This window comes from Pseudoalteromonas sp. ATL1, from assembly GCF_058933015.1.
The window spans coordinates 3,421,200-3,478,870 of sequence record NZ_JBZYXL010000001.1 but is presented as its reverse complement, the minus strand read 5'-3'; the positions used below and the strand labels follow the sequence as shown (position 1 = coordinate 3,478,870).

Genomic DNA, 57,671 nt, shown 5'->3' with positions numbered 1-57,671 from the left:
GTTCTAAATGACAAACGGTTGTTTGAGCCCCTGTAGAAAGTGCTTGCACTTTGGCAAATACCAGTGCCTTTTTAATTTGCTTTAGCCCATATTCTGGTCGATGCTCAGAAAAAACTTCGCCATAGCTTGAAAGAGCTAGAGTCAACAAAATCGATAGTATCGCTAGTACTACCAATTGCTCAAATAGAGATAACCCTGCTTGATAGGGGCGGTTGCATTTGTCCATCCTTGGCGCTCGCAATCAAATTGATATGCTTTAAAGCCTAGTCTAGGGTTTTCTAAATGCAAAGATATGGCTGGTAAGAGTTTATCTGCAGCTTAAGCTTGACGTGCCATTGAATAACGCATTACCCGATAAAGTCACTGATAGCGCTTGATTCTGAGCTGTATCACCTTTTGGGCAGTAAGTGAAAGTGCCAATGGGAGATGTCATTTGGCCGCTACCTTCAAAACGAATCACGCCTGATGCGAAGTATAAGGTGTCGCCTTTGACTATGGGGTCGATAACACGTAGCAAGGTTTCGTTGCTTTGTTCAAATTGCCCATTGTTGTTTAAATCGTTAAACACCACAATCGCGGAGCTTGACCAATTACCATTGCAGGTTAAATCATTTTTGTTTACACGAGACTCATCGACAGGGCAGACAATAACAATACTGTCACTAGCGACAGCTTTGGCTCTTGCAAAACTAATACTTTTTTTTAGCTCGAGTAAATGGGCCTCAGCACGCTCAGAGCCAATTAAATCTTTATTGCCATAAAAAGCGATTGCAGCCAAAACTGCTAAAATTGCTAAGGTCATAAGCAATTCGAGCAGAGTAAAGCCACCCGTTTTTATTTGTGGTGTTCTCATTATGAACAACTGGTCTTACTTCAATTTTATTCATTATCGCGTGGATTTTACCGTTAAGGCAATGACTTTGTTTGCTAACGTTTTTAGGATTGATTAAAATCGACGCACTACCACAGGAAATGATAGAGCCATGAAAAAAATAGAAGCCATTATTAAACCGTTTAAGTTAGACGATGTTAGAGAAGCCTTATCAGATATTGGTATAACCGGTATGACTGTTTGTGAAGTAAAAGGATTTGGTCGCCAAAAAGGCCACACCGAGTTATATCGTGGTGCTGAGTATATGGTCGATTTTCTACCTAAAGTAAAGCTCGACATTGTGCTTGCAGATGAAGATGTTGATCGCGCTATCGATGTCATTTTAAAAACGGCTCAAACAGGCAAAATAGGTGATGGTAAGATTTTTGTCACTGAAGTGGAGCGCGTTGTTCGTATTCGTACTGGTGAAGAAGACGAAGAAGCGATTTAATTGATATTGCTAAAAAAGTTCAAATACAAAAAGCCCCGCTATCAAAGTGGGGCTTTTTGTTTTCGTTTATTGGGAAAATAAACGGTAAGCTTATCGCTTGTTTAGCTTTAATGTTTGACGAGCGTGCTCGCTTAAGTCGCTTAATCCCAATTTGTCATAGCTCTCAGCCATGATCTCAAGCGCATTGTTCAGGTAGCTGCTTTGAGAGTAATGTTCAAGCACATACTTGCCACGATTTGCAGCGGCTAAATAGGCTTCGCGCTCAAAGTAGTACTGGGCAACTTTCAGCTCATAGCGTGCCATTTTATTAAGCAGCCAAACTAAACGCTTTTTTGCTTCAGGTACATAAGCACTGTCAGGGTAGTTATTCACTAAAGTCGACAAGTCCTGAAATGCTACGCGTGTGCGGTTAGCATCTCTATCTGCTCTATCTACGCCAAAATAATCCTGAAAAGCATTTTCGTCAGCTTTGATGTTTACCAGACCACGCATGTAATACATGTAATCTAAGTTTTTGTGGTTCGGATTCAAGCGAATAAAGCGATCAATTTGCGCCAACGCTTGCTCGGTATTACCTGTTTGGTAATAAGCAAACACTAAATCCATTTGTACTTGGCGAGAATAGGGGCCAAAAGGGTATCGAGAATTAATTGCGCTTAACAGCTCGATTGCACGAGCATAAAGGCCCGAGTCTAGCGTTTGTTTTGCATCGTCATAAAGCGCTTGTGCTGATTTATTTGGTACGCGTTCTATTTCATCTTGTTCTGGCGCTGAAGAGCAGGCCGCTAAGCCTAAAAATGAGGCGCTTACTACAATGGCAAAGGCGCGCTTCCCTAAGTTTTTTATCATTTTATTTTACTACCTTTGTTGTCTTCGGCTAGGCCAAGTCGGTAAAACCGAGTAAACTATGCATTTATGCGATTCTAACCCAGTCGAGCACAGCTTGCACTGGTAAATTAGGTAAAGTTACAGATGTCAGAGCAAATTTCCCTTCAAGCTGAAGTCCCCACCGAATTAGGCGGTAAACGTCTAGACCAAATTTTGGCGCAATTGTTCCCCGATTTTTCACGTTCAAGAATAAAAACTTGGATTTTAGACGATAAAGTAACCGTTGACGGTGAAGTGCTAAACACGCCTCGTGAAAAACTGCTCGGTGGAGAGGTGGTCGCAGTCGAAACACAGATTGAAGCCCCAAGAGAGTATGAAGCGCAGGATATTGCTTTAGATATTGTTTATGAAGACGATGATATTTTGGTGATCAACAAACCCATGGGGCTGGTTGTACATCCAGGTGCAGGTAACCCGGACGGAACCGTACTCAACGCGTTATTGCACCATCATCCAGATATTATCAATGTACCACGTGCGGGTATTGTGCACCGTCTTGATAAAGACACCACAGGGTTGATGGTGGTAGCTAAAACCATTCAAGCACAAACCCACTTAGTTAAAAACTTGCAGGCACGTGAGAACTTTACCCGTGAATATGAAGCGATTTGTAATGGCACAATGACAGCCGGTGGTATGGTTGAGAAGCCGATCGGACGCCATGCTACAAAACGTACGCATATGGCCATTCATGAAATGGGTAAACCTGCGATAACGCATTACCGTGTTGCAGAAAAATTCAGAGCGCACACGCGTTTACGCTTACGCTTGGAGACCGGTCGTACGCACCAAATTCGTGTCCACATGGCGTATTTGAATCATCCACTGATTGGTGATCAGCTATATGGTGGACGACCACGCCCTCCACGTAACGCAACCCCAGAGTTATTTGCACAGCTAAGAGACTTTAAACGTCAAGCGCTGCATGCCATTAAACTCAGTATCGCACACCCAATTACCGGTGAAATGATGACTTGGGAAGCGCCAGTGCCTGAAGATATGCAAATTTTGACTCAAGCACTCAGAGAAGATACGAAGATCAACCCTGATCTTTCTCTATAACTGGTGCAATTATGTTGCTTCCTGATTGGCCAATACAACATCTAGTTGGTGGTTTATCAACGACTCGTCACGGCGGTTTCTCGCAATCGCCGTTTGATAGCTTTAATCTTGGCTATCATGTCGGTGATGATATGCAATGTGTCGACGCCAATCAGCAGCAACTGCAACAGTATTTACCCAGACCCGCACAGTGGTTAGAGCAAGTACATGGTGCAGATGTCTTAGAAGTGACTCAATACCAGAGCACCACACAGTGGCCTAAAGCGGACGCACAATACACGCGTTTAAAACAGATGCCATTGGCCATTATGACCGCGGATTGTTTACCTATTCTTTTGTCTGACAGTAAAGGGAATGAGGTTGCTGCTATTCATGGTGGCTGGCGACCCTTAGCACAGGGCATTATCGCCAATACCCTGCAGCGTTTTTTGTCGCCCAATGAATACATATACGCGTGGTTAGGTCCGGCCATAGGCCCAGCTCAGTTTGAAGTGGGTGAGGAAGTGATGCAGCAGTTTTGTGCATTAAACGCAGCCCATAAAAATGACTTCACTTTGCAAGTGACGGGTAAATTCCTTGCCGATATTTTTGCTATTGCGCGCCGGCAACTTAACGCCCTAGGTGTTATCCACATTTTTGGTGGCACACATTGTACTGTTACCGAACAAGCGCAATTTTATTCTTATCGCAGAGACGGCCAAACCGGGCGTATGGCCACTTTGATCTGGCGCAAATAATTAAACTTTGTAAACTTTTTCTACTTGAACATTCGACCTGTAATACCCATTAATTAACTAGTAATCGTTTTTAATAGGTAGATACACATGCGTTTAGATAGATTTACCAGCAAATTTCAGTCAGCGCTGTCGGATGCGCAGTCATTAGCCCTTGGCCGTGATCATCAATTTATCGAGCCCGTTCACTTAATGTATGCACTGTTACAGCAAAACGGCTCAAGCGTACGTGCCTTGTTTGCTCAAGCTGGTGTCAGTGCCGATGAACTCAACAGTAAATTATCTCAAGCCATTGAAAAAATCTTCAAAGTTGAAGGGGTTGGTGGTGATGTACAGTTATCAAATAACCTAGTCTCTCTTATCAACTTGTGTGACAAGTATGCGCAAAAACGCAAAGACCAATATATTTCGAGCGAGCTATTTGTATTTGCGGCCTGTGAAGATAAAGGTCCTTTAGGCGATATTTTCAAATCGCTAAACATCACACAGCCTAAAATCGAGGCTGCTATCAAGGCGATTCGAGGTGGGCAAAAAGTGGATAGCCCGAATGCGGAAGACACGCGTCAGTCGCTGGAAAAATTCACTATAGATTTAACCGAGCGAGCAGAGCAGGGTAAGTTAGATCCTGTTATTGGTCGTGACGACGAAATACGCCGCACGATCCAAGTGTTGCAACGTAGAACTAAGAATAACCCTGTCTTAATTGGTGAGCCTGGCGTTGGTAAGACCGCCATTGTTGAAGGCCTTGCACAGCGTATCATTAATGGTGAAGTGCCTGAAGGACTTAAGAATAAACGTGTTTTATCTCTCGACTTAGGTGCGCTTGTTGCCGGCGCTAAATATCGTGGTGAATTTGAAGAGCGTTTAAAGTCAGTCCTCAATGAGTTGGCCAAAGAAGAAGGTCAGGTGATTTTATTCATTGATGAAATTCACACTATGGTTGGTGCGGGTAAAACCGATGGCGCAATGGATGCGGGTAATATGCTTAAACCCGCCCTTGCTCGTGGCGAGTTACACTGTGTGGGCGCAACCACGTTAGATGAATATCGTCAGTACATTGAAAAAGACGCCGCGCTGGAACGACGCTTCCAAAAAGTATTTGTTAGCGAACCAAGCGTGGAAGATACCATTGCCATTTTACGTGGCTTGAAAGAGCGCTATGAATTACACCACTCGGTGGATATTACCGATCCGGCCATCGTTGCAGCTGCTAATCTGTCACACCGTTATATCAGTGACAGACAGCTACCGGATAAAGCCATCGACCTGATCGACGAAGCGGGGAGTTCAATCCGCTTACAGATTGATTCGAAGCCAGAGCAACTGGATAAACTGGAGCGCCGCATTATTCAACTTAAATTGGAAGATAATGCGCTTGCAAAAGAAAAAGACGAAGCCAGTCAAAAGCGTCGTACAGAAATGCAGTCGCTCATTACGGAGCTTGAAAGTGAATACAAAGAGCTAGATGAAGTTTGGAATGCCGAAAAAGCGTCATTGCAAGGTACGCAAGTTATTAAGGCGGAACTCGAGCAGGCACGTTTAGATTTAGAAGTGGCACGTCGTGCAAGTGATTTGCAACGCATGTCAGAGCTTCAATATGGCCGCATTCCTGAGCTAGAACGTAAGCTTGATTTAGCATCGCAAGCTGAAATGCAGGAAATGAGCTTGCTAAAAAACCAAGTGGGTGAAGATGAAATCGCCGAGATTTTATCCCGCTGGACAGGTATACCTGTGGCAAAAATGTTGCAGGGCGAGCGTGAAAAACTACTGCAAATGGAAGATGAGCTACATAACAAAGTAATTGGTCAAGATGAAGCTGTAAATGCTGTGTCTAATGCGATTCGTCGCTCACGAGCAGGGCTTGCCGATCCAAACCGCCCGATAGGCTCATTCTTGTTTTTAGGCCCTACAGGGGTGGGTAAAACAGAACTGACCAAAGCGCTGGCACACTTTATGTTTGACACAGAGGATGCGATGGTGCGCATCGATATGTCTGAATTTATGGAAAAGCACTCGGTTGCACGTTTAGTGGGGGCACCTCCAGGCTATGTTGGCTACGAAGAAGGGGGCTACTTAACCGAAGCGGTTCGCAGACGTCCATACTCTGTGGTACTTCTGGATGAAGTAGAAAAGGCGCATCCCGATGTGTTCAATATTTTGTTGCAAGTGTTGGATGATGGTCGCTTAACGGATGGTCAAGGCCGTACTGTTGATTTCAAGAATACGGTCATCATTATGACCTCTAACTTGGGTTCTGACATTATCCAAGAACAAGCGGGGAGTAATGATTATGTTGCGCTCAAAGAACGCGTGATGGGCGTGTTAGCCACGCAATTTAGGCCCGAGTTTATTAACCGTATTGACGAAACTGTGGTATTCCATCCGTTGATCAATGAGCACATCAAACAGATCGCCAGTATCCAACTTGGAAAACTGGAATCACGTTTGAGAGATAAGGGATATCAATTTGAGTTAACGCCGGCAGCGTTAGACAAAATCGCTGCTAATGGATTTGATCCGGTATTTGGCGCAAGGCCACTTAAACGTGCTGTGCAACAATACATTGAAAACCCATTGGCGCAACGTTTACTGTCGGGTGAATTTATCAGTGGTGATACTATCACTGTTGATGTACAAAACGACGATATTGTGTTTATAAAATAAACATTTAGTGACGCTCAGGTCCAATTAGGCCTGAGCGGTTTACTCTTTTTTGCTTTCTTTATAACTCTAAAATCCATCCATTTTTCTATATTAATTGTTTTCTTGCACTAAAAAATGCGTATAATCGCCTGTTCAAATAAACGGCGACTGCGGTGTAACCTCGTTACACTGTGTCTGTTTGGTGATTTCTAATCCTAAAGGCCATTGCTTTATTTATATTTTTTCAATGTTGAGAAAGTGAGCGAGTGGTTATGCCTACCAAAAAATAATGATAAAAACGGTTAAGCGCAATAATTGTGTTCACATCCCTAGGTTGTGAATGTGACCCTGTGTGCTACAACTAAACAACTGGGGTGTTTAGTCTCTACTAGGGTTATTTTTGAAGTTTGATAAGCGGAGCATTTGATGCAAGATGTGAATTTTTTGGTTGTAGATGATTGTCAGTTAGTACGGAACTTAGTGCGTAACACCCTAGAAAATAGATTGGGCGCAGATACAGTTTATACGGCAACCAATGGTAATGAAGCATTAGAGCTGCTCAATGCCCGAGAAATCGATATTATTATTGCAGATTGGCAGATGCCAAAGATGGATGGTGCCGAGTTGCTTCGTACTGTTCGACAATCGGACAAAATGAAAAAAATACCCTTCATCATGATGAGCTCTTTAGGAGACAAAGAGCATGTTCTCAGCGCGATTCAAAACGGTGTATCACAATATGTGGTGAAACCATTTAGCGCAGAAAAGCTTGAAGATGCAATTCAGAAGTCTTGGAACAGCGCAAACCGTCGAGGTGCGGTAAGGCTTGCTGGCATGCCGGAGCATCGAGTACGAGTGCAAACCAGTAACAGAAAACTGGCTGGCACGGTGAAAAATATTAGTCATACCGGTATGTTGATTGAATTACCCTATAGCCGTGATTTAAATCTATTTAATAACTACGCGATTGAGCTCGATATTTTTGATTTAAACAAAGAAGGCAATATGCTCATTGAACCTATTTATGGGGTTCCTGTACGTTTGAGTGCCGTTGATACTAAATTAGGCTCAGCTAAAGTTTGCCAGATGGGTATTAAGTTCAATAATGACATGTTGCATGAAGCGGTTAAAGCAAAGTTGTCGTATTTGCTTGAAAGTCTGGGTGAAAGTGGTAGCGAATTAATTCAAGACAATTAGGCTATTGAGCGCGCATCAATAGCCTTAAGTGGTATGCTACTTTGCAATTAAGCTTTAAAAGTCAGCAGCATACCAGTGATTTTATTGGCACTTTCAACCAACTTCGCGGCGTCTTCCGCCACTTTGTAGCTGAGTGCCAAATTTTCATCCCCGTGCCCACTGATATCGCTTATATTGCCGTTGATCTCCATGCTTACAACCTGCTGCTGTTCAGCAGCAGCGGATATCTCTTGTGCCGATTGTGCAATGTCACTGATCTGCGAAAAAATGCGCTCTAATGCCAATTGGCTTTGCTGACTAGCTTGTGCACAAGAGTCAGCACGGTCTTTGGTACTTTGCATCACTTTTGACCAACTAAATAGCGTATCCTGAATTTCCTTTATTGAGGTGTAGATATGGCTGGTGGCATTTTGTGTTCTAGATGAAAGGGCGCGCACTTCATCGGCAACGACTGCAAAACCTCGACCATGCTCACCGGCTCTTGCCGCCTCAATCGCTGCGTTGAGTGCCAGCAAGTTTGTTTGCTCGGCAATGCCTTCTATTTCCGTCATGACCTTGCCAATTTTGTCAGCCTCTTCGGCCAAAGAAGAAGCCGTCTGAGCCGCTTCGTCCACTTGTTCAGCGAGCGTATTCACCATGTTGGCGTTCTCAGCCATGGAAGATTTAATTTCATCGCAGTGCTGCTGTGTTACTTCTACCTTACCCGCTGTTTCAGCGGTATTGTTGGATATTTCACCTATGGTGCTGCTCATTTGCGACATGGCTGTCGCAATTGAATTTAAACGTTGGCTTTGTGCCTGAATACCAGCTTCGGTTTGGCTAGATTTATTATCAAGCCCAGCAGCAATGTCTTTAAAAGTGAATGTTGCATCCTTCATGCGACCCAGCACGGTACGAAGTTTAGCTTGTAGCATACCTTGGTTGTATTGTGCGACGCTAAACGAAGTGTGCCCGTTATATACATAGCGCGATACTGAATCAAATTGCGCCTGCTGTGCTTTGAGTTCAGCAGGCGTATTGATGAGTTCATCGTAATTGATGGCAATGAATGAGATAAAAACAAATAGTAAAAGCAATGCAGCCGTAACACTGACCGACCAACCGATGGTGATGCATGATGCGAGCACCAGTATTGCACTAAGTGTTCTTCGCAGCGTGTGTTGCTCGCTCCAATGCCAAATACGTTTGCCTTGATTGATGGCGTCATACAACGCTTGTGCTCTTTGCTTTAACTCATTACTTGGTCTGACGCGCACCGATTGGTAGCCTGTTAGCTGGCCATGTTCGAAAATGGGCGTGACGAATGCATCAACCCAATAATATTTGCCGTCTTTACAGCGGTTTTTCACCACGCCTCGCCATGAGTGTCCAGCTTTGAGTTTATCCCATAGCTCTTTAAATGCGGCTTTGGGCATATCAGGGTGGCGTACTAGGTTGTGGTTTTTGCCAACTAGTTCTTCACGAGAAAAGCCTGATATTGCGCAAAACGCATCGTTGGCATAGGTTGTAACGCCCCTTAAATCAGTGGTTGATACGAGTTGTTGAGCGTCATCAAATGTGACTTCCTCATTAATGGTTGTTTGCCCACGACGCATGGTGTTCTCCTAAACAGGCTTCGAGCGAGTAAACGGGTACTCGACTATGCTCAACTTAATCACTTTGACCTATTGATTTGAGCGTTTGATATTGCTTAATTGTGTTAGATTATAGCTAGTTATCAAGTTAGAGAACAGAGTGACCTGTTATGAGCAAAACAAAACAAGTGTATGGCATTACCCATTTTGGCGATGCAACACAAATTTGCAGTATTGAGCAAAAAGCTGGCGACCTAGAAAGTGGTCAAGTAAGGGTCGATGTGCGTGCGACGAGCGTGAATCCGATCGACATTAAAACTCGAATGGGGTTGGGGTTTGTTGCGAGCCAAAAACCAGATGAGCTGTTTATGGGCCTTGGTTATGATCTTTATGGTCAGGTTTGCGAAGTGGCAGGCGATGTCGCTCACATAAAAACCGGTGATTGGGTAATGGGCATGGTTGGATTTGCACATAACCCCGGATGTTACGCTCAACAAGTGGATGTTAGTAGTAATGAAATAATTGTTTTGGATGGGGAAGAAAATCCAGAAATAGCAGGTCTTTGTCTGAGCGGTTTAACTGCACTACAAGCTTTAGAGTTATTACCAATTTTGCCGCTGCAGCCTTTGTATGTTAACGCTGCGACGGGCGGTGTTGGTCATTTGGCATTGCAGTTAGCGCTTATGCAAGGTAGGCAAGTGGTCGCTGTAACAAATCGAGCGCAGCATCCAATGTTGCAATCTATAGGGGTTGAAACATTGGATTATGATGGGTTTTACAGCAAACCCCGCACTGGGCAATTGCTAGATTTAGTTGGTGGAGAAAGTGCAATTAATTTGCTCGCTAATTTTGAATCGGGTAGTGCTGTTGTGACTGTGCCTACGATTACTCAAGAACAAGTCTGTGAATTTTCTACAAATCGCGGTATTGATTGTCAGGGGATGGTTGTGCGCGCGAGTGCAGCTGATCTCACTCAATTGTATCGTGCGTATAGAAGTGGCAAACTAACTATTCACGTAAGTGAAAAATTTATGCTAAATGATGTCTGTGCAGCGCACCGCTTTATGGAAAACGGGGAACACAGCGGAAAAGTTATTATACTGACTTGAGTTCGCTCAATCATGACCCCATAACGTTTGGCAATGCCTAATTTGGCCGAGGATATTTTTTTGATAACAACAGAACTACAAACAAGACTCGCGGCGTTGTCTATGCCAGAGCACAAGTATGCCATCAAAGGTATTAAACGAGGGATTGAACGCGAAGCGTTACGCATAAACCCAAATGGTAAAATTGCTCAAACACCTCATCCCCAAAACGTTGGTCATCCGTTAACGCATGGTAGCATCACCACTGATTTTTCGGAGTCGCTACTTGAGTTTATTACACCCGTTAGTGAAGACTCACAAGAGACGCTCGCTCAGTTGAGTGATCTGCAAAAGTTTACGCTTTCTCACATGGGCGATGAACTGCTGTGGCCGATGAGTATGCCATGTTTCATTAGTGATCAAGAAGATATTGCTTTAGCCCAATTTGGTGACTCGAATATAGGTAGAATGAAAACACTGTACCGTGAAGGTTTGAAAAACCGCTACGGTAGTATGATGCAAGCCATTGCTGGTGTGCATTTCAACATTTCCTTTCCAGATAGCTTATGGCAAAGCCTAAAAGCGTTAGAAGGCAATACGCAGTCGCTACAAGATTTTATTTCAGACAAGTATTTAGGCTTGATCCGCAACTTTAAGCGAGAGTTATGGATACTGAGCTATTTGTTTGGTGCATCTCCCGCTTTATGTCCCTCTTTCTTACAGGGCAAAGAGAGCAAGTTGCCTTTTAAAAAGCTTGCTAATGGCATTATCTATCTAGAGCATGGCACAGCGCTTCGTTTGGGCGATCTTGGTTATACCAACAGTGCGCAATCGTCGCTAAAGGTTATGTATAACAGCTTAGATGAGTACATTGCGGGATTACGTGAAGCAATCCGTTGTCATTCAGACTTATATGGTGAGTTGGATGATTACACCAGTGATACGCCTAAGCAACTGAACAAAAATATTCTGCAAATTGAAAATGAGTTTTACTCACCCGTTAGGCCAAAGCGTAATGCATACAGTGGCGAGCCACCGACCCATGCGTTAGAGCGTGGTGGTATTGAATATATTGAAATTCGAGCGCTGGATGTTAACCCGTTCTCCGAGACTGGTATTAACCTAGAGCAAGTGAATTTCCTAGATGTATTTTTGACGTATTGCTTATTGAAGCCTTCGCCAGACATGGATTGGGAAGAGCAAAACCTGAGTCAGGTAAACCTTCGCACGGTTGTTAATCAGGGTCGAGATCCAAACGTTGAATTGAGCAAGGATGGTCAGACTTGGAAACTAACACAATGGGCGGGCCAAATCTTCTCCGATCTCATTGAAGTCGCAAAATGGATGGATGAGGCATATGGCTCTGATAAGTATACAGCCACCATTCTTGAATTAGGCGCTTGGGTAGAACAGCCTGAATTAACTTACTCAGGACGTTTAATTGAAGCATTAAAAGCAACACAGCAAAGTGGCGACGTACTTGCTTTAGACTTAGCGCAACAATACAAGCTGGCATCTCAGGAACGCGTTTATCAGGCTTATGATGAAAGCAAGCTGCGTGTATCAGTAGAGGAATCAATACAAAAAGCCAAAGAAATTGAACAAAGTGATACATTGAGCTTTGTGGCATTTTTGGATGATTATTTTGCTAAAGCGTAGGCAAAAAAAAGCGCAGCTTAAGAGGCTGCGCAAATAAATTTCAGGGATGAAACAATGCTAAACTGCTGCATTCATAAGTTAAGACTCGCGCTATTTAGAAAAGTTCAATGGGTTCGAAAAAAAATGCAAAAATTTATTATTTTATTACCCGTGTTACTTATTTTAGCCGGTTGTGCTACCGCTCCACCTTCGCAACCTAATGATCTTTGTAAGATTTTTAAAGAAAAAGAAGATTGGTACTATGATGCACGCGACGCTCAAGAAAAATGGGGCTCACCCAAACATGTGCTTATGGCCATGATGTTTCAAGAAAGCTCTTTTAAACATGACGCCGCGCCACCCATGGAATATTTTTTGTGGGTTATTCCCATTGGTCGAGCAAGCTCTGCGTATGGCTATTCTCAAGCAAAAACGCCGACATGGAGTGACTATATTCGTGAAACTGGCAATTCTGGCGCAGATAGGGATGACTTTGAAGATGCTATCGATTTTATGGCGTGGTTTGTTTATAAGACACATAAAATCAATGGCGTTTCTAAGTGGGATGCGTATGCACAATACCTCAATTACCACGAAGGGTGGGGAGGGTATAAACGAGGTACGTACCGTAAGAAGAAGTGGCTTATGTCGGTCGCCAATAAAGTCAAACATCGTGCTAGCCGTTATGGTGCACAGTTAAAACGCTGTGAAGATGATTTAGATAAAAACTGGTTTGAGCGCTTATTTGGCTAACCTATATTGCGGAGGTAATGTGTTTCGTTACCTCCATCACGATTTTCCCTTCATTGCGTGAATACCACCATTATTCCCATACACTGCTTTGAATCCATCTATAAAGAAATCCAAATCTCGGTACTTGAAATACATTATGTCCAAAATGAGTAGAGAAGCGCTGAAGTAATCATGAAGATACCCGAGCTTGTAAAACAATGCAGGTGACGTTTATGTCGAGTGCCTTTTTAGTTGTCGTGAACGATGTTATGGTATTTTTATATAGTAAGTATTTTGGGCAAAGCTTCCTTGGTTAGTGAGGTTGAAGGCCACTGTGAAGTGAATCCGTGTCAGTCAGTAATGCTGTGATAGGCGTCTTTGTTACTCTTGGGCAGTCTAGGCCTGTTGACTACTTGGCTATCTGTCTCAGAATTGATTTTATTTTATAGTTTGTTAGGGTTATCAGGGGCAGTAAGTTCTGCATTTTTAAAGCCGGTAGAGTGAATAAGCAGGGGCTTTTCGGCAAGTCATATTCAAATAAAAAGAAAAGGTAGGGTTATGTTGAAAAAAATACTTTTGGTTTTACTGATAATTATTGCCGCGCCTTTTATTATCGCACTGTTTGTTGCTGATAGTTATCATGTTGAGCGCCAAGTGGTAATAAAGCGACCGGTCGAACAGGTGTTTTCGTATATTAAATTACTAAAAAATCAGGATAACTATAGTTCTTGGGGTCAGATGGACCCAAATATGCACAAAGCGTATCGTGGCGAAGATGGCAATGTTGGCTTCGTCTCTGCTTGGCGTAGTGATAATCCAGAAGTTGGCGTGGGAGAGCAGGAAATCATTAAGATTGTTGAAAATGCACGTATTGACTACGAACTTCGTTTTATTCAGCCATTTCAATCGACCAGCCCTGCCTTTATGAGTACTGAAATGGTGCCATCCGGAACTAAAGTGACATGGGGATTTGACGGGGAAATGAAGTATCCAATGAACTTGATGTTGTTAATGATGGATTTTGAACAAGTCATAGGCGAAGACTTGCAAGTTGGTTTGGACAATCTAAAAGAAATACTCGAGCAGTCAGAGTAGTTTATGCAAGAATAAAAAAACCGCTTACGCGGTTTTTTTATTCGTCACCTACTTGTGTGGTTTTAAACTACACCACGAGGTAAACGACAGTCGTGATCTTTGCCTGCAAGCTCAGCAATCCAGAACTCTTCAGCTGTAAAACCTTCAGCGTTTTCTTTAATTACCTTAAAAGAAGCTTTTTTTGCGGCTTTGGCAGGTGCTGCTTTGGTTGTTTTTGCTTTTTTAGCAGGTGCTGCTTTGGCTGGAGCTGCCTTAGGAGATTCGCTAGGGGCTGCAGAACCAGAAGTTAGCTCTTCAGTTAACTCTGCTACTTCCGCAAGGCGCATGTTCTTTCCACCATCAATGCTATACCAGCCAGGTTTGGTGGTGATTTCAGGTTTCTTGCCGTAAGCAGCTTCAAAAGCAGCTTCAAAAGCGCTTAATACTTCAGTTTTATCTAGTTTACTCATCGTAGATCCTAGTCGTTTTATACGCGGATACGCGGGATTAAGATTTAAAGAGTATTTATACTCAAATTTGCGCGATTTTTCAATTTTTTAAGGTTTTTGCTTCCATTTTTGGCTTATAAACGCCAAAATTTGCAGATAATTAAGACAAAATACTGTTAATTTCATGAAGCGTTCAGAATTTACACACATTCTTACTGAGTTATTAAAACCCGACTCGATCCGAGATTTTGCACCAAATGGCTTGCAAGTTGAAGGCTCGAATGAAGTGAAAAAAATAGTAACAGGTGTGACGGCAAGTCAGGCTTTAATTGACGCAGCGGTTGAAAAGCAAGCAGATACCATTTTGGTTCACCACGGATATTTTTGGAAAGGTGAAGCGCAGGTGATCACGGGTATGAAAAAACGCAGAATTGCTAAGTTGTTAGCCAATGATATTAATTTATATGGTTACCACTTACCGCTGGATATTCATCCTGAGCTTGGCAACAATGCACAGCTAGCTAAACTACTTGGCATGGAATTGGTTGGCGGGCTAGAGTCTGGGCCAACGAGTGTACCTGTACATGGTAAGTTGGCGACCCCGATGTCAGCAGAAGTGTTTGCAGAAAAAATAGCCACCGAGTTAAATCGCAAACCATTAGTGAACAGTGTGCGTAACGAACCGATAGAAACCATCGCTTGGTGCACAGGTGGCGGGCAAGGTTATATTGATATGGCTGCCCGTCAGGGTATAGATGCTTATCTAACTGGCGAGGCATCAGAGCAAACGATCCACAGTTCAAATGAGCAGGGAATAGACTTTTTTGCTGCAGGTCATCATGCCACTGAGCGGTATGGTATAAAAGCGCTAGGGGAGTATCTAGCCGAACATTATGGTTTTGATGTCACTTTTATTGATATAGATAACCCAGTATAAACAGTCAGAGGCGTTATAACGCCTCTGGATCTACCCAACGTCTTAAACTTACCCAAGTTTTCCCCAACACCTCATAATAATGCGATGTGATTGCATTTAATATCGATGATTGCGCGATAAATTGTTTGTATGATGGTTGGCTTTCAAAGTTAAAAAATTGCGTAGGCGCCGCTATTGTATCTACACCCTGTGCCCAAAATAAGTCTTTTGCTCGGCTCATATGACTGGCTGATGTGACCAATGCAACCTGCCTATCAACTAACACAGGTGCCAGTAATTTTGCTTCATCTTTTGTATCGAGGGCATTTGGATTGGTACGGATGCGTGAAGATGCGATTCCCAGACTGATAGCGGTTCTTTTCATTAGCACGGCACTGGTTTGTCCTGAAACGATAAGTTCAGCATTTTTATAGTGATGCGCTAGGCGCACGCCTTCAGTTAATCTCGACAGAGCACAGCCACCTAATTGTGCATTGGCATGTAATCGAGCGTTGGGATAGACGTCGCAGCCTAGCACCACGATTTTGTCTACACGCTTATGTTTTTGGGTATCAAAGGTACTTAATTGAGACTCAATAGGGGTGATCAACTTATCAGCAACGTAGGGCGTGCTGATAAACCATAAACTTAAGAGACAGAGCCAAGCGAGGCCATATGATTTTTTATTGGCTCGACAGATATACAGTAGACAAAGTGCGAGTGTGATGAGCAGTAATGGTAAAGGCATGAGCAAGCTGCCCAGTAGCTTTTTAAAAACAAACATAATAAACCCAATCAAAAAGATTGGGTTTAGTGTAGTAAAATTGTTCTTTAAATAATAGCTTAGCGATTATTGTTCTGTTTGCAGGTGTTTAAAAAGTGGCGATAGACTGGATTGTCTTTCATATTCTTTTTCATGGCTAAATACATCGGGCGAGTCAAGCCTAATGCGCCTAACGGGATCGACTTAATAAGCCCTTGGCTCTCATAGGGAGTGACTAGCCAATCAGGTAAAGCAGCAACACCCATACCAGCGCTCACTAATTGGAATATGAGCAGACCTTGATCGACGGTTTTTAGCGTGCCATCGAAACGGGCATTCTGGATAAAATGCTTGAATATGTCCAGGCGTTCCCTCGGGATAGGGTAGGAAATAATCGTTTCGTCTTTTAAGTCGAGTGCAGTGACATAGGCTTTTTTAGCCAATTCGTGATCAGGCGCCACAATCAGCTTCAACTTAAAGTCGAACAAATGTGCATATTCCAGTTTATCTTGTTCTCTTAAGTCTGACGTTAGTACTAAATCTAACTCTTCTTCGAGTAGATCGGGAATAGCGTCGTAGCTAAAGCCTCGTTCATAGTCGACTTTAATATCAGGCCAGAAGTTATTGAACTCTTTTATTGTTGGTAACAACCAGTGAAAGCAGGCGTGGCACTCTACGCTCAATCTCAATTGAGAGATTGGCTGATTTAGGCTTTCTTTCAAGCGGCACTTTGTCGCTTCTACTCTTGGTAAGATATCGTTTGCGAGTTCAAGCAACAGCATACCTTGAGGTGTGAAGCGCACAGGTTGCGTTTTTCGTTCAAATAACTGGCAATCAAGTTTGTTTTCCAAGTCTTTAATTTGATGTGACAAAGCCGATTGAGTTAAGAATAACTCACGTGCAGTATTAACAAGTGACCCAGTATCTTTCAATGTTGCGATGGTTTTCAGGTGCTTTATGTCTATCATCTTTAATAAATCTCATTATTAGCTTGAGTTAAACTCAGATTGCTTACCCTGAACTTCTTTCATTACCATATAGTAACGTCTAGACGTCTACAAAACCAGCAATCGATGATTAGTTTTTAACAAAATCACTATAACACTATTTTTGACAGCGTTGTCATTTTTTTATTTAACTTTTTTGCAAAAAATACAAATTAATTTTATTCATCTTATTCTGTCGGTGGTGAATAGTTGTACAAATTTCATTGAGAATTGTCAATTTGTTTCATTTGTCGGGGCGGTCACATTGCAAATGATCATTTTATTGTTCAAATCTGAAAGAGCGTTTGCGGGCTCAGTCAAAGCCCATATTGATGAGTTTTGACTGAGCCAGAGAGTTTTATATTGATAGCGCCATTTCGGTGTTACTGATTAAAAACTCCATGGCTTGGGGCGCGGGGAGTGGTTTTGAAACCATAAAACCTTGGCCAAATTGACACCCTTTTCGCTTTAACAGTGCCCATTGTTTTGGGTTTTCGATGCCCTCTGCAACCACTTTTAGGTCAAGCGAGTGGGCTAATGACAAAATGGTGTCTATAAGAGGGTTTTCTTTGTTCGTCAGTTGGTCAACAAAGCTCTTATCAAGCTTCAATACATGGATGGGTAGTTGGTGCAGGTAGCCAAGTGCTGAATAGCCTGTACCAAAGTCATCTAAATAGAGTTTGACGCCAAGAGGTTCTAATCCTTTGATTATCTTAGTTGCTAGTTTGAGATTCTCAATCAGACCAGACTCTGTTATTTCAATACACAGCGCGCCATTGGGCAGTTGAAAATCAATATATAGCTGCTGCATGTAAGTCACAAAGTCGAGGCTAGCAAAATGGCGAGATGACACATTAACGGTTATTTTTGTCATCGGGTAGCCTGCTTGTCTCCAAATTTGTAATTGTTTTGCGGCCAAGCGTAACAAATACAAATCAAGCTCTATAATTTGCCCTGTTTGTTCTGCGATGGGAATAAACTCATTGGGTGGCACAAGGCCATTTTTAGGATGATGCCATCTTACAAGGGCCTCAAAACTGACTATGTGTGGATCACTTAATGAGAAGATAGGCTGAAAAAAGAGCTCAAATTCATCATTTTTAATGCCATGTTGTAGATCGTTTTCAATATCTGCTCGTTGTTTTAGTTTACGGCGCATGGCGTTATTGAAATAGCAAACTTGTCCTCGGCCACGAGATTTGGCTTCATACATGGCAGCGTCAGCTTGCTGCAAAAGGGTGATCGCGTTATCAGTCGCGTTATCGGTAAAGGCCACGCCTATACTACTTGATGCCTGCAATACATGACCATCTATATGTAGAGGCTTAGAAATTGCCTCGTTAATTCGCTCAAGTGCGAGCGCAACTTGCTCTTTATCTTTGACATTTTCGATGAAAATTGCGAACTCATCGCCGCCTAAACGAGCGAATGTATCTGTGCGTCGAATACAGTCGTTGATTAAGTTAACGATGGCAATTAAAAACTTGTCTCCAACATCGTGTCCTAGCGCATCATTGATACTCTTAAAGCGGTCAAAATCGAGGTAAAGCAAGCAATGTTGTGTGTCATCTTCTGTGCGCTCCAACGTTAAAATAGCGTGTTTGATGCGCTCTAATAGTAAATAGCGGTTAGCTAATCCCGTTAACTCATCGTGTAGGGCTCGGTGTTCCAGTGCTTGGCGTGAAAGCTGTCTATCGATGGCCATGCTCACTTGTCTACTGATGTAGGTTAAAATCGACAAGTGCTGATAATTAAAGGCGCGGTCTTGGGTGTAGCTTTGGATCACGATGACCCCTTGGAACTGGTCGTTGACGGCAAAAGGCACCCCTAACCAGGATTTGGGTGAACGTCCAACCATTTGGAAATGACCAAGTTCAATATGATGTTCGAACTCTCTACTATTACATAGCAGAGGTTTGCCTGAAGTCAGCGTAAAGTATGATGCGGTATGCTTGATCTGTGCTTTGGTAACACGCTGATGAGCATTGCATTTTACTTTGCCCTCAATCAAGTAATCAATTTCAAGAATATCACTGTATCTATCATATAAACCGATAAAAAAGTTTTCAGCGGGTAATTGGCTGTTGATGATCTGGTAAAGTTCGTCGTAAAAAGCTTCGAGGTCGAGTGAGCGATAAGTGATATTGGCTATTTTTAACAGGCATTGTTCAAGTTGTTGCGCTTTATTTAGTTGCTCAACCGTAGTTGTTAAACTATTAAGCGTGCGCACTTGGTTTATTTTGGCACTGAGTAAGTGGGCAACGGTTGAAAGTATCTGCAAATGGGCGCTTGTAAAGTAATCTCTTTGTGGGTGCTCACAATCGATCACGCCGATTAATTTGTTTTCGTAAACTAAAGGCACGCATAATTCAGAAAGCGCAGGGCGGCTGTCTGCAATATACATAGGTTCAACCGACACATCACCTGACACAAATGCTTGTTGTGTTCTGGCGACATGCCCAGTGATCCCTTGTTCAATCGGAATTTTAGTTTGTGCAACTTTATAATCACTGCTCTGCTGGGCAACCCCCATACTGGCGACGATTTCTAAAAAATTTGTTTGTTCATCAGCAAGATAAATAACACAGTCGACAAATCCAAGGCGACTTACAACTTGTGCGGTAACATAATCAAATAATTCATCTAGTTGGGTTATTTGTAATAAAGAAGATGAAAATTGATTAATGATGCTAAGCTGCTCGGTTTTTGATTCTAGTTTGTTATTGGGAAGCATTCACATCACTCTTAAAAACGACTATCGACAATTTAACGTACTTATAAATGAAACGACACATTATTGTGCAAAAAAAGCATTAAATTAACGAAAGTTGGATTTTTCAGCGCTGAACAGGCGTAAAAACTTTACTCTGAATAGCGAACTGCCTATGATCGGGCAAATTCAGCCGAGGAAAATAGCAATGACAAGTACCGTAAACACCCTCACTATCACTCGCCCTGATGATTGGCATGTGCACTTACGTGATGGCGCTACGCTTAAAGACACCGTTCGAGATATTAGCCGCTATATGGGACGCGCTATTATCATGCCCAACCTAGTTCCACCAGCGACTTGTACTGAAACGGCTCTTTCGTACAGAGACCGTATCCTAGCGGCACAGCCACAGGGCAACTTTGAACCTTTAATGGTGCTGTATCTTACTGACAACACCACGCCCGAAGAAATCAAAAAAGCCAAGGCAAGTGGCCACATTGTTGCAGCTAAGCTATACCCCGCTGGTGCGACAACCAATTCTGACTCGGGTGTAACCGATATTGAAAATATCTTCCCTGTCTTAGCTGCAATGGAAGAAGTGGGTATGTTACTGCTTGTTCACGGTGAAGTGACAGATTCGGCAATTGATATTTTTGACAGAGAAAAAGTCTTCATTGAAACCAAGCTGGCTAAGATCGTTGATGCATTTCCTAACTTAAAAGTCGTGCTTGAACATATTACGACAAAAGATGCGGTTGAATTTGTCAAACAGGCATCAGCCAACGTGGCAGCAACCATTACTGCGCATCATCTACTATATAATAGAAATCATATGCTAGCGGGTGGTATACGTCCTCACTACTATTGTTTACCTATCTTAAAGCGCAATATTCATCAACAAGCGTTAGTTGAGGCTGCAACTAGCGGCAGCAAAAAGTTTTTCTTAGGTACTGATTCCGCACCGCATGCGAAAGATAAAAAAGAAGCGGCATGTGGCTGTGCTGGGGCGTATACAGCCCATGCGGCTTTAGAATTATACGCTGAAGCTTTTGAAGAAGCGGGCGCTTTAGATAAGCTTGAAGGGTTTGCAAGTCACTTTGGCCCAGACTTTTACGGTTTACCCCGAAATACGGATACGGTGACGTTGCAAAAATCGGCCTGGGTTGTGCCAGAGAGCTATCCATTAGGTGACAGTCAAGTGGTACCAATTAAGGCTGGTGCAGAAATTGACTGGAAAGTCATATAGTTAAGCACTAAACTTTAGATAATAAAGCGCCTTATTTGGGCGCTTTTTTATTTTTGAAACATGATTTTATTATTAAATTTGCGCACAGTTTGTACCGTACTCCATTTTATATGTTAGGCTAAAAAGGCTTTGAGTTTTTGCTGTTCTATGGATGTAAGAGTTGCGGTAAGGAAATATGGTTAACTGAGCGATATCGTGAAGTTGGCCCTCGTATGGTATTTTTTGCTGTATTTATTATTCCGACATGTTGCGGCGCAAGCTCAGGGAGGAAGCCGTTAAGGCGAGTGTTAAATTGATCTGACTTACAGGAATAATAGGTATGTCTAATTCTAAAACAGGTAAAGTAAAGTTTTTCAACGAATCAAAAGGCTTTGGCTTTATTGAACAAGAAAATGGCCCAGATGTGTTTGTACATTTTAGCGCTATTTCAGGTGAAGGTTTCCGTACCTTAACCGACGGTCAAGCTGTATCGTTCGAGGTTAAGCAAGGTAAAAAAGGCCCTGAAGCTGAAAACGTAGTGGCTATTTAACTATCATATTTGCCTGAGGAGTAACGCCCGTTGCTCCTATTTTAATCATTCACTTCACTTTATACCCTGAAATTTTCTAATATTATTTGATTTACCAAGTTTATATGTAAAAATATAGTAATCGGAATATATAAACTAAATTCTTTTTATATCTGATAGGATATACCTGATTTGGGTATTTTAACTCTAATAATTTAAGAGAATTATCAATGCGTGAAATTAAATCTTTTATCAAATCTGCGAGTTTTAGTGAACTAGAAAAAGCTGCTGAGTTAATTAATGAAGCTCTTGACTCTCAGCGTGAACAGCAGCAAGTAAAAGAGGAAGTATTGGCACTGATCAAGGAAAAAGGTTTAACACTTGAAGATCTTGTTGGCGGCGCTCAGGTTGATAAACGCGCTAAAGTAAAGCCAAAGTATAGAATTGAAAAAGATGGTGAAGTATTTGAGTGGACTGGCCGTGGTAAAACGCCTAAAGCGTTTGTCGGTGTGAACTTGGATGATTATACCATTTAAAGATTCAATGTAGTTTTAAACTCTATGTAAGGCCCTATATGGGCCTTTAATCGTTTTAATCTGTATAATATTGTCATTTCTGTATTAGAGTGAGTATTTTTGTATCTATACACTCCGTTCTTATCAGCAAGAAGCTGTACATAATACCATCACACATTTCAAAGCGAGTAATGATCCTGCTGTCATTGTCTTACCTACCGGTGCGGGTAAGAGTTTGGTGATTGCTGAGCTTGCGCGTTTGGCAAAACATAAAATCTTAGTGCTAGCACATGTGAAAGAGCTTGTTGAGCAAAATGCACAAAAGTATGAAAGCTTTGGTTTGAGCGCAAGTATATTTTCAGCGGGATTAAAGCAGAAATCGCTGTCACAGCAGGTTACTTTTGCCAGTGTTCAATCGGTTGTAAGAAACTTAGATAAATTAAATAGCTTTTATTCACTTGTTATTATTGATGAGTGTCATCGCGTCGATGGTGATGAAAACAGTCAATACGGCAAGATCATTAGTAAGCTAAAGCAGCATAATCCTGCCTTAAAAGTATTAGGCTTAACGGCAACCCCATATCGATTAGGTATGGGGTGGATATATCGTTACCATTATCATGGCTTTGCCAGAGGCACGAATAATAGTCCTTTCAAGCGCTGTATTTATGAATTGCCCTTACGATATATGATAAAAAATGGCTATTTAACCGCGCCAAAAGAAGTTGACCCAGCAGTCAGTAATTATGACTTTTCAGCGTTAAAAACGGATGGCTTTGGTGGTTATTCTGAAACAGATATGAATAAGTTACTGTCTGCACAAACTCGAGCAACGAAAAGCATTGTGTCTCATATTATTTCGCAAAGTGAAAATCGACTAGGCGTTATGATATTTGCAGCGACAGTACTACATGCCAAAGAAATTTATAATTATTTATCAAATGATAATGCAGCATTAATTACTGGTGAAACAAAAGCAAATGTTCGTGATGATATAATTAATGAATTTAAACAAAAAAATATCAAATATTTGGTGAATGTATCTGTTCTAACAACAGGTTTTGACGCCCCACATGTTGATTTTATAGCAATTTTACGACCGACTGAATCGGTGAGTTTATACCAACAAATTGTAGGTAGAGGACTTCGTTTGAGCGAAAACAAATCAGATTGTTTAGTGATTGACTACGCAGGGAATGATTTTGATATATTTTCGCCCGAAGTGGGAAGTAAAAAGCCAAATAGTGATAGTGAGCCAGTGCAAGTTATGTGTCCCGGCTGTGGGTTTGCGAATATCTTTTGGGGCAAAACCAATGAGCAAGGTCAGGTCATCGAACATTATGGACGGCGTTGTCAAGGGTTGCTGGGGGACGTACCCGAGCAGCAGCAATGCGACTATCGTTTCCGCTTTAAAGAATGTGATGTCTGTGGCGCAGAAAATGATATAGCGGCTAGGCAGTGTGCCCAGTGCCGAGCTGTGATGGCTGATCCTGATGATAAATTGCGTGCAGCATTAAACTTAAAAAATGCCATGGTGTTACGTTGTAGCGGCATGAGTGCAGAGCTTCTTAAAAATGCCTTAATCAAAGTGACTTACTATGATGAAGACGGTGCGAGCTGTTCGGAGGTATATGACTTTGCCAATGCAAAGAGTCGATTTGTATTTAATCGCGATTTTGCGAAAAGGCTAAAGGGAAGAGAAAAGAAGGTTGAGTGGCAAACTGCCGAACAAGTCTGTTCATTGGCACATGACCTATTGGCTCCGGATTTCGTGATTGCGAAGCAACACAAGCAATATGGTTGGCAGGTACATGAAAAAATATTTGATTATGAAGGGCAGTACCGGGTGGCGGATAAATCCTAGAGCCCATGGGGCTCTAGCAATCTTGGCGTTATTCTTGCGCCATAATTCCCCAACCATCACCGTAACCTTCATGGCCATTGGCAATGCTTTCTAAATACTGTTCAGTTTGACTTAACAATTGGTGTTCAGGCACCATTTTGATAGATGTGACAACTTCCCAAACGCCAGTATCTTTACATTGTTGCAGTTCAGTTTCAGGAGCAAGTTCATCCTCGCCAATCGCTTTGATAAAAGACTCAGCCTGTGGCTTTTGCTCAAATAAAATAAAAAAGTCAACGGTATGGAATTGGGTAAGATCAATGCCTGCCTCAGCCATTTCGGCTAGTAGCTGGCCATTATCATCATCAGGGAAGTGCATAATTTGGTCCAAATAACTCAATTGTCGCTATTGTCGGTTATTCAGCGTCAAATAAAAAGAGGTTAGCACTAAATTTAGTACTCGATTGCACATTGATTGTTCATAGGGCGTTATGGTGGCCTGTGATATGCTATTTCGCAATTTCAACAAAAGGAAACTATTTGGGTGTTTAAGCCATTTCTTTTTTTATGGGTGTTGTTGGTGACCTTCCCCGTTTCTCAAGTTCAAGCGCAATCGCAGTGGCAACTTGAGCATATCAACATTTTAGGTATCGACAGTGGATTAAAAGCGAATGCTGAAGGCACCTTACTCGCCTACACAGGGCAAGCATTTGATGAGCAACTGCAAACGCAAATAGAAAAAGACTTACAACAGGCTTTACAAGCGCTTGGTTATTACCACAGTCATGTTTCTTTTGAGGTCAAACCGAAAAACAATACGCTGGTGATTCATGTCGTACCGGGTGAGCCATTGCAGTGGCAAAATATTTCGTTGAAATTAAATGGGCCTGCCGAGGCGGATGCTCAACTTGCAAAAATGACCAGTGAGTTACCAATCAAAGTGGGTGATACGCTCAATCATGCAAATTACAGTCAAGCTAAAGCCAGTGTTGAAGGGTTATTACTAGAACGAGGTTACTTCGACTTTAAATGGCTGCGCAGCGAACTGAGAGTAAACAAGTCTGAACGTATCGCTCAGGTGGTTTGGCATATTGACAGTGGTGAGCGCTATCGTTTTGGGGTGATAACGGTAAACGACAGTACGCACGCTGAAAAGTACATTCGTTCTTTAGCAACCTTCAAAGTGGGCGAACCATATGACAGTGACGTGTTGTCGCAATACACCTTGTCTTTAAATAACACGCCTTATTTTTTATCCGCTAAAGTTTTTCCACAGTTAAAAGAGCGCTCAAATGGCATCTTGCCAATTAAAGTTGAAGCCATAGACAAACCGGCGAACAGCTATGAAGTGGGTGGTGGTTACAGCACAGATCTGGGCGCAAAGGCTCGCTTAAAGTGGGCTAAACCTTGGTTAACGGAAGACGGTCATTTTGTTGAAAGCAATTTGTCTTTGTCTGAGCGCCGACAAGATATTATGGCAAGCTACACCATTCCGGTATCCGATCCCAACAATGATATATGGCGTATGCTTGGGGGCTATCAAATAAACGATGACCTGCAAGAAGGTATCAAGAGTAAAATTTGGAATGTGCAAGTACAACGCCAGTGGTTGACGAGTGACAATTGGGTACGTACGGCTTTTTTGAAGCGAGAGCATGAAACAACTGAGCAAGATGGTGATTTGTTTAAGTCGGAAATGCTGCTCCCAGGCATTAGCTTCGCGAAGAAACAAAGTAAGGGGGGAACCACGCCTTATTGGGCAAATGAGCGTTTAATTTCAGTGGAAGCGGCCAGTGATTCCTTAATCTCATCAACATCGCTACTTAAAGCGCGATGGAATAATGCTTGGTTACGCAATTACGACGAGAAACACTATGTGATCAGTCGGATTAACCTAGGCGCCATCGTTGTTGATGATATTGAAAGTGTGCCTTTTAACATGCGATTTTTTGCGGGTGGTGACCAAAGTATCCGAGGTTTTTCATATCGTTCAATTGGTCCAAAAGAAGGTGATAAAGAAGTGGGGGGGAAGTATTTAGTGACAGGCTCTGTTGAATACAATTATCAATTTTCCCCCAAGTGGCGCGCCGCCGTATTTGTTGATGGTGGCACCGCAACCAATGATTTTTCCCAGAAGTGGTCAGTGGGTGCGGGTTTTGGTTTTCGCTATATCACGCCGGTAGGCCCGATCCGGTTAGACCACGCATGGGGCTTAAGTAAAGAGAGTAAAAGCACAAGGTTAAGTATTGTCATAGGACCTGAGATTTAATGACGATTTTCAATATACGCAATTTTAAAAAGTGCTTAGCTGGGGCTGGTGTATTTGTTGTTGTGCTGTTTTGCTTGTTAGCAACGGCACCGGGTCATCAATTATTAATTCGTACTGCGCACTTTTGGGTAACAGGCTTATCAATTCAGTTGGAAAAAGGACGTTTGCTTTCAGGTGCGCCAATGGATATTCACTATGAAACTGAGCACTTGACGTTTCAAGCCGAGCGATTAGCCGTATCGCTAGAGTGGTTTACATGTTCAACCCTGTGTTTTGACATTTCAGCACAAGCCCTGAAATTAGCAATAAATGACAATCGTTCAGCCCAAACAACAAGCCAAGCGCTCAGCGACACAGAAATTGAAACTGAAGAGGGAATGATTGAAGCGCCGCTTAATATCGGTATCAAGGCTTTGCTTATCAACGACGCCAATTTGATATTACCTCAGCAGCAAATCGCGATAAAAAAATTGCGCGCAGCCGCTGATTGGCAAGATCAAGAGGTACAAATAGCGCACCTAACAATACGAGATGTTGCAGTAGTACAAATGGCGAGTGACGGTAATCCTCCGACAGCGATTCCTGCTGAGTTGTCGGCTATCGACATGACAATCGCGCCTTTACCGCTCACGCTTCGCTTGGATAAGTTGCAAGTCGCTCGGTTTGGTTTCGAGCAAGAAGGCAATACTACTCAAGTTAATGATATTGCGTTGCAAGCGGTTGCGTCTGGAAAAGATTTGCAATGGAGCGGGCTAAGCGCTAGGTACGAGCAAGCGAGTTTGAACGCATATGGTTCATTGGATTGGTCTAAGGCATTGCGTGTTAACGCCAAGAATGAGCTGAACACCGCTACGGAGCGCGTCACATTGGATGTATCAGGTACGTTGTCTGATTTGACTATTCAGGCAAATAACCAAGGAAAGTACGCAGCAAATATTCAAGCTCAGATTGACTTTACTCAGACCAATTGGCCGTTTGAGCTTTCAATGAACACGATGAACTGGCCCTTGCATGGCTTGATTAAAGCACCTTTAGAGAAGCTAACGTTAAATACGGCCACGTTACAAGCGACAGGTAACGCAAATAACTACGCACTGAATATCAAACTTGATGGTACTACGAGCAACACCAAGAACTTCGACATCAGCGCACAGGTTGTTGGTGGTTTAACGCAAGCGCGATTACAAGAAGGTCACTTGCAATGGGATCAAACCGACTCCACTTTGCAAGCATGCTTAGACTGGCAAAATACCCTCTCAGGAGAAATAAAAGCCGATATAGCCCCTTTACCACTGAGCGAATTTATTTCGGATCTTGCCAACACCACGCTTTCGGCACAGTTGCACACCCGTTTTGAGTTAAATAATCAAGATTGGCAATTTCAGGTGGACGGCTTGTCTGTCAAAGGTGCTTTGTTTAACAAGCTATTTTACGCAGATGCTAACTTGACGCTCGACCAAGATTTACAAGGGCAACTCAATACATTGCAAGTGCAATATGGAGATAGTCATCTTGGGCTTAAGGGCGAATTAAACCAGCAATTGGCACTAACAGGTACGATGGAGATACATCATCAGAAAGACCCATTATTTGCCGCTGATCTGGACCTATCATCAACGCTTGAGATCACAGGTTCCCATAAAAGTCCAAATGTGCTGTTCCAAGGAGAATTAACGCGGTTTATCAGTGAGCAATTGTCGGTTGGTGGTGTCGTGTTCAATGTGAACACAGACAGCGCCAAGAATTGGCAAGCAAACGCGTCAATTCAGGCACACATGGTGCGCACGCAAGGGCTGACGCTCGACGCGGTTAACTTTGCGTTGCAAGGAGATTTGGCAAAGCACCAGTTTGAGCTGAATACTCAAGGCGACGTTAATGCTTCGATAGGCGTAAGCGGTGGTCTGCTCAATACTCAGTGGCTTGGCAAACTCAATACCGCGACAGCCAGCTACAAGAACCAAGAGCTGGTATTGCAAAAAGCAAGTGACCTCAAATTCTCACCTGAAAATATGACGTTGGCAGAGCAGTGTTGGCGCGTCTCACACAGTGAGATGTGCTTTGCCGTTGAGCATGATCTGCTGTCGAGCAAAGGGTCTAGTAAAGTGACCATCAAACAGCTCGTGCTCAATGATTTAAACGCTTGGTTTGAACAGATATTGCAATTGGACGGGTTGGCGCATGGTGATGCGATACTTGCTTGGCGAGATGGCAAGCTAAGTCAGGCCGATGGTAAGTTGCAGATGCAGCAAGTAAAAGTGCATACACGTCATGACGATCAATTACACACATTACCCATTGAAGCGCTGTCGACACAAATGAACAGCGATAACCAACAAGCACAAGTACAGTGGCAAATGAACTCGTCAATTTTGGGACGACTTGATGGCCAATTTCAATTTCCTTTGAATGATGAAATCGGTTTTCAGCGTAAAGCAGATCTTAATATTACGCATATGTCGCTGTCTCCATTAGCGCCTATTCTAAGCAAGAGTTTCAAACAACCCGTTAAACTCGATGGTGATGTGAGTGGTAAGCTATCTCTTATGGGATCGCTTGAGCATCCGCAACTCAGTGGTAATATTGATGTCGATGAAATCAATCTTACGAGTCAACTATCACCCATTTCGTTACAAAATTCATCTTTGCAAATAACACTCAATGGCCAGAGCGCTTCGTTGCAAGGGGAACTTCAAGCACAACAGGGTGGGAAGTTATCTTTAGATGGCAGCGTTGATTGGCAAAGTGATTTGAGCGCACGTATTGACGCTCTAGGAGACGATTTTTTCATTACACCACAAGCCGGTGTGGAACTCACTCTCTCACCCGATCTGCATTTCGAGTTTATACAAAATAAGGCGGCGTTAACTGGTAAGGTTACTGTGCCTTATGGTCGAATTGAGATAGAAGAACTTCCTGCAAATGTTGTACAAGTCTCGGATGACCAAATTATTGTTGATGAGCAAATTTCGCGAGAAACACACTCTTCCGTGCCTTACAGTATTGACATTGATGTACAAGTTGGAGACGACTTTAGGGTAAAAACGTTTGGCCTTGATAGTTATATTGCAGGTCAACTTGATATCAGTAAGTACCCCGCCAGCCCATTGTTGGCCAGCGGTGAATTATTGTTACGAGAAGGACGCTACCGAGCTTTTGGCCAAGACCTACTTATCAAAACAGGGCAAATTGGTTTTAATGGCGCCTTGGACAAGCCGTATCTAAATGTGCGCGCTATTCGTAATCCTGAAGTAACGGCGGATGGTGTGGAAGCTGGCATAGAATTAAGTGGCAGTATCGGCGCACCGAAGTTTGCGATTTATTCAGTACCCGTCATGGATCAATCGCAATCGTTGGCTTATTTACTTAATGGAGAGCCTTTAGGTGAAGGGGAGAGTTCGAATAATGCGATTCTCACGCAACTATTGCTCTCAAAAGGCCTAGATCGCAGTGAAGGATTGGTGTCTAAAACGGGCGAAAAGCTTGGCTTTAACGATGTAACGTTGGGTGCTCGAGGTAGTGGAGATACCACCAAAGTTGAGGTGTCGGGGTATTTGACACCCAGTGTACAGGTGAGTTATCGAGTGGGGGTGTTTGATTCACTGAGTGAAATAGCTGTTCGATATCGCGTTTTTTCCAAGCTTTACATTGAAGCAACCAGTGGTTTGTACGACAGTATTGATTTACTGTACAAATTTGATTGGGATCCTGAAAAGCAGTAGTACATTAAACAGAACGAAAAGAAGGAACAACGAATGAAATCTCGTAGACTTATGCTTGTTTGCGCACTATCCGTGTGCGTTAGCAATGTACTTGCACAGCCAATTAAAGCGCCACAGGAAGTGATTGAGCAAGCGCCTGATACGGCGTGGCGAATGGTGGATACAAACAACGTATTAAAAATACAGCTGCCAACTGGGGCAACCTATGTTGAACTGAACCCATTGTTGGCGCCACGACAAGTCAATAACATCAAGCTTCTAGCGCGTTCTAAATTTTATGACGGTTTGAGCATGTATCGCTTTGTGGAAAATTTTGTCGCCCAAGGGGGAGATGAAAGTGGTAAAAAAGTGATCAAGTATGGTAAACGCCACATAAAGCCGGAGCTGATATTAAAAAGTGATACACCCATTAATATTACTGTAGTCGATACAAACGATGGCTACGCACCGCGTACTGGTTTTCTGAATGGCTTTGCCGTTGCACAAAATGCGGAAGGTACGCAAACCTGGCAGGTGCACTGTACGGGGGCGGTCGGTATGTCGCGCGAAGATGGCCTGGATACTGGCGGTACCGATTTTTACATTACACTGACACCACAACGCTATCTTGATAAAAATACCACAGTATTTGGGCGCGTGTTGTCTGGCATGGAACATGTGCAAAGGTTGCAGCGACAGGCAAGTGAAGAGACACCTTATAACCTGATCAGTTCTGTGCGCGTGCTTGCAGACATCTCTGAGCAAGATAAAACTCGGTTTAAGGTGTTAGATACTGCGCATTCTTCTTTTAAAGCCCTTGTGGCGTCACGAAAAAACCGGCCTGAGCCTTGGTTTGTTGCAACGCCAAACTATGTAGATGTATGCGCTTTGCCTGTGCCCGTACGTTACTGACGGTTCGTTCTGATCTGGTATGGAGTGTGATTTTGGTGGCTTGAGCGATAAGGGTTAATGTCTAAGCCACCTCGTCGGGTATATCGTGCGTAAACTTCTAGTTGCTCAAAACCAAACGTGTTCATCAGCTCGCAATAGATGCGCTCGACACACTGCTCATGAAACTCGTTGTGACTACGAAATGAGATCAAGTAGCGCAATAGCGACTCATGGCATATGGGTTTGCCTGTGTATGAAATAACAATGCTAGCCCAGTCAGGTTGAGAAGTGATCAAGCAATTTGATTTCAATAAGTGGCTGTGTAACACCTCAGAAACGACAGCGTGTTCATCGGTACTTTTTAAAATATTGGCTTCAGGGCTATACACATCAACTTCTATATCCAGATCATCGATACATTCACCTGGCATTGCTGTAAACGGGATACAAGCGTGTTCATCGGCAGCGAAGAGTGTGACAAACACATTGGTATTTGCAGCTGCAGAAAGATCCCTTGCCAGAGTCTGTTGGACGACTTCTTTGCTGACGAACTTACTCTGATTGAAGCTGTTTAAGTACAATTTAAAAGATTTTGACTCGATGATGTGTGCGCTTTGGCAAGGAAAAACAAATGTTGCCACTGCAACCTGTGGTTTACCTTTTTCATTTAGCCAAGATAATTCATAACCTGTCCAAGTGTCTTCGCCTTTAAATGGGAGCGCTTTTTCGTCAACTGCAATTTGATCACGGTTGAGTTTACGGGCAATTGGGTGCAGTAAAGTTGCGTCGTACTCAGATGCGTATTTTGTGGACTTACCTAAAACGGACGCTTTTAATTCCGGGGCATTTGTATAATCTGTCATGTTTCACCAATTGTGGTTACAATGACGACATTATAACGGATCAGATAGCAGTTGACAGTATGGCACTAGACCAGATTTTATCGCAATTACACGCAGATTATGCGACTAACTATCAACAACAACATAGTACTTTGCCATGCATGTATTATGACGCTCAGTGGCCAAGCCCGTGTGAAGTGGGGGAGCCAATCAATGACGAACATATCCAATGGCAAGCTGTTGCTCAGCCTGCGGACAATCACTTACAAACTCTAGCAAAAGCGTTGGAATGTCAATTTTCTCAAGAGCTTGATAGTTATTACAGCAGTTTTTTTGCGGGCAATATTGTGGGCAATATAGATGGTCACCGAATTGAGTTGCTGCAAGCTTGGAATCAGGAAGACTATGAACGGTTGCAGCAAAACATAACCGGCCATGTGTTGATGAAGCGCAAATTAAAACAATCAGAAACCATATTTATTGGATTGACCGAGCAAGATGATTTGTTGATAACGGTTGAACTCGATTCTGGTAATGTGTGTTTAGAGTATGTAGGTAAGCCTGTTCACCATATATTGGCGACGAGTTTGCCTGAGTTTTTACAGAAGATCAGCGTATAACGCTGATCTTACTCTCGGGGGTTACTGAAAGTCCCAAGACATGTTCGAAACCAATTCACACTTTTCACAGCGAAAATCAAAGATACCAAACCAAGGTTCATCTAATGCCCATTCACCGTGACAACTTGGACATTTACGTTGTTTCTCGGCTTCTAAACTTTCTCCACCCACGCGATAGATATAGTAATAGACTGGTTTTTTGGTTAGATAGCGAATACGTTTTGTTAAATCCATACCACGTCTAAATAGGTCGCTCTCAATGCTTGATATTTCTTCTAACGCAGCAAACTCGCAGCGTGTTGCTCCATTTATTTGAATTTGGTCACATGCTTGCCAATCTTCTTGCCATTTAATTAAAGCTTTATAGTCGCCATTGGCAATCGCTGGGATTTTATAAAGAGGCACAGGTTGAAAGTCATCGCCGCAATAAAGCGGGCTACAGGTATGCACATACGTGGTGTATAAAATATAGCTCGACGGTGCTTCACACTGATCGGCACCATTGGCATGAATGTCTTGCCCTATCACTTTGACCTTGGGTGCCAACAAGCCTGCTTTTTGTAATTGATCAATGGCGTGTTTTACGAATGGACTGTGATTGAGTGGATGCAATGCATCTTCCAATGGACACATAACACGGGTAATAAAATAGCCGTCTTTTAATACTGTGGGGAATTCATCACCAATGATCTGGCCATTAAAGCGCAGTGCGTTAACGACTCTGTTAATTGCCACTTCGGCTATATCAAGCGTTGTGTCTTGGTAACAATCAAAGGTTAAATCAACAACGAACATGTTAATCCTTTTCTAGTAGTTGTAATAAGCGATCAAGCTTTTGCTCAATACGGTCGAGCTGACTTGTTTGTTCATTGTATTGAACAATATTTTCTTCTATCGGGGTCTGAATTATCGCTGGATCGTTTTTATAGGCACTTAGACCCGCGATCACCATAGGCATAGGAACAGGTTCACGTAAACGAGCTTTAGTTAGCGCAACGGTTGGGGTTTTGCCTTCGGCTACTAAACTCGCAATTGCTCTTTGAACTGCAGGGTGCATGCGCTTTACTCCAAACAAATAAAGCGCATATTATCATAGCTAATTTACTTAGCGTAGCATGGCATCAAGCTCATCAATGAGTTCGCACCAATCAGCATCTTCACGTAAAGATTCCTCAATAAAATGGCGTTGCCCATCATTCCAAAATGGCGCTTCGGCTAAAAGCATGTCATCCGCTAAGCGATGCTTATTAATAAACTGTGCAATGTGCTCTTTAGAATTGTCTAGCCCTAATTGCGCAAACAAATTAGCAAGGTTGTGCTTGCTGGTATCCATAAATCACTCCATTAGTTGCCTAAAAATTACACTGTAACTATAGTAGACAGAGCATTTAACAACAATTTGTCGGCCCTAATAACAACAACATAAGGGAAATTTATGCGCGTCCTAGAACAACAAAACTTAATGGTTAAATACTTATCACCAGAGGATATGAGAGTCGCTGCGAGCTTGTTATATCAGGCATATCACGATGATGATGTGATGAGAAATGTGCTTTCTGCAAAAGATGATAGTAGCTATGAAGCAAAGCTTAGAGCCTTGATCCGTGAAGAGCTTTCAAGCTTTGGCCAAGGACGTCAGCCGATGATAGGTCTATTCGAAGGTGAAAATCTATATGCGGTGGCCTGTGTTTTAGAGTCTGAAACCGAGCTGCAAGCGACGCGTTATTGGCATTGGCGTTTACGATTGATGCTCAGTGCAGGGTACCTGCAAACACAACAATTAATTGAAAAAGAAAATACCATACGAGCGGCACTTGAAGAGTATGGTCACTACTACTTTTTGGCTTTTATTGCTGTTGACCCACACGTGCAAGGTCAAGGTCTAGGTCACTATTTATTAGCTGGATTGGACGATTTGATCCTGAGCAACGAAACCGTGACTGGTATGGCCGTTTTTATTACTCAAACAGCACAAAAAGCCTTCTTTTTAGGTCATGGATATCAGGTAGTAAAGCAACTTAGCTTTGAAAAAGTGACCGGTGAGCTTTTATTCAAGCCTCGCACTGCTGACAGAATGGAAGAATGAGTGTGCGACTTTTCTTACAACGATGTAGGTAAAGGTGTTTTGTTGTGTGGTCAATTGGTATTTAATTATTGCTAATCAATTGTTTTAAATTGATTTTATTTTTATTGCAATTTTTTTTCAAATATATAATTGAGTTTATTCACTTTCTCAAATACTGCATTAGAGTAGACTTATTGTTGTCAGGAAGACAAAGGGAAGCAGGAACTCCAAGGATGTGGGGTAGTTGGCAGGATGGCCAATAGAGATGGATCGAAATAATGGAGCAAGGATTGGTTTAGGAACTCACAGGAAGTGAGAACATGCCGGGATGGTATGTACAAGGACGGCGGGACTGACACATGGTGTGTCTACAAGGAGCGCTTAGGAAGAGCGAAGCGGAGGCCAGGTTGGCAAGTGGATAGTCACATGGAGTGACAAAGGAAGAAGGCAGGGAAGGTGATCGGGTGTGACTTGGATGTATACCCGTTCAGGGGACGATGAAAAAGGTGGCGTTTCGCACCGGGCAGGGATAACCCATCATGGATGTAGTCAGAACTAGGCGCGACAAAGGTTGCGCCTTAGTTTTATCTGGCGTTCTGAACTTGACTAGCCTTGAGAAAAGACTTGCTCAAGCAATTTCAATTGACCAGTTAGCGCGTTAATTTCGCATTGAATGCCCTGTGGCAAAATTACCTGTGGATCTGTGTGTCCGAAGTCCAAATTAGCGATAATTGTTAGCTGCTCATTTAAAAACTCTTCTCTTACAACGCTTAAAATTGTCGCTTCTAATGCGAGTTGTTCATCATCACCGTAGTCTCTAGGGCGACCTATCAATAATGCGCTTAGCTTGTCGAATACGCCCATGATCCCATAATTACGAAGCCAATAGCGTACATAGTCAATGGATGGCTTTTCTTCTGAAGTTTCTAAAAACAGTATTTTACCGTACCAAAAATCAGGTTTTGGCCAATACTCGGTGCCTTTGAGCATTTCCAGTACTTCAATACAGCCGCCAAATAGTTGGCCTGTAACAGGTTCAAAACCTTGTAATGTCTGCGGTCCACGGCTTTCAATAAACGGGTTGAGCTTGCCTGTATTTACGATATCAGCCCATTCAGGATAACCGTGACTGAAATGCTTGAATGTGGGCAATAGCCTGCTCGTTGGGTTATTGAATAAAAAGTCACGAATATAATTTTGGTAGTGATCGTCGCAGTTATGTAACTGTGCAAAGCCTGCCATCACAGAGGGTCCGTTAAATGTGACAATACCCGCTTGATTTAATGTGGTTGTTAATGCGCTCGTGTCTGAGTATCCCATAAAAAACTTGGGGTTCTGAGAGATTGTTTCTAAATCCAAGTACTTTATTATACGAGCAGAATCTGAACCGCCAATGGTGGAGATGATTCCGTCAACTTCATTGTCTGCAAATGCATCATTAATATCCTGTGCCCGTCGTTTAGGGTTATGGAATAGCGCATTGGCATCCATTGTGGCACTTGGGTATTCGCGAATATTAAAGCCAAGCGCTTTTAAGTTATTGAGCCCTTGTTGATAAATGTGGGGAAAGGTAGAGGGGCCGCCCCATGAAGGAGAAACAATTGCCAGTGTACTACCTTTGCACAGAACTGGAGGCTTTTTCATAGCTAAAGATCCTTTATAAGCAACAAGTTTGTAGCGTATCTAGCAGTATCTTATTTAGCAACAAAAAGTTATGCAATTCGATGTGGGGGAATATCTGTTTTCACGAGTCGGCTATTTTCAAGATATAAAGTGCCGTGGTAAACACTTTGTCCATCAGAACTAAATTCAAAATCAAATTGGCTTTTTATACCTGGTTTACCATTTTTGAGTATACCTAAGCGGCGTTTTTGGCATGCCACACTGAGCAGTTGTACTTGCAACTTGTCAGCTTGATGTTGTGCATGATCTTTGGCTGCTTCTGCAGCCTGTCTGCTCGTCCAAAATATGGCTATTACAGTGCCGAATAAAATAAAAAGCCAAAGCGTTGCCATTTAAGAAAATAACCTTCCAATTGCGCGTGACAAATTATCACTGCGGTTTTCTGCTCGTAGAATAGCTAAGACATGTGGGCGCAAGTTTGGAATTGCAACTAAGTCAGCGAAAATACTGGAAAATAGTCCTTCGATTTGGGTGTTATGTGCAGCACAATCTAAAAATTTAAATAACCTCTGGGGATCTGAGAATGTTTCCCAGCAACGCCCAGCGAGTGTCAGTAGAATGTCTGCTTCATTACTGTAATGACTATCTAGCAGCGCATCAACAGTCTGCTCAACAAGCCCTTTTGCCTTGCTGCCAGAAAGTGCTCGAAGATGGCATATCAGCTCATCTAGTTGTTGTTTCTCAATAGCGACAGTGATTGCTTTTTGCAACTGCTCGGAAAAGCTCGTGTCGATAGCGACATGTTCTAACATGGCACTCAACGGTTGTTTTACTTCTAATGGTAGGCTGTTCCACACTTGTGTTAGATTTTGGCAATTTTGGCCATGATCTAAGCGAAATGCGAAATCCGCAATACCTTGTACCGCCATACTTTGCCAAGCGTCATTGGGTAGCTTGTTGGCAAAATAAAGTTCACAATATTCATAATATTGAGAAGCAGGTCGATTGAGTTCACATTTTAACAATGCATTAAATGCTGCGAGTTTATTCGCATTCGGTGTAAATACGTATGGGTTGTTGTCTAATTTTCCTTCAGCTTGCTCACCCGTCAGTTGAGTGCCTAATGCTTCCAACACCATACTGGCAAAGTGATCTCGACTTGCTACGATGAGCTTGCTTTGTTCATCCAATGGAAATTTTAAAAACCATACATAAGGGTCAAGAGTTGCTTGGTTATCCCAAAATTGGATGGCTAATAGGGCATGGCCGCCCAAAGGGGAAGGATAGGGTGCTTGAGTGTTTTCAATCTGAGCAAATAGCGTTTTGTCTATTTTGGTGATCCTGCGGCCAATGTCATACACTCGCCATTGTGTGCCTGCGGCACTTAAAAGTTCGCCTAATGTTGAAATTTGCGCGGTCATGTGTCACTCACTTAGTTCTTTAGAGGTGGGATTATACCTATAAATGCGTGTGGTGATAAGCTAGCTATGGGTTCACGGTAGGGGATTGGGTATAATTAGCCGAAATCCCCGATTTTGAGTAAGCATTTTGGACACTAAGTTATACGAGCATATGAGTTTGCTGTTGCGCGAGCTTGAGCATGTGCTCAAAGCATCATCACTGTGGCAAGTTGAGCCAATCGAAGAGCAATTATTAACGTCAACGCAGCCGTTTTGCTGCGATACTTTAAAGTTTGAACAATGGCTTCAGTTTGTTTTCATACCTAAGTTGGCAGAGCTTGTGACGCATCAGCTACCATTACCAACCAGCATTGCATTAGCGCCAATGGCAGAAGTGACTTTGAATACACATGCGTATTTTACTCAAATTCATACCGTGTTGATGCGCTTTGATCACAGTCTTTCGCAAGGTAAGCCATGTTAGAAATCATATATCAAGATGAAAACTACGTAGCGATTAACAAGCCATCTGGCTTGCTGGTACATCGTTCATTTTTAGATAAAAAAGAAACACAGTTTGCCATGCAAATGCTACGTGACCAGCTTGGCCAGCACGTGTTTCCTGTACATCGTTTAGATCGCCCCACTTCTGGGGTGTTGTTATTTGCGCTTAGCTCCGAAGCTGCTCGTGACATGAACCAAGTATTCATTGAAGGTGACATTGAAAAGCGTTATTTGGCCTTGGTAAGAGGGTTTGCTCCAGCGTCAGTTTTCCTTGATAAACCGCTTAAAGAGGAATTGGATAAGATAGCAGATAAATTTGCTGATCAAGATAAAGCCCCCCAAGAAGCTCAAACTCAGTTTAATTGTTTGCACCAGGCCAGTTTGCCCATTCCATTTGGTAAGTATCCAAGTATTCGTTATAGCCTAGTTGAATGTTTCCCTAAAACGGGTCGAAAACACCAGATCCGCCGACATTTAAATCATTTAAATCATCCAATTATTGGTGATGTGAATCACGGTGATAACAAGCATAATCATTTCTTTTATGAGCGCTTTGCGTTGCAACGCTTAATGTTGTTTGCGTCTTCACTTAAATTTGTTCATCCTTATACTAAACAACCAATTACCATTAAAGCTAAGCTAGGTGAACAAATGCTTACCATTTGCAAACGGCTAGGTTGGCCCAATACCGAAAAGGATTATGAATAATGGCGTCAGTATCGATTTTTGTAGGAAGCGTGTTTGGCAATGCTGAAAATTTGGCTGCCGAGATAAAACAAGCGCATGAGAAAAGCGGCCACCAAGCTAGCGTATACACTGAAGCAACGCTAGCGCAACTTATGCAAGCTGACACTGTTTTGTTTGTGTCTTCCACAACTGGGTCGGGTGACATCCCTGATAACTTACTGCCTTTGTTTTTGCAGATGCAAAGCCAGTTTCCAATGTTAACAGGCAAAAAGGTAGGCGTGATCGCACTTGGAGATAGTAGCTATGGCGAAACGTTTTGTGGTGCAGGTCGACAAATTGACACTCTGGTACAAGAATTAAATGCATCTCAGCCGCTTGAGCGTTTAGATGTGGATGCGTGTGAACATTTTGAACCATGGGAGCCCGTTCAGCCTTGGCTTGAACGCTGGATCGCTCAATTATAAAAAAAGCGCCATCAGGCGCTTTTTTTAAGAGCTTTTTACATCAACTTTGAGTTTTAATTTTTGACCTGGATACAGGTATTTTTGCCCTGTTAAGTCATTCCACTTGATGATTTCATTTACTGTTAGATTAAATTTAGATGCAATGCGTGCGAGCGAGTCACCGCGTCGTACTTTGTAGGTAATCGTACGATTACTCAAGTTACTCGCGATTTGCTTGGTTTGTTCTTGCTGATAAATTGTCAGCTTTTGGCCAAGACGCAGAATGGCGTTGGTTTGCAACTTATTCCAGCGCGCTAATTGCTTGATGGTGACATCGTATTCACGGCTAATGTCCCATAAAGTATCGCCATTGGTGACAGTGTGTATTTTTTTGCTCTGTTGTGTTTTCGCGATAGCAGAACGCACACTGGTAGGCAAATGTTCACTTTTTAATTCGCCGTCACTGAGAGGAACGAGGAGCTGTTGGCCAATTTGAATAATATGTGAATCAAGTTTATTCAAAGATTTGATGGCATTTGCACTGGTTGAAAACTTTGCAGCTATCACCGAGAGGGTATCACCTTTCTTAACCGCGTAATGTTGCCATTTTAATCGGTCTTTCACTGCTGTATTGGCGAGCTTATCTTTGAACACATCCACTTTTTCCGCTGGTAGCAACAAAGTGTGGGGTCCCTCAGGATCGGTAGCCCAGCGATTAAAGGCCGGGTTTAAACGATACAGTTCAGTTAGCGAAATATCTGCCATATCTGCCGCCAGCGCTAAATCAATTTGAGAGCCGATATCAACCGATTCTACGACTTGCGCATTGAGGATCTTGTTCCAGCTTACCTTAAATTCATCTTGGCGTTTAAGCAGATCAGACAGAGCAAGCAGTTTTGGTACGTAGGCGGTTGTCTCACTAGGTAAATCTAAAGACCAAAAATCGGTAGGTAGGTGCTTTTTACGATTTTTACGAATTGCGTTGAGCAAACGACCTTCACCAGAGTTATAGGCTGCAATGGCATTTAGCCAATCGCCTTCCAACGTTTTATGTAAATAGCTCAAATAATCTAGTGCCGCACGCGTGGATTGCACAATATCGCGACGGCCGTCATACCACCAATTTTGCTTTAAGTTAAACCGCTCTCCAGTTTGTGGCATAAACTGCCAGATACCCGACGCGCTTCTATGTGAGTAACCAAACGGGTCAAAAGCGCTCTCAACAATTGGTAGTAACGCAATTTCGATTGGCATTTGACGCTTTTCAACTTCTTCAACGATAAAATACAGGTATGGCTCGGCCCGTTTGGCAATACGATCTAAATACGCCTGATGACGTTGGTAGTAGTTTCTTTCCGCAACAACAGGCCTGTTTTGTGGCACATCAATGGAAAGTTGGTAACGAATACGCTCCCACACATCATCAAATACCGGAGCCGGCTCATCCGCTTCAATAGGCTCTTGGATAGCACTGAGTAGCGTATCGCTGATCTCGGCGGGGCTTGCTCTATTGAGAAGCTTTGCGGTGTCTTCTTCTAGATTGTCTTTTTCGGATAATGTTTGACACCCGCTAGTAAGAAGCGTCATCAAAACAATGGAAACCGGCAATTTATTCATAAGTAATTTTCTGATTCTCGAGCAAAAACCCGCCAATACTACCTGTAACATCGGTAGATTTAAAGTGACGAAGATAGCTGAAGTTAAAATTCGTTCTTCCAGGCCCTCAACGCGGCAAAAACTTGCCAAGGTGCATTTATTTCATTATTTAGGTGTTTTGGTAAATTTTCAATGATATGGCTTTGTTTTGTACGAAGAAAAGGATTAATAGTACGCTCTTTTCCGATATTACTCGGTAGAGTTGGCAGGTGTGTATTTCTTTGTGCTGTTACCCATGTTTGATAATTCTTGATGTCTTCATTGCTTGGTTCCACAGCGTAAGCAAAGGCAAGATTGGCGTTTGTGTATTCGTGGGTGCAGTACACCAGTGTGTGATTAGGCAAGTTTGCTAGCTTTTCCAGCGATTGCCACATTTGCTTGGCGCTGCCTTCAAATAGACGGCCGCAGCCCGCACTAAATAGTGTGTCACCGCAAAAAACCATTTGCTCATTAACATAACATATATGGTCTAAGGTATGCCCCGGTGTTTCAATCACATTGAATATGAGGTTAAACACCTCAAGCGTATCGCCTTCTTGTAGAGGGTGCGTAACACCTTGAAACTTAGAGTTATGAGGACCATATATATTGATAGACGGATAATGGTTTTTTAGTGTGTCAATACCATCAGTATGGTCCCAATGATGATGGGTAACTAAAATACCCATAAGTGTCGCGTTGTGTGCTTGTAGGTAAGCTTGAACGGGCTCTGATTGGCCTGGATCGACCACCCAAACCTGTTGGTGTTCCGTGTGGCGAATGGCCCATATATAATTATCGGTGAATGCTTTTATTGGCTCTACTTGCACCATAAGTCATAGCTCTATAAAGTGAGTGTTAGCATAAGTATAACGAGCGTATTTGATGAAACCAGCCCTAAGTTTTCAACAAGGCCCTAAACCTCTTGAATGGCAAGACTTTCCCCATGGCGATTATCTAAGAGTGGGCATTGAGCGAAAAATAGATAAATGGTTACCGAGAATGTTTGGTTATCACATGCTGAAGTTGGGCAGCTTGAGTGGTCAAATTAATACATCTAAAAGCACGATTAAACACCAAGTGTGCGTTGCGCCATTTGCACAAGGTCACGTTGGTGTAGTCGCTGAAATTGATGAACTACCGTTCTCTGAGCACAGCGTTGACGCGTGTATATTGAGCCAAAGTTTAGAATATCATTCAGATCCACACCATATTTTACGAGAAGCGCATAGAACCCTGATCCCCGGAGGTTACATAGTGATCACCGGCTTTAACCCCATAAGCCTGTGTGGCTTAGCCAATTTACTGCCATTTAGTAAAGAAAAGTTACCTTGGTCTGGGCGTTTTTTTACGCCATCGCGTGTTAAAGACTGGTTAGATTTACTCGGTTTTGAAATTCTAGCGGATGAGCGTTTTATTCACGCATCGCTTGCGCGAGGTAGTCGACTATCAAGATTTGCACCTTGGCGGCGTTTTTGCCGCCAATATTTAAAACCGATGGGAAGTTGTTATATGCTCGTGGCGCGTAAACGTGTTACACCACTTACGCCAATCAAACCTAAATGGCATGCTAGGCCCAAATGGGCACCGGCGGTTAAAAGCGCGCGCTTATCGCAAAGTTGCCAGCAGCGGCTTAACTCTGATAACCCTCATCAACCAGCAAATGATTAGATGACGCTGCTTCGCGAGCTAGGTCGTCAACCAGTTCATTATACTTGTTACCACTATGACCTTTTACCCAGCGCCATTCGATAGTATGTCGCTGGCAAGCTGTATCCAATCGTTGCCATAGGTCAACGTTTTTTACTGGGGCTTTCGATGCCGTTTTCCAATTACGCTTTTTCCAGTTTTCTAACCATGATTCGATACCTTGCTTGACGTATTGACTATCGGTATACAAGACCACGTTACAAGGTCGTTTGAGTGTTTCAAGTGCAACGATGGCTGCAAGCATTTCCATACGATTGTTGGTTGTCAGCTCATACCCTTGTGCCAATTGTTTTTCATGACCCTGATAACACATGTATACCCCATAGCCACCGGGCCCAGGATTACCGAGGCAAGAACCATCGGTATAAATCTCTACTGTTTTTTGCACGAATAGACCTGTTTTTATGTAGAATGTAACTAATAGTGGTTAACCATAACAAAGTTGAGCTTTATACGATATGTTAAAAAGGCAAATAGTCCTAGATACGGAAACGACGGGTATCGATCCAAAAGCAGGGCATAGGATCATTGAGATTGGTTGTGTTGAGCTAATAAACCGTCGTTTAACGGGCAATAACTTTCACGTTTATATTAATCCTCAACGAGAGATTGAAGAAGAAGCAATAGATGTTCACGGTATAACCAATGAGTTTTTGCGCGGTAAACCTTTGTTTAACCAAATAGCACAAGAGTTTTTTGACTACATTAAGGGGGCAGAATTGGTGATCCACAATGCGCCGTTCGACGTCGGCTTTATGGATCATGAATTTGCCATGCTAAATCAAGGTTATCCAGATACGCACGAGTATTGCCAAGTGCTAGATACTTTGGTCATGGCGCGCGATTTGCATCCAGGACAAAAGAATAACCTAGATGCGTTGTGTCGCCGTTATGACATTGATAACTCAAAACGAACATTACACGGCGCATTACTGGACTCCGAGATCCTCGCAGATGTATATCTAGGCATGACAGGCGGTCAGGTTAAACTTAATTTAGCCTCGGGTAATGATAACAGTGAGCAAAATGATAGCGGTTCCATTCGTCGACTCAGCAATGATAGGCCAGCGTTGAAGGTGGTCAAGGCGACAAGCGATGAGCTTCATGCTCACCAAGAAAGGCTTTTGGTTGTTAATAAAGACGGCAACACATTGTGGCAACAATAATGAGGTAGTATATGAAGCGGTTATGGCTTTTGATGTTGATGATATCAAGCGTTGCGGTAGCGTTGCCGTCGGTCACCATTTTAGAGCGTGACGGCAAAACGAATGAAGTTCCGCTGCTAGATAACCGTTTTCGTATTGACCATAAGGTTGACAAAATATCATTGCTGTTTTTTAGAAAAACAGGCGCACCCGCAGTTGTTCTGGTGCAACCAGATGGCAGCAAAATATACTCCACCCACGCACTTCGTGATGAATCCTTACAGTGGTATGACGAACCAAGCTTCGACTTAATCGTATTGACTAATCCAACGCCAGGTCCGTGGCAAGTCATAGGTAATATTCAAAAAGGCAGCCGTGTCATGGTGGTAGGGGATATTGAGCTTAATATGGAGCCATTGCCACCGCTCATATTTCAAGGTGAAACGCTCAAAGTAACAGGGCAAGTCACCAACGATGGCAAACCAATTGAAATTGGCTATTTTCGCGATGTTGTATCTTTAGTTGTCGACTTCGTCAGTACGAATAATGACAACTACGATAACTTCGGCGCTGGCACGCAAAGTGTGACAGAGTTTAAAGATGACGGACAAGAGTTTGACGAGCGTCCGATGGATGGTATTTTCACTGGCGAGTTTAGACTTTCTTTTCCTGCAGGAGAGTGGCGACCGGAATTTCATATCGAAACACCCCTTATTAAACGCAAAGTGGTTGGTAAGCCTATACTTGTGGCCAGGCCACCGTTTGAATATGAACTGACGTTATCTGATAACGAAGAGTTTGATCATGAATTGTTGTTTAAGATAGACAATCAAGTAGTCAAGCCTGACACGGTGATCTTTCAAGGTAAAATCTTTTATCCAAATGGTGAACAACAGCCATTTACATTAAACCCAGAAACGCGTCTTTATAGAAAGTTACCAATCAAAAATTATGATTGGGGACGCTACAGTGTCGAAATTTCTGCGTTTGGTGAGAATATCAATGGCCGAGAGTTTATGGCTACTTTGCCTATTTATAAATTTGAAATAGAACGACCCATTGAAAAAGTACCTGAGTTAGCACAACCAGTACCGACCATTTTGTTACCAGAGCCTGAACCTGAGCCTGAAGTTAATACAACCTTAGTGGTGAGTGTCATTGTTATTGGAAATATTCTGGTGCTATTTGTTGGCTGGTTAGCTTTTCGAGTCTTTGTTCAAAACAAGCCAATTAGCATAAAACTGCCATTACCTACGTCTCTTTTTAAGAAAAAGCAGGCTGAGCCGGAAAAAGAAACTGTCGAGAAAAAACAAAACTCTGATGAAAGTGGTTCAAAAAATGACAAATCAGGTGATATTTTGAACCTTTCGATGTCAGATGACTAAAAAAGCGGGTTATTTTCAAAAAAACTGTTGACTCTCATGGGGTCGATTCGTATTATTCACGCCGCTGTCAGGGAGCAGCTTGATAGCAAGAATAATGCGGAGTGGTAGTTCAGTTGGTTAGAATACCGGCCTGTCACGCCGGGGGTCGCGGGTTCGAGTCCCGTCCACTCCGCCAATTATTCAACAATTTGTAAGTAGTGCTGGAGTGGTAGTTCAGTTGGTTAGAATACCGGCCTGTCACGCCGGGGGTCGCGGGTTCGAGTCCCGTCCACTCCGCCAAATCTTACATCGCCGAAAGGCACGCTTTTCCTTTGTGGAGTGGTAGTTCAGTTGGTTAGAATACCGGCCTGTCACGCCGGGGGTCGCGGGTTCGAGTCCCGTCCACTCCGCCAATAGGAAAGCAGCAGATTAAAACACCGTGGAGTGGTAGTTCAGTTGGTTAGAATACCGGCCTGTCACGCCGGGGGTCGCGGGTTCGAGTCCCGTCCACTCCGCCAATGTTTTAGTCGCCCTTATTTGCTCAGCGGAGTGGTAGTTCAGTTGGTTAGAATACCGGCCTGTCACGCCGGGGGTCGCGGGTTCGAGTCCCGTCCACTCCGCCAATGCAAATAACAAAATATGATATCTCTGCGGAGTGGTAGTTCAGTTGGTTAGAATACCGGCCTGTCACGCCGGGGGTCGCGGGTTCGAGTCCCGTCCACTCCGCCATTTGATATCAAAGAGGATGCTCTATAAACACATACCACTGCGGAGTGGTAGTTCAGTTGGTTAGAATACCGGCCTGTCACGCCGGGGGTCGCGGGTTCGAGTCCCGTCCACTCCGCCATTTCTTAGAAATTCATCTAGATTCCATTCGTTTTTCTTCTTCATATTTATTACTACACTTTTTTAATGACGCTTTTAGTCTCTTTCGATTACACAATTTGTAACTAATCAACGTATATATAAATCCTCCCAAAATGATAGACTTAAAAAAACAGGGAGTTTTTATGATAGAAGTTGTACACCTTCATAAGCAGTTTGCAAATAAGCAAATCTTTCACGAATACAACAACAAATTTCCAAATGCCAAGACGTGCGTCTTGGGTGAAAATGGACTAGGTAAAACTACACTTTTTACCTTGATTGCAGGTCTTGACCCTTATTTTTCGGGTCAGATTTTGCTCGCTGGTAAGCAGGTGAACAGTTTACAAGAAAATGTCGCGCTTGCATCAGACAAAATACCGTTTCCTGAGTTTTTGACCGCACAACAAATTTTGGCCATGACAGGCAGTGCTTGGCAATGTGAGTTGCCGCTCACGCTTGCCGAAGAGTTTGGATTCACCGCATTTCTGGATACCCGAGTCAGTGACTTGCCATCAGGAAATAATAAAAAGCTACAACTGCTAAATGCCATAATGAGAGGTACCGATTACCTCATTTTAGATGAGCCCAGTGCTGCATTGGATCAACATGGTGTTGATACTATTTGCCAATGGCTAAGTGCTTTTTCAGGACATGTTTTAATCAGTAGCCACGAGCCGCAACCATTTTTAAATATAGGTTTCGTTTCTCAGCCGCTATTTAGTCAGTCGTAGGCGCTTAGATGAATTATTTTAAATATCGCATTCATGCCTATCGATATGCGCTAAGAGAGCTTGTCAGACAAGTACAGCAGTTTGCATTGATGATCTCTACCTTGTTCTATATTTTCCTTCCAGGGCTTATAGGGGCGTTGTTTTTTGGTCTTGGTCGAATTGTTGAAAGCGATTCTGAGCAAGCGTGTAATCAGGTGATCTGGGGATATTTGCTAATACAGACTTTACTGCTTAATGTGTTAAAACCCACGGTGTTGGACTCTTCACACCGAACCTTTCATTTAACGCTGTTAGCTGGCCGAGCAAAACAGTATCTCGCTGATATTGGATTGGTGTTATGGAGTCATGTGCTGTTGTGGATGTCGCTTGTTTTGGCATTGGCAATTGGGATAGAAAAGCTGCCACAAGCCCCACACTTTATTCTATTTATTGCAACTCAAGTGAGCTTTTCGGTCGCGTTATTGTATCGCCCTCAAGCGCTTGTCTATGCGTTGATTGGGGCATTGGCTTTACATGCTTTGGTATTACCTTCCACAGAGTATTTAGGCGCTATTAATTTACTCTTGGTGGTCGCGTATGTATTAAAGCCTATACAGGTACGATTTTCGCCAAATCATATGACTATTTTTGGGTTTTGGTCACTTTACGGTTTGGAGAATATCTGGTCTTTGCTTTGGCGCTTTTGTGTGAGCTTTTTATTTATTTGGGGGGCTTACATTATCGGCGAAGAAAGACCTGAGCTTTTACATTGGTACATGCCAATGGTCGTTGCGATTGCACTGCTGCTATGGGGCGCGTTATGTATAAAAACGTCGACGTACTTAAGAGAGCACCGCTTATTTTGGCAAAGCATAAAGCAATTTGAGCACGCATTTTATACTCAGCATATTCTCATATTCGGCTTGTTCTTAATCACTTGGTGTATTGCTGCAGGGATGTTAGGCATTGATAGATATATGTTAGGCGTGCTTGTTGTAGCGCCAGTAGTGCAATGGTGTGCTGTTCACAAAGCTAAGCACTTAGCCGTTTGTTGGGCTGCACTTATTATGGGTATATACCTCGTTAAAATTCTTGTGTAAGCATTAAAAAAGCCAGCGTATGTCGCTGGCTTTGACTCATTTTACGAAAATTTAAACTTGTTACGCTGCGCTTGCACCTTTTGCTTTTGGTTTTGCAGCTTGGCCTGCAGTGAGTTCACTTGGATCAAAATCGTCAACGTTGATCACAGCTAGACGCTTCGCTTCTACGGCGCTGAGTTTTGCAGCCTCATCTTCATTTAAGATACCAGCCTCAAGACCCATGGCAGCAACCTTATCTAGTTGTAAGAAAGGTAGTTTTTGACCTTTAGCACGACATACTTTGTCAAATAATGGTTCAACCTCAAGAATATCTCGCAACGTTTGCTCTTGTTTACCTAAGATATTTAATGGCTCATCTTTTAGGTAAATGTGCGCAGCTAAACGTTCTCGAGACTCATTAGGTGTCTGCAATAGGTGCGCAAGTTTGTGCTCAAGCTCATCGGTTGGTTTGCGTACTGGGCGACCAAACGGGAATAATATCACTTTAAGCAAACCTCGAAGGGCCGCTGAAGGCATATTGTTGATCAAATCTGCCAGTGCTCGTTGGCACAAGTACAAGTGTTCTTGACAGCTCCACTGTACAAACGGCAGGTCTTCTTTTTTACGGCCTTCATCGTTGTAGCGCTTAAGTGTTGCCGATACCAAGTATAAGTAGCTTAGCAAGTCACCTAAACGTGCTGAGATACGCTCTTTACGTTTCAGGGAACCACCAAATACAGCCATACAAATGTCTGACATCAACGCAAGAGATGCACTATAGCGACTTGCATTTCTGTAAAACTCAGCAGTTTCATCGTTGTAAGGCACTTTAGTAAAGCGTGCGCCTGTCAGCGCCAACCATTTGGTTCTAACAAGGTTAGAAATGGTAAAGCCAACGTGGCCCATTAACGACTTATCGAAGCTCTCAAGTGCAGCCTGCTTATCTTCCATACTGACAGCGTTAAGCTCAGAAAGTACGAATGGGTGACAGCGGATCGCGCCTTGACCGTAGATGATCATATTACGAGTCAGAATGTTTGCACCTTCTACCGTAATTGCGATTGGTGCACCTTGGTAGCCACGACCTAGGTAATTGTTAGGTCCTAAACATATGCCTTTACCGCCATGGATATCCATTGCATGCATTGTAGACGCGCGCATTTGCTCGGTTAAGTGGTACTTCAAAATCGCCGATACAACTGACGGTTTTTCACCAAGATCAACAGCACCTGTAGACATGCTCACAGCTGCGTCTGTGCTGTAGGCGTAGCCACCCAATTTTGCCAATGATTCTTCGATGCCTTCCATTTTACCGATAGGTAACTTGAACTGGCGGCGAATACGGCTGTATGCACCACTGGCAAGCGCCAATGATTTAATACCACCCGTAGAGTTTGAAGGTAGTGTTATAACACGTCCAACTGACAAGCACTCAACGAGCATGCGCCAACCTTGCCCCGCCATTTTCGGACCACCTATGATGTAATCAATCGGTACGAAAATGTCTTCACCTTGTGTGGGTCCATTTTGGAATGGTACGTTCAGCGGGAAGTGGCGACGACCAATTTTTACACCAGGGGTGTTGGTTGGAATAAGTGCACAGGTGATCCCTGGCTCTTTGTTGTCGCCAAGTAGTCCGTCAGGGTCACGTAGTTTAAACGCTAAACCAAGTACCGTTGCGACAGGGGCTAAGGTGATGTAGCGTTTGTTCCAAGTTAAACGAATACCTAGCGTTTCTTTACCTTCCCATTCGCCTTTGCAAACAATACCAAAGTCTGGAATAGCTGATGCATCAGAGCCTGCTTCTGGCGAAGTCAATGCAAAACAAGGGATTTCATCACCTTTTGCAAGTCTAGGCAGGTAATGATCTTTCTGCTCTTGCGTGCCATAGTGTTGCAATAGCTCACCTGGGCCTAACGAATTAGGTACGCCCACGATTGAAGACAGTAGGGTAGATTTACTGGTTAGTTTTTGTAATACACAAGACTGCGCGTACGCAGAAAACTCTAGACCACCGTATTGCTTTTTGATGATCATCGCAAAGAATTTATTATCTTTTAAGTATTGCCAAACATCTTGAGGTAAGTCTGTTAGCTCATGCGTTGCTTTCCAGTCGTCTAACATGGCGCATACTGTTTCTACAGGGCCGTCTAAAAACGCTTGTTCTTCAATTGTTAAACGAGACTGTGGAAATTGGTGTAATTTTTTCCAGTCTGGGTTACCACAAAATAGGTCAGCTTCCCACCAAGTAGTACCTGCATCAATTGCCGACTTTTCAGTTTCCGACATCGTTGGCGTTACTTTTTTAAAAGCTTTAAATAACGGCGCTACAATGTACTGCTGACGGATATTAGTAAGAGATAAAGGCACTGTAATTGCTAAGAAAATTAGCCAAGACAATGCACCAAAGGCACCAAATAATGTACCCACAAGTAAGGTTGCTGCTGCAATACCAACGGAGGTGTTCCAGCTAGCTCTGTGATAGCTAGCGATGCTAAGTAGTGCTACCAGAGCAAGAGTGAATATGAGAGTCATGTTGTTCTTCCTTATAAGAGGTCTGACCACCTAGGCTAGACTAGCTCCATAAGGCGATCATTTCAAGAGAAAAAACGATTCATTTACTTTAGTTAACTATGCGTAATTTAGCGTACTCGTGCGAGAGACGCGTATTTTTCCAAAAAGCTGAATTGTAGCGGCTTATTGCCAGTCGCGATTTTAAGCAAACATAATGTTGGAGATTTGCATAACAGAGTCTATGTTTTTACTGGGACCACATTTTAAGGAAGGAGCCTTAAATGATCAGTTCAATCGTCGTTATGTCTATCTCATTATTAGCTACATGGATGTCAGTCAATATTTATACGCCCGCTGTATTTTTTAATCTTTTTTGCTGTTTGATCAGTGCTTGGTATGGCTATCATGCACAAGTGCAAATCGCATTAGCTTTGGCATTTTTTAATGTATTTGCTGTGGTAATGAGCCCATTGTTGGTATTGCCGGAACAAAAAACGGCCACGCTCACGGTATTACTACTTTTGTTGGTTATGTTTGTCTGTATTGGTGTTGGGGTGCAAAAAATGAAAAAGCGCCACTAAAGTGTATTAACAAAGTCTAATTGCTGGGCAAACTCGCATTCTGACCTAGCTTAGGTATACAATATCGGTCCCGTGAAAAGTTTGGAATGTTAAATGAAGATCCTCGCAGATCAAAATATGCCTTTAGTAGAAGAGTTTTTTTCTGAGTTAGGCGAAGTGAGGCGTTTTGATGGGCGCAACTTACAGGCATCGTCACTTAACGATATAGATGTGTTACTGATCCGCTCAGTGACAAAAATCAATGAAGAAATGTTGGCGCATGCTAACAAGCTTCAATTCATCGGTACCGCGACAATTGGTATCGATCATGTTGATACACAGTTACTAGAACAACGAAATATTGGTTTTGCGAGTGCCCCAGGTTGTAATGCTATTGCGGTTGCTGAATATGTTATCAGCGCGCTTTATGCTTATGCGCAAGAGACGGATACAAGCTTGGCAGGCAAGACGCTAGGTATTGTTGGTGTGGGTAATATTGGCCAGTGCTTACGCGAAAAACTGGCGAACATCGGATTAAAGCTACTATTATGCGATCCCGTTCGATACGAACAAGGTACCTTAGACGAACATGTACAGTTCGATGAATTGTTATCAAATGCAGACATAGTGACATTCCATGTTCCGTTGATAAAAGATGGCCCACATAAAACACAGCATCTACTCAATTCGGATAAGCTACCTTTGTTGAAAAAAGGGGCGCTTGTTATTAATGCCAGCCGTGGGGATGTGATAGATAATAAAGCATTGTTGAGTGCACTAAAAAATGGTCAACCGTTAGACCTTGTACTCGATGTTTGGGAAAACGAACCCAATATTTGTACTGAGCTTTTAGACTTCGTTCGTTTTGCAAGTGTGCACATCGCAGGACACACCCAAGAGGGCAAAGCCAGAGGCACACAAATGCTCTACGAGGGCTTATGCCAGCGTTTAGGTTTAGCGAGTACTAAAAAGCTAGAAGATTTTTTGCCCGTACCCGCGTTGACTAAATGTAGAACTGAAAGCACGCTGGTTGAGCAAGATTTAGGAAGACTAGTGCATTTAGTTTACGATATTCGCCGAGATGACGGGCTTATGCGTGCGAACTTGCAAAGTCATGGCTTTGACAGCTTACGAAAAACTTACCCACCAAGACGAGAATTTAATACCTTGAGCGTTGAAAATTTGAGTCAACATGGTGAGTTACTAGCTAAGCTAGGATTTAATGTAATTGAAAAGAATGAGGCAAATAATGTCGCAAAAATTTAATGTGGCTGTGTTGGGTGCAACGGGTTTGGTTGGCCGACAAATTATCGAAACATTGGAAGAGCGTAAGTTTCCAGTTGATCAACTTTTTGCACTGGCGAGTAGCCGCAGTGCAGGCGAAGAAATCGACTTTCGCGGTGAAAAAATTGAAGTACTCGATGTAGAACACTTCGATTTCAGTCAGGCGCATATTGGCTTGTTTTCAGCTGGTGGCAGTGTCTCAGAAAAATACGCACCAATTGCCGCAGAAGCTGGGTGTGTGGTGATTGATAATACCTCACAATTTAGATATGAATTTGATGTGCCGCTGATCGTTCCTGAAGTGAACAAGGAGAGCTTGGCAGATTTTAGAAACCGTAACATTATTGCCAACCCCAACTGTTCAACTATTCAGATGCTGGTTGCGCTGAAACCAATTTATGACGCCTATGGTATTGATAGAATTAATGTATCTACGTATCAAGCAGTCTCAGGTGCTGGTAAAGAAGCCGTTGATGAATTGGCTAAGCAAACAGCGAATTTAATGAATGCACGCCCTATGGATAATCAAGTATTTCCTAAGCAAATGGCATTCAATGTGATCCCGCAAATCGATGCATTTCAAGATAATGGCTACACCAAAGAAGAAATGAAAATGGTGTGGGAAACGCAAAAGATTTTAGGTGATAGCAGTGTTATGGTGAACCCTACAGCGGTGCGTGTTCCTGTATTTTTTGGGCATGCAGAAGCCGTTCACTTGGAAACGCGTATGCCATATGATCTGGAGCATATAAAACAGCTATTGGCTGACGCGCCAGGCGTTGAATTGATAGAAGATGAGCAGGATTATCCAACACCTGTAAGTGATGCCAGTGGTAACGATACAGTTTACGTTGGCCGTGTACGTCAGGATATCTCCCATCCATTAGGTTTAAACCTTTGGATTGTCTCAGATAATACGCGCAAGGGCGCTGCGACTAATAGCGTTCAAATTGCTGAAGAACTTATCGAGAACTATCTTTAAAAAAGATAGCAAAGTGCTGCAATGTGGCAGCACTTTGCCCCCATAAATGTAAAACTGCCAATGGTTTGGCATGTTTTGTATTACCTTTCTTTTTTACTCTTCCTCTAACTCATTATAAGCATGTTAATTTTCAAGGCGTTGCAATGGATATTCGACGTTATCTGGTTTATAGTTTGAACTTGGAATAGAGCTTGCAGTAGCAATCATTAGCAACATTTTGATGTTTAGCAAAAAATAATGTTGAACATAGTACTGAAAGGACCAACATGCGCGGTTTTGTCGTTTTTTGTATCTTTGTCTCTACATTGATCACTTTACCTGTTAACAGTCTTGAAGAGCCTCAAATCAAAGGGCCAAAAGGGGTTGACTACGGGCAGCAAGGGAGATCGGTAGGGCCAATAAAGTCATCAGATACCTTATGGCGTATCGCTCAAAAAGTAAGGCCTGACGAGTCGGTTACTATCTATCAGGTAATGAGTGCGCTATATCACAAAAACCCTCAAGCATTCTTAGATAAAAATCTCAATCATATGCGTGATGGCGCCTATTTAAAAATTCCAACTATGGGCGAGATCCGCAAAGAAAACCCAACGCTAGCAAAACAGCGCTCAGATCAGGATGATGCGTTGTGGGAAATGAAAAAGAACGGTTTGCTCGATAATCAAACGATTGAAGAAGCACAAAAAAAAGTGACTCAGGCGCGAAAAATTGATGTCGAGCAAGCGAAAGAATCTTTAACCAATCAGCTTAAGTCAATTCAAATTGAACAAGACTCTCGACTTATGGAGCTGCAGTCACAGTTCCGTAGTTCGGTCAAAAATGTTGAAGAGATTTTAGTAGAGAACGATAAGCTCAAAAAGCAGCTGGGTACTATTTCTGAAGAACTGCAAACGGTCAGAGAGCAACTGGGCAAAGACAGTGAAATTCAGCAACAGCTGCAATCGATGATCAATTTGCAAAATGCATTAATTGCGCGTCAGGAGCAAGAAAAGCAAAAACAAGAAAGTGGTTTTGATCTGAGTTCCGCGCTCAGTAACCCATTAGTACTTATTCTACTAGCTACACTCCCAGCCCTGTTGGCTGTTGGCGGTGGTATTTTCTTCCTTAGGAAACGTAAACAAGGGAAAGATGCCTCTGCTAGTGATGAAGATGATTTCTTGCCACAAACGCCTGTAGCTGCCGCCGCAGCAGCCGATCCTCTCGATTTAGGCATGCAAGCGACGCCTTCTGAATCGCCAATCGAGGACAGTGTACAGTTGGATGATGACATACTGCCTGAAGACGACGATATCATGTTTGATTCGTTGGATGACGATACGTTTGAAGAAGGTAGTAGCGAACTCGATCAAGATGAATTAGATAGTTTATTAAACGAAGACATTGTATTTGATGATGAAACTGAAGAAACAGATATCCCAGAAGATTTAGATGATTTCTTGCAGCAAAGTTTTGATGGCCAAAACGAAGATGCAGGTGATGATATTTCATTGGATGCAGATGACAGCAACGATGATTTACTAAGTAACGATGATATTGATGAAATGTTGGGCGGCTCCACGGATGACGCGGATAATGAGCTAGATATTAGTGACGATGCTCTGGCTACACTCAGTGAAGAGTTAGCAGACGAGCAACAAGACGATATCGACATAGATGGGCTATTAGACGAGGTCAGTGAGGAGTCTGATGACGATGACTTTGATATTGATGACCTACTTGACGAATCACAAGCTGATTTAGCACCAGATATTGTTGAAGTGTCACAGACTGACACCGATGAATCTTCAGATGATTTTGACATCGATGATTTACTAGATGAAGCACAAGATGACTCAACATCAGACTTTGGATCAGCTGGGGTTGATGACGACTTTGATATTGATGATTTACTTGAACAGTCTAACGAAGAAGCCGTGCCGTCGACTGATACAACGGAATCTTTGGACGTATCTGACGATGACTTTGATATCGATGACCTACTTGATGAATCTTCGGAGCAAGAATTAGCCGCAGATATTAATGAGTCAGTAGAATTATCAACTGATGATTTGGATGATTTGCTAGATGAAACAGAAGTATCAGAAGAAGAGTTTGATGCAGAAGACTTACTCGACGAGCCAGCGTTAGCGACCGAGCCAGAGCTTGACGAACCTGAAGCGCTAGAAGATGAACTAGATGTTGAAGACTTACTCGACGAGCCGGAAGAGGTATTAGCGACCGAGCCCGAGCCAGATGAAACAGAAAATCTAGAAGATGACCTAGACGTTGAAGACCTACTCGACGAGCCGGAAGAGGTAATTGCGGCCGAGCCAGAGCTGGATGAAGCTGAAACACTAGAAGACGACCTAGACGTTGAAGACCTACTCGACGAGCCGGAAGTGGTATTAGCGACCGAGCCCGAGCAGGATGAAGCCGAAAATCTAGAAGACGACCTAGACGTTGAAGATCTACTCGACGAACCGGAAGAGGTATTAGCGACCGAGCCCGAGCTGGATGAAGCCGAAAATCTAGAAGATGACTTAGACGTTGAAGATCTACTCGACGAACCGGAAGAGGTATTGGCAGTTGAGCCAGAGCTGGATGAAGCAGAAAATCTAGAAGACGACCTAGACGTTGAAGATTTACTTGACGAGTCGGAAGAGGTATTAGCGACCGAGCCCGAGCTGGATGAAACAGAAAATCTAGAAGACGATCTAGACGTTGAAGATCTACTCGACGAACCGGAAGAGGTATTGGCAGTTGAGCCAGAGCTGGATGAAGCCGAAAATCTAGAAGACGACCTAGACGTTGAAGACCTACTCGACGAGCCGGAAGAGGTATTAGCGACCGAGCCCGAGCTGGATGAAGCCGAAAATCTAGAAGACGACCTAGACGTTGAAGACCTACTCGACGAGCCGGAAGAGGTATTAGCGACCGAGCCCGAGCTGGATGAAGCCGAAAATCTAGAAGATGACTTAGACGTTGAAGATCTACTCGACGAACCGGAAGAGGTATTGGCAGTTGAGCCAGAGCTGGATGAAGCAGAAAATCTAGAAGACGACCTAGACGTTGAAGATTTACTTGACGAGTCGGAAGAGGTATTAGCGACCGAGCCCGAGCTGGATGAAACAGAAAATCTAGAAGATGAACTGGATATTGAAGATTTACTCGACGAACCGGAAGAGGTAATTGCGGCCGAGCCAGAGCAGGATGAAGCCGAAAATCTAGAAGATGATCTAGACGTTGAAGATCTACTCGACGAGCCGGAAGAGGCAAGTGCGGCAGAGCCAGAGCCTGACTCGGACGATGTCGTTGATGAAATTGAAGGCATGCTCGATGGCCTTGAAGATGAAACATCGAACAGCGATGACATCTTGTTAGAAGAAACTGACGAATCGCTTTCAGACGATGACTCGTACGCTTCAGAGGATACGTCGACAGCAATGATGGATGAGCGTCAGTTTGATGTTGATCTTGGCGATGATGAGTTTGAGGGTGAGTTACCACAAGCAAGCTTCGAAGAACAGCAGGAAAAGACACTACAAAGTGTTGATGAATTGTTGAGCGAGCTTGATGATGAAGAACTGAGCGATTGGGATGAAGAGGCCACACAAGGCGAAGAAATCGCACTTGGTGATGATCCATTGGCAGATGAAATTGACTTATCTGAAGATGAAGAGCATGAAGAACTCGAAGACTTTATCGAGCAGAGCGAAGAGCTAGAGAGTTATCCTGAACTTGAGCTTGAAGAGCCAACAGTCAGCCAAACTGAGCAAAGTTTGGCTGATGCAATGTCACATGGGCAAACACATGATGAGTTAGAAAGTGACATCGATGACTTAGCGTTAGAAGATGAGCTGGACATTGACGATGAATTGGAAATAGAAGATGCGTTATCTTCATTTGATGAGCAGTCAGTTCAATCGTCTCTCGATGAAATGAACGGTACCATTGATGACGTTGCTGACGAAGGAACGGACGACATTGATTTAGAATCTCTTGCTGAGTTTGATGAACAAGCTGCCGCTGAATCAATGGATGAGTTAGACGATGAGCTAGAAGACTTATTGGACGAGCCGTTAGCGGAAGAAATACAGACTGAGCAAGAGTCCGTCGATATAGAGTCACTTCCAGAGTTCGATGAACAAGCTGCCGCTGAATCAATGGATGAGTTAGACGATGAGCTAGAAGACTTATTGGACGAGCCGTTAGCGGAAGAAAATCAGACTGAGCAAGAGTCCGTCGACGTAGAGTCACTGTCAGAGTTCGATGAACAAGCTGCCGCTGAATCAATGGATGAGTTAGGCGGTGAGCTAGAAGACTTATTGGACGAGCCGTTAGCGGAAGAAATACAGACTGAGCAAGAGCCCGTTGATATAGAATCACTGCCTGAATTTGATGAGCAAGCTGCCGCTGAATCAATGGATGACTCAGACGGAGAACTCGATGATCTATTGGATAATGCGCTTACACAAGAAGTCGAGGATATAGAAGAAGCACCGCAATCATCAAATGAACTAGTGGATGAGTTGCAAGAAGAGAAGGTACTTGATAACGATGAGATTGAACACGCAGAACTAGAGTCTTTGCCCGAGTTTGAGTTAGACGAAGAACAAACACCGGAAGAATTCCTGAGTGAAATGGACCAGCTTAGTGAAGAAGCTGACGATGACGTTGCGTTAGCGATTGATGAAAATGCTATCGAAGACGATTTTATGTCAGATCTCACTCAAACTGACTTTGATTCTTTGCTTAATGAATTGGCTGAACCTGCACCTATTGAAGTCGGAGAACTGGGTGACGTTGATGTCGATTTTAACGCATTACTACAAGATGAAGATGTCAGTATAGCTGATGAGGAGTTAGACGAAGCGAACCTTGAGGATGAACAGTTTGTTGAAATCGATGA

The 57,671-nt window shown here is 43.0% G+C and carries 51 protein-coding genes and 7 tRNA genes (2 of these 58 cut by a window edge); 38 read left to right on the top strand and 20 right to left on the bottom strand.

Translation table 11 applies throughout. The features are described from left to right. A protein-coding gene (locus AC5FX4_RS15305) for a GspH/FimT family pseudopilin (protein WP_493607205.1) crosses the window boundary here: on the bottom strand, nt 1–226 show its 5' end (the start). Its footprint begins 305 nt before the window's first position; the window shows 226 of its 531 coding nt (coding positions 1–226); it begins with the start codon at nt 224–226; its stop codon lies beyond the left edge, outside the window. Between the two features lie 81 nt (nt 227–307). Continuing rightward, nucleotides 308–853 carry a GspH/FimT family pseudopilin gene (locus AC5FX4_RS15300; protein WP_493607204.1) on the bottom strand — a complete coding sequence of 182 codons (546 nt, stop codon included), beginning with the start codon at nt 851–853 and terminating at the stop codon, nt 308–310. 130 nt (nt 854–983) lie between these two features. On the opposite strand from AC5FX4_RS15300, the gene glnB reads away from it, so the two are divergent. Next, the gene (gene glnB / locus AC5FX4_RS15295) at nt 984–1,322 is read left to right on the top strand and encodes a nitrogen regulatory protein P-II (RefSeq protein WP_476287450.1); all 339 of its coding nucleotides are present in this window, start codon (nt 984–986) and stop codon (nt 1,320–1,322) included. A gap of 90 nt (nt 1,323–1,412) precedes the next feature. Here the strand turns inward: glnB and AC5FX4_RS15290 are convergent, their stop codons facing one another. Next, nucleotides 1,413–2,171 carry an outer membrane protein assembly factor BamD gene (locus AC5FX4_RS15290; RefSeq protein ID WP_493607203.1) on the bottom strand — a complete coding sequence of 253 codons (759 nt, stop codon included), beginning with the start codon at nt 2,169–2,171 and terminating at the stop codon, nt 1,413–1,415. Between the two features lie 123 nt (nt 2,172–2,294). Between AC5FX4_RS15290 and rluD the strand changes: the two genes are divergently transcribed. The 4 genes from rluD (at nt 2,295) to AC5FX4_RS15270 (ending at nt 7,846) form a co-directional block, all read left to right on the top strand. After that, entirely contained in the window at nt 2,295–3,272 is a 978-nt protein-coding gene (gene rluD / locus AC5FX4_RS15285) for a 23S rRNA pseudouridine(1911/1915/1917) synthase RluD (RefSeq protein WP_476287454.1), read from the top strand. Between the two features lie 11 nt (nt 3,273–3,283). Continuing rightward, complete coding sequence (pgeF, locus tag AC5FX4_RS15280; protein WP_493607202.1) at nt 3,284–4,009, top strand: peptidoglycan editing factor PgeF; 726 nt, start codon at nt 3,284–3,286, stop codon at nt 4,007–4,009. A gap of 87 nt (nt 4,010–4,096) precedes the next feature. Next, a complete protein-coding gene (clpB, locus tag AC5FX4_RS15275; RefSeq protein WP_493607201.1) occupies nt 4,097–6,670 on the top strand; it encodes an ATP-dependent chaperone ClpB in 2,574 nt (857 codons plus the stop codon). Between the two features lie 405 nt (nt 6,671–7,075). After that, nucleotides 7,076–7,846, top strand: a complete 771-nt coding sequence (locus AC5FX4_RS15270; protein WP_493607200.1) for a response regulator — start codon at nt 7,076–7,078, stop codon at nt 7,844–7,846. A 47-nt stretch (nt 7,847–7,893) separates the two neighbouring features. On the opposite strand, the gene AC5FX4_RS15265 is transcribed toward AC5FX4_RS15270, so the two are convergent. After that, nucleotides 7,894–9,441, bottom strand: a complete 1,548-nt coding sequence (locus AC5FX4_RS15265) for a methyl-accepting chemotaxis protein (RefSeq protein ID WP_493607199.1) — start codon at nt 9,439–9,441, stop codon at nt 7,894–7,896. 149 nt (nt 9,442–9,590) lie between these two features. Here AC5FX4_RS15265 and AC5FX4_RS15260 point away from each other — a divergent pair, with 149 nt between their 5' ends. From AC5FX4_RS15260 to AC5FX4_RS15245, 4 genes are all read left to right on the top strand, one after another. Next, complete coding sequence (locus tag AC5FX4_RS15260; protein ID WP_493607198.1) at nt 9,591–10,529, top strand: zinc-binding dehydrogenase; 939 nt, start codon at nt 9,591–9,593, stop codon at nt 10,527–10,529. A gap of 60 nt (nt 10,530–10,589) precedes the next feature. Beyond that, complete coding sequence (gene gshA, locus AC5FX4_RS15255) at nt 10,590–12,167, top strand: glutamate--cysteine ligase (protein WP_493607197.1); 1,578 nt, start codon at nt 10,590–10,592, stop codon at nt 12,165–12,167. A 123-nt stretch (nt 12,168–12,290) separates the two neighbouring features. Beyond that, the gene (locus tag AC5FX4_RS15250; protein ID WP_493607196.1) at nt 12,291–12,899 is read left to right on the top strand and encodes a transglycosylase SLT domain-containing protein; all 609 of its coding nucleotides are present in this window, start codon (nt 12,291–12,293) and stop codon (nt 12,897–12,899) included. A 537-nt stretch (nt 12,900–13,436) separates the two neighbouring features. Then, nucleotides 13,437–13,973 carry an SRPBCC family protein gene (locus tag AC5FX4_RS15245; protein WP_493607195.1) on the top strand — a complete coding sequence of 179 codons (537 nt, stop codon included), beginning with the start codon at nt 13,437–13,439 and terminating at the stop codon, nt 13,971–13,973. A 62-nt stretch (nt 13,974–14,035) separates the two neighbouring features. Here AC5FX4_RS15245 and AC5FX4_RS15240 read toward each other — a convergent pair whose 3' ends face one another. Further along, a complete protein-coding gene (locus AC5FX4_RS15240) occupies nt 14,036–14,422 on the bottom strand; it encodes a hypothetical protein (RefSeq protein ID WP_493607194.1) in 387 nt (128 codons plus the stop codon). Nucleotides 14,423–14,585: 163 nt separating this feature from the next. Here AC5FX4_RS15240 and AC5FX4_RS15235 point away from each other — a divergent pair, with 163 nt between their 5' ends. Beyond that, the gene (locus AC5FX4_RS15235) at nt 14,586–15,338 is read left to right on the top strand and encodes a Nif3-like dinuclear metal center hexameric protein (RefSeq protein WP_493607193.1); all 753 of its coding nucleotides are present in this window, start codon (nt 14,586–14,588) and stop codon (nt 15,336–15,338) included. A gap of 13 nt (nt 15,339–15,351) precedes the next feature. On the opposite strand, the gene AC5FX4_RS15230 is transcribed toward AC5FX4_RS15235, so the two are convergent. The 3 genes from AC5FX4_RS15230 to AC5FX4_RS15220 all read right to left on the bottom strand — a co-directional run bounded on the left by AC5FX4_RS15230 (nt 15,352) and on the right by AC5FX4_RS15220 (nt 19,800). Beyond that, nucleotides 15,352–16,101: a YdcF family protein gene (locus tag AC5FX4_RS15230; RefSeq protein ID WP_493607192.1), complete on the bottom strand. Its 750-nt coding sequence runs from the start codon at nt 16,099–16,101 to the stop codon at nt 15,352–15,354. A 59-nt stretch (nt 16,102–16,160) separates the two neighbouring features. Further along, complete coding sequence (locus AC5FX4_RS15225) at nt 16,161–17,048, bottom strand: LysR substrate-binding domain-containing protein (RefSeq protein WP_493607191.1); 888 nt, start codon at nt 17,046–17,048, stop codon at nt 16,161–16,163. A gap of 376 nt (nt 17,049–17,424) precedes the next feature. Next, entirely contained in the window at nt 17,425–19,800 is a 2,376-nt protein-coding gene (locus AC5FX4_RS15220; protein ID WP_493607190.1) for a bifunctional diguanylate cyclase/phosphodiesterase, read from the bottom strand. 184 nt (nt 19,801–19,984) lie between these two features. Between AC5FX4_RS15220 and pyrC the strand changes: the two genes are divergently transcribed. From pyrC to radD, 4 genes are all read left to right on the top strand, one after another. Next, nucleotides 19,985–21,025 (top strand): dihydroorotase, encoded by a 1,041-nt coding sequence (gene pyrC, locus AC5FX4_RS15215; RefSeq protein WP_493607189.1) that lies wholly within the window; start codon nt 19,985–19,987, stop codon nt 21,023–21,025. Nucleotides 21,026–21,344: 319 nt separating this feature from the next. Further along, nucleotides 21,345–21,554: a cold-shock protein gene (locus AC5FX4_RS15210; protein ID WP_493607188.1), complete on the top strand. Its 210-nt coding sequence runs from the start codon at nt 21,345–21,347 to the stop codon at nt 21,552–21,554. A 209-nt stretch (nt 21,555–21,763) separates the two neighbouring features. Next, entirely contained in the window at nt 21,764–22,069 is a 306-nt protein-coding gene (locus AC5FX4_RS15205; RefSeq protein ID WP_493607187.1) for an H-NS histone family protein, read from the top strand. Nucleotides 22,070–22,172: 103 nt separating this feature from the next. Continuing rightward, nucleotides 22,173–23,912, top strand: coding sequence for a DNA repair helicase RadD (gene radD / locus AC5FX4_RS15200; RefSeq protein ID WP_493607833.1), 1,740 nt, complete (start codon nt 22,173–22,175; stop codon nt 23,910–23,912). Nucleotides 23,913–23,940: 28 nt separating this feature from the next. On the opposite strand, the gene AC5FX4_RS15195 is transcribed toward radD, so the two are convergent. Further along, entirely contained in the window at nt 23,941–24,270 is a 330-nt protein-coding gene (locus tag AC5FX4_RS15195; protein ID WP_493607186.1) for a ribonuclease E inhibitor RraB, read from the bottom strand. A 165-nt stretch (nt 24,271–24,435) separates the two neighbouring features. Here AC5FX4_RS15195 and AC5FX4_RS15190 point away from each other — a divergent pair, with 165 nt between their 5' ends. From AC5FX4_RS15190 to AC5FX4_RS15180, 3 genes are read left to right on the top strand one after another with little or no spacing between them, the layout of a single operon-like run. Beyond that, entirely contained in the window at nt 24,436–26,160 is a 1,725-nt protein-coding gene (locus AC5FX4_RS15190; protein WP_493607185.1) for an autotransporter assembly complex protein TamA, read from the top strand. Next, entirely contained in the window at nt 26,160–29,879 is a 3,720-nt protein-coding gene (gene tamB / locus AC5FX4_RS15185) for an autotransporter assembly complex protein TamB (protein ID WP_493607184.1), read from the top strand. Before AC5FX4_RS15190 ends, tamB begins: the two co-directional genes overlap by 1 nt. Nucleotides 29,880–29,912: 33 nt before the next feature. Then, a complete protein-coding gene (locus tag AC5FX4_RS15180) occupies nt 29,913–30,770 on the top strand; it encodes a peptidylprolyl isomerase (RefSeq protein ID WP_493607183.1) in 858 nt (285 codons plus the stop codon). On the opposite strand, the gene queF is transcribed toward AC5FX4_RS15180, so the two are convergent. After that, nucleotides 30,764–31,612 carry an NADPH-dependent 7-cyano-7-deazaguanine reductase QueF gene (queF, locus tag AC5FX4_RS15175; protein WP_493607182.1) on the bottom strand — a complete coding sequence of 283 codons (849 nt, stop codon included), beginning with the start codon at nt 31,610–31,612 and terminating at the stop codon, nt 30,764–30,766. The genes AC5FX4_RS15180 and queF overlap by 7 nt on opposite strands. A 59-nt stretch (nt 31,613–31,671) precedes the next feature. Between queF and syd the strand changes: the two genes are divergently transcribed. Next, nucleotides 31,672–32,211: a SecY-interacting protein gene (gene syd, locus AC5FX4_RS15170; protein WP_493607181.1), complete on the top strand. Its 540-nt coding sequence runs from the start codon at nt 31,672–31,674 to the stop codon at nt 32,209–32,211. Between the two features lie 21 nt (nt 32,212–32,232). Here syd and AC5FX4_RS15165 read toward each other — a convergent pair whose 3' ends face one another. Genes AC5FX4_RS15165 through AC5FX4_RS15155 form a run of 3 tightly spaced genes read right to left on the bottom strand, consistent with a single transcriptional unit; the run spans nt 32,233 to nt 33,544 of the window. Further along, nucleotides 32,233–33,006 carry a Zn-ribbon-containing protein gene (locus AC5FX4_RS15165; protein ID WP_493607180.1) on the bottom strand — a complete coding sequence of 258 codons (774 nt, stop codon included), beginning with the start codon at nt 33,004–33,006 and terminating at the stop codon, nt 32,233–32,235. A gap of 1 nt (nt 33,007) precedes the next feature. Beyond that, entirely contained in the window at nt 33,008–33,268 is a 261-nt protein-coding gene (locus tag AC5FX4_RS15160; protein ID WP_493607179.1) for a hypothetical protein, read from the bottom strand. 48 nt (nt 33,269–33,316) lie between these two features. After that, complete coding sequence (locus AC5FX4_RS15155; protein WP_493607178.1) at nt 33,317–33,544, bottom strand: DUF2789 domain-containing protein; 228 nt, start codon at nt 33,542–33,544, stop codon at nt 33,317–33,319. A gap of 102 nt (nt 33,545–33,646) precedes the next feature. Between AC5FX4_RS15155 and AC5FX4_RS15150 the strand changes: the two genes are divergently transcribed. Then, on the top strand, nt 33,647–34,297 hold the full coding sequence (locus tag AC5FX4_RS15150; protein WP_493607177.1) for a GNAT family N-acetyltransferase: 651 nt from the start codon (nt 33,647–33,649) through the stop codon (nt 34,295–34,297). 585 nt (nt 34,298–34,882) lie between these two features. Here the strand turns inward: AC5FX4_RS15150 and AC5FX4_RS15145 are convergent. From AC5FX4_RS15145 to AC5FX4_RS15135, 3 genes are all read right to left on the bottom strand, one after another. Then, nucleotides 34,883–35,920 carry a S66 family peptidase gene (locus AC5FX4_RS15145; RefSeq protein WP_493607176.1) on the bottom strand — a complete coding sequence of 346 codons (1,038 nt, stop codon included), beginning with the start codon at nt 35,918–35,920 and terminating at the stop codon, nt 34,883–34,885. A gap of 68 nt (nt 35,921–35,988) precedes the next feature. Then, the gene (locus AC5FX4_RS15140; protein WP_493607175.1) at nt 35,989–36,291 is read right to left on the bottom strand and encodes a DUF3301 domain-containing protein; all 303 of its coding nucleotides are present in this window, start codon (nt 36,289–36,291) and stop codon (nt 35,989–35,991) included. Further along, nucleotides 36,292–37,320 (bottom strand): DUF3549 family protein, encoded by a 1,029-nt coding sequence (locus tag AC5FX4_RS15135; protein WP_493607174.1) that lies wholly within the window; start codon nt 37,318–37,320, stop codon nt 36,292–36,294. A 127-nt stretch (nt 37,321–37,447) separates the two neighbouring features. On the opposite strand from AC5FX4_RS15135, the gene AC5FX4_RS15130 reads away from it, so the two are divergent. Genes AC5FX4_RS15130 through AC5FX4_RS15120 form a run of 3 tightly spaced genes read left to right on the top strand, consistent with a single transcriptional unit; the run spans nt 37,448 to nt 38,954 of the window. Continuing rightward, entirely contained in the window at nt 37,448–37,783 is a 336-nt protein-coding gene (locus AC5FX4_RS15130) for a YqcC family protein (protein WP_493607173.1), read from the top strand. Further along, nucleotides 37,777–38,511, top strand: a complete 735-nt coding sequence (gene truC, locus AC5FX4_RS15125) for a tRNA pseudouridine(65) synthase TruC (protein ID WP_493607172.1) — start codon at nt 37,777–37,779, stop codon at nt 38,509–38,511. Before AC5FX4_RS15130 ends, truC begins: the two co-directional genes overlap by 7 nt. After that, nucleotides 38,511–38,954 carry a flavodoxin gene (locus tag AC5FX4_RS15120; RefSeq protein WP_493607171.1) on the top strand — a complete coding sequence of 148 codons (444 nt, stop codon included), beginning with the start codon at nt 38,511–38,513 and terminating at the stop codon, nt 38,952–38,954. Before truC ends, AC5FX4_RS15120 begins: the two co-directional genes overlap by 1 nt. A 24-nt stretch (nt 38,955–38,978) precedes the next feature. Here AC5FX4_RS15120 and AC5FX4_RS15115 read toward each other — a convergent pair whose 3' ends face one another. Continuing rightward, nucleotides 38,979–40,550, bottom strand: a complete 1,572-nt coding sequence (locus AC5FX4_RS15115; protein WP_493607170.1) for a lytic transglycosylase — start codon at nt 40,548–40,550, stop codon at nt 38,979–38,981. A gap of 83 nt (nt 40,551–40,633) precedes the next feature. Further along, nucleotides 40,634–41,401 (bottom strand): hydroxyacylglutathione hydrolase, encoded by a 768-nt coding sequence (gene gloB, locus AC5FX4_RS15110; protein ID WP_493607169.1) that lies wholly within the window; start codon nt 41,399–41,401, stop codon nt 40,634–40,636. Nucleotides 41,402–41,453: 52 nt separating this feature from the next. On the opposite strand from gloB, the gene AC5FX4_RS15105 reads away from it, so the two are divergent. Beyond that, on the top strand, nt 41,454–42,239 hold the full coding sequence (locus AC5FX4_RS15105) for a class I SAM-dependent methyltransferase (protein WP_493607168.1): 786 nt from the start codon (nt 41,454–41,456) through the stop codon (nt 42,237–42,239). Here the strand turns inward: AC5FX4_RS15105 and rnhA are convergent. After that, complete coding sequence (rnhA, locus tag AC5FX4_RS15100; RefSeq protein ID WP_493607167.1) at nt 42,202–42,666, bottom strand: ribonuclease HI; 465 nt, start codon at nt 42,664–42,666, stop codon at nt 42,202–42,204. The two genes, AC5FX4_RS15105 and rnhA, sit on opposite strands and share 38 nt — an antisense overlap. A 70-nt stretch (nt 42,667–42,736) precedes the next feature. On the opposite strand from rnhA, the gene dnaQ reads away from it, so the two are divergent. The 11 genes from dnaQ to AC5FX4_RS15045 all read left to right on the top strand — a co-directional run bounded on the left by dnaQ (nt 42,737) and on the right by AC5FX4_RS15045 (nt 47,464). Next, nucleotides 42,737–43,444 carry a DNA polymerase III subunit epsilon gene (gene dnaQ / locus AC5FX4_RS15095; RefSeq protein WP_493607166.1) on the top strand — a complete coding sequence of 236 codons (708 nt, stop codon included), beginning with the start codon at nt 42,737–42,739 and terminating at the stop codon, nt 43,442–43,444. 11 nt (nt 43,445–43,455) lie between these two features. Further along, the gene (locus AC5FX4_RS15090) at nt 43,456–44,808 is read left to right on the top strand and encodes a TIGR03503 family protein (protein ID WP_493607165.1); all 1,353 of its coding nucleotides are present in this window, start codon (nt 43,456–43,458) and stop codon (nt 44,806–44,808) included. Between the two features lie 98 nt (nt 44,809–44,906). Continuing rightward, nucleotides 44,907–44,983 (top strand) — tRNA-Asp (locus AC5FX4_RS15085). Nucleotides 44,984–45,010: 27 nt separating this feature from the next. After that, nucleotides 45,011–45,087: transfer RNA gene (locus AC5FX4_RS15080), tRNA-Asp, on the top strand. 36 nt (nt 45,088–45,123) lie between these two features. After that, nucleotides 45,124–45,200: transfer RNA gene (locus tag AC5FX4_RS15075), tRNA-Asp, on the top strand. Between the two features lie 28 nt (nt 45,201–45,228). Then, a tRNA-Asp gene (locus AC5FX4_RS15070) sits at nt 45,229–45,305 on the top strand. A gap of 28 nt (nt 45,306–45,333) precedes the next feature. After that, nucleotides 45,334–45,410: transfer RNA gene (locus AC5FX4_RS15065), tRNA-Asp, on the top strand. A gap of 29 nt (nt 45,411–45,439) precedes the next feature. Further along, nucleotides 45,440–45,516, top strand: a tRNA-Asp gene (locus tag AC5FX4_RS15060). Nucleotides 45,517–45,557: 41 nt separating this feature from the next. Then, a tRNA-Asp gene (locus tag AC5FX4_RS15055) sits at nt 45,558–45,634 on the top strand. 163 nt (nt 45,635–45,797) lie between these two features. Then, nucleotides 45,798–46,385 (top strand): ATP-binding cassette domain-containing protein, encoded by a 588-nt coding sequence (locus tag AC5FX4_RS15050; RefSeq protein WP_493607164.1) that lies wholly within the window; start codon nt 45,798–45,800, stop codon nt 46,383–46,385. An 8-nt stretch (nt 46,386–46,393) separates the two neighbouring features. Beyond that, on the top strand, nt 46,394–47,464 hold the full coding sequence (locus AC5FX4_RS15045) for a DUF6136 family protein (RefSeq protein ID WP_493607163.1): 1,071 nt from the start codon (nt 46,394–46,396) through the stop codon (nt 47,462–47,464). A 60-nt stretch (nt 47,465–47,524) separates the two neighbouring features. Here AC5FX4_RS15045 and fadE read toward each other — a convergent pair whose 3' ends face one another. Next, complete coding sequence (gene fadE, locus AC5FX4_RS15040; protein ID WP_493607162.1) at nt 47,525–49,978, bottom strand: acyl-CoA dehydrogenase FadE; 2,454 nt, start codon at nt 49,976–49,978, stop codon at nt 47,525–47,527. A gap of 260 nt (nt 49,979–50,238) precedes the next feature. On the opposite strand from fadE, the gene AC5FX4_RS15035 reads away from it, so the two are divergent. The 4 genes from AC5FX4_RS15035 to AC5FX4_RS15020 form a co-directional block, all read left to right on the top strand. Beyond that, nucleotides 50,239–50,538, top strand: a complete 300-nt coding sequence (locus AC5FX4_RS15035) for a DUF6419 family natural product biosynthesis protein (RefSeq protein WP_493607161.1) — start codon at nt 50,239–50,241, stop codon at nt 50,536–50,538. Between the two features lie 93 nt (nt 50,539–50,631). Then, entirely contained in the window at nt 50,632–51,783 is a 1,152-nt protein-coding gene (locus tag AC5FX4_RS15030; protein ID WP_493607160.1) for a 4-phosphoerythronate dehydrogenase, read from the top strand. Then, nucleotides 51,767–52,783, top strand: coding sequence for an aspartate-semialdehyde dehydrogenase (locus tag AC5FX4_RS15025; RefSeq protein ID WP_493607159.1), 1,017 nt, complete (start codon nt 51,767–51,769; stop codon nt 52,781–52,783). Before AC5FX4_RS15030 ends, AC5FX4_RS15025 begins: the two co-directional genes overlap by 17 nt. Nucleotides 52,784–53,049: 266 nt before the next feature. Further along, nucleotides 53,050–57,671 carry the 5' portion of a FimV/HubP family polar landmark protein gene (locus AC5FX4_RS15020; RefSeq protein ID WP_493607158.1) on the top strand. The gene runs 283 nt beyond the window's last position, so only the first 4,622 of its 4,905 coding nucleotides appear in the window; it begins with the start codon at nt 53,050–53,052; its stop codon lies off the right edge, out of view.

Bases quoted from the DNA above. Each gene is read 5' to 3' on its own strand.
- truC (WP_493607172.1), top strand. From the start codon at position 37,777: ATGTTAGAAATCATATATCAAGATGAAAACTACGTAGCGATTAACAAG.
- AC5FX4_RS15290 (WP_493607203.1), bottom strand. From the start codon at position 2,171: ATGATAAAAAACTTAGGGAAGCGCGCCTTTGCCATTGTAGTAAGCGCC.
- pgeF (WP_493607202.1), top strand. From the start codon at position 3,284: ATGTTGCTTCCTGATTGGCCAATACAACATCTAGTTGGTGGTTTATCA.
- AC5FX4_RS15105 (WP_493607168.1), top strand. From the start codon at position 41,454: ATGAAACCAGCCCTAAGTTTTCAACAAGGCCCTAAACCTCTTGAATGG.
- AC5FX4_RS15090 (WP_493607165.1), top strand. From the start codon at position 43,456: ATGAAGCGGTTATGGCTTTTGATGTTGATGATATCAAGCGTTGCGGTA.
- dnaQ (WP_493607166.1), top strand. From the start codon at position 42,737: ATGTTAAAAAGGCAAATAGTCCTAGATACGGAAACGACGGGTATCGAT.
- AC5FX4_RS15240 (WP_493607194.1), bottom strand. From the start codon at position 14,422: ATGAGTAAACTAGATAAAACTGAAGTATTAAGCGCTTTTGAAGCTGCT.
- glnB (WP_476287450.1), top strand. From the start codon at position 984: ATGAAAAAAATAGAAGCCATTATTAAACCGTTTAAGTTAGACGATGTT.
- tamB (WP_493607184.1), top strand. From the start codon at position 26,160: ATGACGATTTTCAATATACGCAATTTTAAAAAGTGCTTAGCTGGGGCT.
- AC5FX4_RS15115 (WP_493607170.1), bottom strand. From the start codon at position 40,550: ATGAATAAATTGCCGGTTTCCATTGTTTTGATGACGCTTCTTACTAGC.
- AC5FX4_RS15135 (WP_493607174.1), bottom strand. From the start codon at position 37,320: ATGACCGCGCAAATTTCAACATTAGGCGAACTTTTAAGTGCCGCAGGC.
- AC5FX4_RS15050 (WP_493607164.1), top strand. From the start codon at position 45,798: ATGATAGAAGTTGTACACCTTCATAAGCAGTTTGCAAATAAGCAAATC.
- pyrC (WP_493607189.1), top strand. From the start codon at position 19,985: ATGACAAGTACCGTAAACACCCTCACTATCACTCGCCCTGATGATTGG.
- AC5FX4_RS15165 (WP_493607180.1), bottom strand. From the start codon at position 33,006: ATGTTCGTTGTTGATTTAACCTTTGATTGTTACCAAGACACAACGCTT.
- AC5FX4_RS15205 (WP_493607187.1), top strand. From the start codon at position 21,764: ATGCGTGAAATTAAATCTTTTATCAAATCTGCGAGTTTTAGTGAACTA.
- AC5FX4_RS15195 (WP_493607186.1), bottom strand. From the start codon at position 24,270: ATGCACTTCCCTGATGATGATAATGGCCAGCTACTAGCCGAAATGGCT.
- AC5FX4_RS15210 (WP_493607188.1), top strand. From the start codon at position 21,345: ATGTCTAATTCTAAAACAGGTAAAGTAAAGTTTTTCAACGAATCAAAA.
- syd (WP_493607181.1), top strand. From the start codon at position 31,672: ATGGCACTAGACCAGATTTTATCGCAATTACACGCAGATTATGCGACT.
- AC5FX4_RS15225 (WP_493607191.1), bottom strand. From the start codon at position 17,048: ATGATAGACATAAAGCACCTGAAAACCATCGCAACATTGAAAGATACT.
- AC5FX4_RS15160 (WP_493607179.1), bottom strand. From the start codon at position 33,268: ATGCACCCTGCAGTTCAAAGAGCAATTGCGAGTTTAGTAGCCGAAGGC.
- AC5FX4_RS15035 (WP_493607161.1), top strand. From the start codon at position 50,239: ATGATCAGTTCAATCGTCGTTATGTCTATCTCATTATTAGCTACATGG.
- AC5FX4_RS15250 (WP_493607196.1), top strand. From the start codon at position 12,291: ATGCAAAAATTTATTATTTTATTACCCGTGTTACTTATTTTAGCCGGT.
- rluD (WP_476287454.1), top strand. From the start codon at position 2,295: ATGTCAGAGCAAATTTCCCTTCAAGCTGAAGTCCCCACCGAATTAGGC.
- AC5FX4_RS15155 (WP_493607178.1), bottom strand. From the start codon at position 33,544: ATGGATACCAGCAAGCACAACCTTGCTAATTTGTTTGCGCAATTAGGG.
- AC5FX4_RS15030 (WP_493607160.1), top strand. From the start codon at position 50,632: ATGAAGATCCTCGCAGATCAAAATATGCCTTTAGTAGAAGAGTTTTTT.
- AC5FX4_RS15245 (WP_493607195.1), top strand. From the start codon at position 13,437: ATGTTGAAAAAAATACTTTTGGTTTTACTGATAATTATTGCCGCGCCT.
- AC5FX4_RS15025 (WP_493607159.1), top strand. From the start codon at position 51,767: ATGTCGCAAAAATTTAATGTGGCTGTGTTGGGTGCAACGGGTTTGGTT.
- AC5FX4_RS15140 (WP_493607175.1), bottom strand. From the start codon at position 36,291: ATGGCAACGCTTTGGCTTTTTATTTTATTCGGCACTGTAATAGCCATA.
- AC5FX4_RS15150 (WP_493607177.1), top strand. From the start codon at position 33,647: ATGCGCGTCCTAGAACAACAAAACTTAATGGTTAAATACTTATCACCA.
- AC5FX4_RS15260 (WP_493607198.1), top strand. From the start codon at position 9,591: ATGAGCAAAACAAAACAAGTGTATGGCATTACCCATTTTGGCGATGCA.
- AC5FX4_RS15145 (WP_493607176.1), bottom strand. From the start codon at position 35,920: ATGAAAAAGCCTCCAGTTCTGTGCAAAGGTAGTACACTGGCAATTGTT.
- queF (WP_493607182.1), bottom strand. From the start codon at position 31,612: ATGACAGATTATACAAATGCCCCGGAATTAAAAGCGTCCGTTTTAGGT.
- gloB (WP_493607169.1), bottom strand. From the start codon at position 41,401: ATGGTGCAAGTAGAGCCAATAAAAGCATTCACCGATAATTATATATGG.
- AC5FX4_RS15220 (WP_493607190.1), bottom strand. From the start codon at position 19,800: ATGCTTCCCAATAACAAACTAGAATCAAAAACCGAGCAGCTTAGCATC.
- AC5FX4_RS15235 (WP_493607193.1), top strand. From the start codon at position 14,586: ATGAAGCGTTCAGAATTTACACACATTCTTACTGAGTTATTAAAACCC.
- AC5FX4_RS15300 (WP_493607204.1), bottom strand. From the start codon at position 853: ATGAGAACACCACAAATAAAAACGGGTGGCTTTACTCTGCTCGAATTG.
- clpB (WP_493607201.1), top strand. From the start codon at position 4,097: ATGCGTTTAGATAGATTTACCAGCAAATTTCAGTCAGCGCTGTCGGAT.
- AC5FX4_RS15045 (WP_493607163.1), top strand. From the start codon at position 46,394: ATGAATTATTTTAAATATCGCATTCATGCCTATCGATATGCGCTAAGA.
- fadE (WP_493607162.1), bottom strand. From the start codon at position 49,978: ATGACTCTCATATTCACTCTTGCTCTGGTAGCACTACTTAGCATCGCT.
- AC5FX4_RS15180 (WP_493607183.1), top strand. From the start codon at position 29,913: ATGAAATCTCGTAGACTTATGCTTGTTTGCGCACTATCCGTGTGCGTT.
- AC5FX4_RS15230 (WP_493607192.1), bottom strand. From the start codon at position 16,101: ATGTTTGTTTTTAAAAAGCTACTGGGCAGCTTGCTCATGCCTTTACCA.
- AC5FX4_RS15270 (WP_493607200.1), top strand. From the start codon at position 7,076: ATGCAAGATGTGAATTTTTTGGTTGTAGATGATTGTCAGTTAGTACGG.
- AC5FX4_RS15120 (WP_493607171.1), top strand. From the start codon at position 38,511: ATGGCGTCAGTATCGATTTTTGTAGGAAGCGTGTTTGGCAATGCTGAA.
- AC5FX4_RS15265 (WP_493607199.1), bottom strand. From the start codon at position 9,441: ATGCGTCGTGGGCAAACAACCATTAATGAGGAAGTCACATTTGATGAC.